This is a genomic window from Pseudomonas sp. JL3 (assembly GCF_031570575.1).
Classification (GTDB): Bacteria; Pseudomonadota; Gammaproteobacteria; order Pseudomonadales; family Pseudomonadaceae; genus Aquipseudomonas; species Aquipseudomonas cucumis.
In genome coordinates this window covers 114559-172229 of record NZ_JAKWJK010000007.1, presented here as the reverse complement: position 1 = coordinate 172229, position 57671 = coordinate 114559, and the positions used below count along the sequence as shown (strand labels likewise).

Here is a 57671-nt window from a genome sequence, read left to right as displayed (position 1 = left end):
AATTGTTTTTGTGGAGCGCGTTGAAACGCAGCCTGCTGGAGCTATAGCAGGAGCTGTGCCAAGGAGAGGAGGGCCGGGTTAGAGGGGTTTTGAAGCTTGAGTGAGCGGAAATCCGCTTATGGTGCGCAGGGTGACAAGCGGATTTTTGCCGAACCTGATCGTTCCCACGCTCTGCGTGGGAATGCAGCCCGGGACGCTCTGCGTCCCAAAAGTCGAACGCGGAGCGTCCGTTGAGGCATTCCCACGCGGAGCGTGGGAACGATCGGTTAGATGAACATCTCGCGGGTCAGTCCATGCCGCTGCATCTTTTCATTAAAGGTACGCCGCGGCAGTTGCAGTTCTTCTAGCACCGCTTTCACATCCCCTTTATGCCGGGTCAACGCCGCCCGCAGGCAATGCGCTTCGAAGGCTTCTTGCTGCGCCGCCAGTGACTGGCCGGGTTCGATCCCCGCCGGTTCCGGTTCGCCCAGGCCCAGCACTTGGCGCTCGGCGACGTTCGCCAGTTCGCGCACATTGCCCGGCCAGTCGTGGCTCAGCAGATGGCTCAGTTGCGGCCCGCTCAAGGGGGCAAAGGTACGGCCCAAACGCTCGGCGGCACTTTGCGCGAAGAACTCGAACAACAGTGGAATGTCTTCACGCCGATCACGCAACGGCGGCAGGCGCAGCTCGGCGACGTTCAATCGATAGGCCAGATCTTCGCGGAAGCGTCCGGCCCGGGCTTCATCCAGCAAGTCGGGTTTGGTCGCGGCGATGATCCGCAAGTCCACGTGGATGCTCTGGTTGGAACCCAATCGCTCAAGCTTCTGCTCCTGCAACACCCGCAGCAATTTCACCTGTTGGGCCAGGGGCATGCTTTCGATTTCATCGAGAAACAGCGTGCCGCCGTCGGCGTATTCGAGCTTGCCGATGCGTTTGCCCTGAGCGCCCGTGAACGCGCCACTCTCATGGCCGAACAGTTCGGCCTCGAACAACTGCTCGGGAATCGCTGCGCAATTCAGCGCCACGAAGGGCTTGTCTGCGCGGGGACCAAAGTCGTGCAGGCAACGGGCAACCAATTCCTTGCCGCTGCCGGTTTCGCCCCGGATCAGCACATTGACCGGCAACGTCGCCAGGTCCAGCACTTGCCGACGCAACGTCTGCAAGCCACGGGAAACCCCCAGCAGAGTGGCATCGAGTTTGGCGCGATTGTCTGCCTGCTCGTGCAGGGCACGGTTTTCCAGCACCAGCCGGCGCTTGTCCAGAGCGCGGCGCAGGCTGCTCAGCAGGGTTTCCGGGCTGAAAGGTTTTTCGAGGAAATCATAAGCACCGTCGCGCATCGCTTCGACGGCCATTGGCACATCGCCGTGACCGGTCAGCAAAATCACCGGCAAGTCGACATCGCGGCGCTGGACTTCGGCCAGCAGTTCCAGCCCCGTCATGCCAGGCATGCGCACGTCGCTGAGAATCACCCCGGGGAAATGCTTCGGCAGTTGCGCCAGGCACTCATCGGCGCGACTGAACAGCTGCACCTCGAACCCCGACAGGCTCAGCCACTGTTCGACGGCGCTGCGGATGCTGCTTTCGTCATCGACCACCATCACCGAATTGAGCATCAAGCAGGCACCTCCAGATCAATGGGCAACGTCAGGGAGAACACCGCGCCGTGTTCGCCATTGTCGGCGCTCAGGCGTCCGCCCGCTTCGTGAACAATGGCGAAGGAGACCGCCAGCCCAAGGCCCAGACCATCACCCACCGGTTTGGTGGTGAAGAATGGATCGAACACCTTGTCCAGGTTTTCGTCGGCAATGCCGCCACCGTTATCGGCGACGGTCAGGCGCCACAATTGTTCATCGGCTTCGAGGCGGATTTCCAGACGCTTGCAGGGTTTGTCGTGCATCGCATCCAGGGCATTGCGCAGCAGGTTGATCAGCACCTGTTCCAGGCGAATCGCATCGCCACGCACCCAGGCCGGGCGGGTCAGGTGGAGCACAGTGCTGACATGTTCGTCTCGCAAGCGCGCATCCAGCAACTGCAAGGATTGATCGACCACCGCCGCCAGGTCCAGCCGTTCGCGCAAACCGCTGGGGCTTTTGCGGGCGAAGGTCTTCAGGTGGCCGGTGAGGGCGGCCATGCGCGTGAGCATGTCGTCCACCGGTTTGAGCGCCTTGTAGGCGTCTTCGACCCGGCCGTGATCGAGCAGCAGCCTCAGAGTCGCAAGCTGCATGCGTTGGGCGGTCAGTGGTTGATTGATTTCATGGGCCAGCGCCGCGGACATCTGGCCGAGGGCGGCGAGTTTGGCCGATTGCACCAAGCCGTCTTGGGCAGTGCGCAAATCCCGGGTGCGTTCTTCCACCAGTTGCTCGAGTTCTTCACGGCTGCGCTGACGCATCTTGGCCAGGCGCCAGCGCTGGTTGAGGAACAGCAACAGAAATACCAGCGTCAGCCAGGCGCCGGCGGCGGCGAGCCCGGCGTTGCGGCGGTCTTCGAACGCGACTTGCGGGCGACGCAACAGGTGCAGCGTCCAGCCTTCGGCGGCCAGCGGCAGCGATTCCCAGAGGTAATCCGCCGTCCCGTCGGGGCCAACGACCCGGGTCAACGCACTGTTGTCGTCGAAGCGCCGCACCGATTGATATTCCAGCGGGGTCAGCGGTTGCTTGTCGTATTGGCGGGTGGCTTTGAGCTCGGCGCGGTCGCTGTCGCTCAGCGGTTTCAACTGGCGATAACGCCAGCCCGGCTGGTTGGCGATGAAGATAATCCCGCGCGCATCGCTGACCAGCAACGTATCGCTGCCCTGACGCCATTCGCGTTCCAGTTCCGGGAATTCGAGTTTCACCACCATCGCGCCGAGGAACTCGCCACTGTCGCTGGTCACCGCGCTGGAGAGGAAGTAGCCGGGAATACCGCTGGTTACACCCACCGCATAAAAACGCCCGGTGCCCTGGGTTCGGGTCTGGCTGAAGTAGGGGCGAAAGCCGTAATTGTGGCCGACGTAACTGCTGGGCAGGCGCCAATTGCTGGCGGCCACGGCCAGGCCGGTGCGGTCGAGCAGTTCCAGGGTCGAGGATTGCGCGGCGCCGTTGATCTTCTCCAGTTTGCGATTCAATGCGAGCTGTTGTTCAGGGCTCACTTCACCGTTTAGCGCGGCGCGCAGTTCCGGGTCCAGCGCCAATACGGCGGGCAGGGCACGGTAGCGGTCGATCAGGGTGTGCAGCGAGTTGGCATACAGCGCCAGTTGCTGATTGGCCCGCGCGGCATCTTCCACCAACGCCTGGCGTTCGGTGTGACGGATGGCCAAGGTGGCGGCGAGCACCGCACCGGCGATGATCAGCAAGGAGTACAACGACAGGCGCAGGGTACGGGAAGTCGGCAGCATGCTGGAGCTAACGGATAGCAGGACGGGCGGGCACCATACCATGCGGATGATCGGCTGGGCGTCCTGCTCGCGCACTTACCGATCGCACAGGCGACTGACAGGATTGAGAACCACCAGAGACCGCTTCAATTGTGCGATCAGGGGTATCAGGCGACCGAGTCGGAAATGCGCGCTTGAAGGTTCTGCCTCAGCCTTGTTCTGGGTTTTGGAATGGGTTTGCGGATCGCTTCATCAGTGCCCCCCTGCGCCAATTGCGCCAATTGCGCCAATTGCGCCAATCGTGCAGTCACACCGTCTGCTTCGCTGGGGGTATCCATCACCTTCTGCGCCGTCGCCAGTACCGTGTCAATCGCCTCGAACGGATCGATCCCCGTCTTGACCAGCTTCATGACATCGCGCTGCTTATCGCCAGCGAGTGATTCCAGCTGAGTATAGAACAGGGTCTGAATACGCTCTGGATAGGTGTTGAGGCTGTTCGTGAAGTTATTGATTTTTTCGAGCAAATCGTTGCCACCGCTAATCAGGCTGTCCAGCCCTTCCGATACCTTCGTAGTGGTGTCTGCCGCAGTATTCAGACCTTTTTTGATCTCTGCCGTATGCAGTGTTTGTGCAACCTTCAGACCTTTCTTGAAAGAGTAATAACGCAGCAACGGCATGGCGATTGCCCCTACGATTATCCCCACACCTGCGCCAATGCCGGTGCCGATGCCCGGCACAATACTGCCTAAGGCAGAAGCGACCGTTGCCCCTGCAATCGCACCTTTTAATATCGTTTTGATCCCATGTTTGGACTTGATGAATTTCCCAAAGGTCATGCTTTCCCGAACTTCATTGATATCGGCTCCTTCGGGGACGAGTCCGTCAAACTCTGTCGCCAGGTTATGCAACTGATCCGCCGCCGTTTTGGCTTTATCCAGCCAACCGACAACGCCCTTCAAAACGTCGAATAAGGCTTTCATGCCTCCCGTTCTGTCAATGTACAGAATGGGATTGTTGGCGACCATGGCGTACAGGTTCAGCCCGTCCACATCCCCCTCCGGGTCGGCACTGACCCAGCGCTGCAACCACGGCGCGTAGTACCGCGCGCCGTAGTAATACAAGCCGCTGATATCCATTTCCTTGCCCGAATAACGCACGGTCTTGTAACTGACTTCCAGCGCCGAGCGGGCCACCATCCACGCCGTGGCGCCGAACGGGTAATACCCTTCGTGGCTGATCAGCCGGGCCTGTTGATCCAGCTCCATCAGGCTGGAGCCCAGCTGGTCATCGAGCTTGTAACGCAGTTGATCGGCGTCGATGCCCGGCGGTTTGCCGGCGAGCCAATGCAAGCAGCGGAGGCCGCCCAGGATAATCACGTGCAGCACCTCACCGTTGTCCCGGGTACGGATTTCCAGCCCCGGCAAATAGCGCACTTCATGAAAATGGCTAGTGGTGGCGGTATGGGTTTCATGGCGTTTGTAGACCCGCGCACCCTGGCTGTAGCGGTACTGTTCTTCATCGTTGGGGCCGTCGTCGCGGCGGACCAGCGTCACCGAGGCCAGTTGATCGCGGGCGTTCCAGCGCAGGCCTTGCCCCGGCTGCAAGGCCTGGAGGTTGCCGTGGCGGTCGAACAGTGTGTCGAACTGCGGATCGGGATCACCTTCAGTCCAGCGCACACCGCGGTTGCTGGCGGAGTCGATGAACATCTGGCGGGTATGAGTGGCGCCTTCGCGCACATGGCGGAGTTTGATCAGGTTATCGCTGTGATCGTATTCGTAAGTCTGGGTGTAGTTGCGCCGATCGTTGGGGTCAGTCGGCTGCGGCAGGCCCGGGGTATCCGAGGGCGGGCCGTCGTCGTAACCGCTGGCGCTGTGCAGTCGATACAGCGAGTCGTAACTGAACTCACGATGGCCGTCGACCCGCTGATTGGCGAAATGGCTCGGCGTGAAAACATGGTCGAGAATGCGGGTGATGTTACCCACCGGATCGTAAACGTATTCAAAGTCCTGAAGGGCCGGCTGCTGATCTTTTTGCGCGCGTTGGCGCAGCAGGCGCGCATCGGCCGGGTCGTAGCTCCAGCGGCTGATCACGTCATTTCCCGCCTGTTGCTCGATGATTTTCCCGGCGGCGTTGTACTGCACCTTCTGCAACACTGGCTGCCAGTCATGTTGCCCGTTGATTTGCAACTGCACCTGCTGGAGTTGTCCGGCGAGGTCATAGCGCGACTGTTGCCGGTGTTCGCCGGCATCGACCTGGTCCAGCACGGCGCCCAGCGGGCTGTAGGTGCGGCGGCTGGCAAAGGCCTGGGCATCGTGAAAGGTGCGGGTTTCACGCAACGGCTGGCCGAGCAGGCCGTAGCTCTCCAAGCGCAAAGTGCCCGATGGGTCCACTTGTTCGAGCAGCTGGCCGCGCAGGTTGTGATGGGCGTCGGCTACGGCATCGGCGTAAGTGAAGGTTTCGACGTCCGGTTGGGCGTTTTCCTCGACCGTTACCACCCGCAACTGATCATCGTAGGTCGTGCGCCAGTGATTGCCGCGCGCGTCCCAGCGCTGCAGTGCCTCCCCGGCGAGCCCCGGCAGGCTCAGGCGCCAGCCGGCATCGACGCTGTCGACTTTCAGCGGTTCGCCTGCCAGCTCATAAACGGTCGTCAGGTTGGGTTTGGATAAGCGCGGGCCCCACTGCGCCACCAGACGTCCGGCTGCATCGTGTTGTTGGCGGGTCATCAGGGCGGTCGTCGTTTCACCGGCGATGGTGCGCAGATACGCGATCTGGCGAATCGGCAGGCCTCGACTGTCACTCACCCTGAGCGCGGGCGTGCGCCGATGGACACTGGCAGTCATGGGCGCGACGCCTGCGGTTGCGTGGGCAGCGGCGGCTCATAAGTGTCGTTGAAGTCTTCGCTGATGTGATACCACGGATGATAGGTCTCGCGGGAGAAGTACCCTTTGGCGTTGATCAGTTTGATTGACCGGCCCAACACCTCATAGAACAGTTGATCGAAATAGCCGAGTTCACGCAGGGAATGGTCGTCGACGTAGCCATGGGTATTGGCAAAAAACGGCCGGAACTGTCGAACCGGCAGACCTTTATTGTTGTATTCGACCCGTTCGCTGACGCGCCAGCGCCGGTCGGCGAACACCTCGAGAAACTGACCATTCTCGATGATCAGTTGGCCGTCGGCATCCACCGCATAGGCCATGCCGGGCTCCACCAGTTGCTGGGTTTGCAGCGCCCGGCCGAAGCCGTCTACGCAGGCTTTGACGATCTGGATCTGTGCCGGGACAGGGTCATCGGGATAACGATCGGCGCTGAGGATGACGCTGTGCACCGGCTCGCGATGAGCTGTCGCGATGAACTCGCTCAACGTTTGTTCCGACGCGGTCAGGTCGGTGCCTTGCTGCAACCGCTGACGGGCGCTTGTGCAGATGTGCCCGCTGGCCAGGACATCACCGTGCGCGATCCATTCGGCGAGTTGTTCGGGGTTGACGGAAGGCGGCACCTGGCCCATCCAGCTGAACAAATCCTTACGCAACGTACTGGCAGCATTTTGTATGGCCTCCACCGGGTTCTCGATGGCCGGATCCGGACGATGATCCTCCGGGCGCACGAATTCGCTCAGCGGCTTGAAGCCAACGGCACTGCCATTTTCGGTGCCGTAAAAACTGATCGCCAGGGGCTGTCCGGACGGTTCGTAAATGGCTTCCTGAATATTGTCGTTGGCATCGATGATTCGTATGGGTTGCAGCGCGTGATAGTCGTATTCGACCCGGGTGGTGCAACCGTCCGGCAATTCGACGTTGATGATCGCCAGCCAATAGGGATCGTATTGAGCCTTGGTCACGCCGTGGCTGAGGGTCTCATGGTACTCACGCACGTTGTAAAAACCATCGAGGCTGTCGTACTTGGCGTAACCGTAGCGGGTCGACCACAAGTCGTCCGTCGGGGACTGCGTTTCGAACAGCAATGGCATTGGCGTGTAACCGATTTCTCTCAATTCATCTCTGATGTCGAAGGGCGGCGGCAGGTCGCTGTAAGCGTCCAGCGCCGTTTTGTCCATCTGTGCCTGTTCCGTCGGGCCGGCCAGCGCTTCGAAATCGGCCTGGCCATCGGGCAGAAGCGACTGATCGGCAGTCTTGAGGTAGCGCTGAACCGATTGCATCGTCAGCACTCGCTGGGCATTCCACTCGGGTGAGCTCTGATGCTGCGCCAGTTGCTCATATGAAACCTGATTCGGCGCGAGGCCCGCGGGCAGCGAACCTTTGGGCAGCACCAACGCATTGCCACGTTGCTGCCACGGCAGCGCCAGCCGCCAGTGCTGCGGATCCTCATCCAGATCGATGAACCGGGCGCGGGTTTCGCTCAAATAAAAGAACTCCTGAGCCTCGTCATGGGCGTCGCGCCACCATTGTTGTTCATCGGGGTCGGTAAAGGGCGGTGTGTCCGACTCGGTGCGACGGCGTGCATAGTTGACGGTCACGGCATGGGTGGGCAAACCGTATCCGTTCCAGCGTAGAGTCACGTCATGCTGGCACATCGGGTCGTCGATAAAACGTTCGTACTGGTAGCCGATCTTCTCCAGTGCCAATGGCAGCAGCACCGCAGCGGCATACTGATTTCTGGGCCGTACTTTGCGAACCAGATAGCGGTGCTCTTCCACCGAGTACGGCTGACCTGTGGCCGGGTCATCCCCGGCGGCCCAGATTTCGGTTCTGGCGATCGAGCCGACCAGTGCCTGGGCGATTTCGTACTCCGTGGTGGCGTCAGGCGGCGTAACCGGTTCGTCGCATTCATCATTGACGTGATAGCGGCTGAACAGCGTATCGCCAAGTGGGCAGGCCTCTGCGTCGCGATTGAAATAGCCATCCCGTGACCTGTCCATGGACTGACCGGTGTGGAACCAGGTGCACACCCGCACTGGCGCTGTGAAGCCAGGATCGTCGCCGGTGGCGGTTTCACTGTCGGTTTGCTCCAACTGGCCGAAACCGCGGAACTCGCGTTCCTGGCCGTCGTAAACGCCTTGGCAATACTTGAACGATTGGGTCAGGCAATTGCCCGTGACTTCGTCCAGCTGCAGTTGTTGGCTGACCACCTGGACGGGGAATGGCACGTGGCAAATCGGGAAGCGTTTGAGCTTGAGGATCCGATCCTTTTCATCCAGCCACTCCTGGGCCGAACTGCGATAGACCACCCGGGCACTGCACCCCATATTGTTGTTGCTGGCCGTCAACAGATACGGTTTGGCCGGCACAAAATCGTAACGCCAGTGCTGCGGTTTCATGTGCGGCACTGTCAGGATCAGGCTGGCACAGCCCAGGCCTTGCAGGTCGGCGAAGGTGACCTGGCACAGTGGGTCATAGCGCACGCCCTCGGGCCACGGCACGATCACCGGCATCTGTTCCAGCCCCTTACCGCCCCGGTTCAGGTAAATCTCGAAGGCATCGGATTTCAGATAGATCAGGGCCGGTGCGCCGGAGCCGTTGAGGTCGGCGATCCGCACCCGTGCGGAATCGAATTCGTCGTATTCGAACGGCAGGGCGCTGATCACTCGGCCTTCACCGAACCTGCCGTGCCCCAGGTTGGGCCAGCATTTGATTTCGTTATGCCGGATGCGGCACAGCTCGCTCATGTCGCTGCCCAACAGATTGCCCAGCAACACCACTTCGCTGGGGAAATTGCTGAACAGCGGCAGCCGGTCATCCACCGGTTTATGCTCGACTTCTTCGGCCCGGGTAAAACCTTCCTCGCGGCGATTGGCATACAGGCGCACGGAGTGCGGGCCGATCAATGCCAGCGAACTGAGCCCGTCGCCAGACAGATCGCCCAGCTGCGAAAGGGTATTCAAAAACTCTACCGGGAACGCAGTGAACGGTATGAACTCGGCGAAACTGCGGTCCGCGTTCAACGTGCGAAAGCCGCTCATGCCGGGTTGCACGGTGATCCAGTCCAGGCGGCCGTCGCCGGTCAGATCGGTCAGTATCTGTTGCACGGGCGTGTTGCTGTTCGCGACGGGAATTTTGTTCAGTGCTGCCCAGGGGCCGTAGCCGATGTCATCAGGCCCTGATGCGGCGCGCAGCGGTTCACGGTAATACCAGCTCTGGTCATAACGACAGAGGAAACCCGGCACACCCTCACCGTACAGGTCGACGCACTGGTAATACAGGCCATCCTCGATGCCCGGCATGTTGTCCAGCGCGAGCAGTCGTGCGGGCGTTTTATTGATGACGAAGGATGAATAGTCGAATTCCACCGGTGGGGTGTTTTCCACGGCACCACTGGCGTCGTACGCCTGATAGTGCGCCGCCGTTATTTGGCTATAGGCCCACAGTGTTGTGCTGCGTGGATATTCCAGTACCAGACGACGAACCAGCACCGGTTCGAGGCCCGTTTCGAGGGGGAAATAGTGAAACATCAACACTTGCTGGCAGAGTCGGCGCGTGCCCACCTCAAAGCCCTGCCCATAGGTCGAAAAGGGGTCGGGGCGTGTCAGCCAGGGCAACAGTGTGCCCCCGTCATACACGGGCTTTTCTGTCAGCGACTTGCTGCGCTCGCCATAGTCGAACACCAGATGAAAATGCCAATCCAGCTCGGCCGGGTTTTCCACGGTCCAGGTGTATAAATGCTCGCTGGCCGTGAAGTTGCCGTAGAACACTCGATGCAGGTAACGCTGAGCGCGGTAGTCATGGATGGGGTCGGGATCTTGGTCATCGATTGTGTAATCGAAGCAAATATGTTCGCCGTGGGCGTTCATGCTTTCGCAGAGCCGCCAGGAACTGACGCGCAACGGATTATCGGGATCTGCCCGGCGCGAAGCCGCGGTTTTGCCATAGACATGCAACGAGCCGTCGCTGCCATGCACCAGCCAGAACGGCGGCTCATCGCCTTGGGGTTGCCAGCGTTCGCGCAGGGCAAAGTCGCTTTCGACTCGTGGCCAGTAACGCACCACCGTGTGCGAGCCGATGTCCACCTCGTTGTAGGTGCTTTCGAGGCGCGACTTGACAGTACCGTCGTCGGCAAGCTCGGGCATCCAGACTTCGCCGTCGTGGCCGATGATCTCGTCATGATCGGTATAACGCGGCACGCCCTTGTTGGTGCGGCGGCTGATCTGGCCGAGTCCCAGGTTCCAACCGATGCCGAACGGCCCATTGCCGGCCTGACTGCTGTAAGTCAATGACAGTTGCGGATCCCAGCCTCGCCCGGAGGACGCCGGTATCGGCAATACGAACGACGCCATGCCGGTCGGGCCCACGGCACCCCAACTCTTGCCAATCGTGGCGATCGATGAGCTTTTCGCGATGGACGGTGTCGTGATGCTGAGGTCTTGATCGGCCATGGTTTTATCCAGTGCGCACGCGGTAGGGCGTGGGTGGATCAACGCTATCAAGATACAGGCGCAACGTAACCTGTCAGATCTGACAGGTAGGACCGTTTTTTCTAGACCGAATGGATTGGTTGAAGTGGCTGTTTAGATCGAAGGATAAATCGTTATCCAAAAAAAGGCCGGGTCGTCTGGGAGACGGCCCGGCCTTTTCGTCAGCGAGGGAGGTGTTTACTGCACTTCCACCGCCAGGCTCTCACTGATCTTTTGCTGCCAGATCGCAGGACCGGTGATGTGTACCGACTCGCCCTTGCTATCGACCGCAACGGTCACAGGCATGTCTTTGACGTCGAACTCGTAGATCGCTTCCATGCCCAGTTCGGGGAAAGCTACCACTCGGGATTTCTTGATGGCTTGTGCCACCAGGTAAGCCGCGCCGCCGACCGCCATCAGGTAAACGGCTTTGTGGTCCTTGATCGCTTCGATCGCGGTAGGGCCACGCTCGGATTTGCCGATCATGCCCAACAGGCCGGTTTGTTCGAGGATCTGACGGGTGAACTTGTCCATCCGCGTCGCGGTGGTCGGGCCAGCCGGGCCAACCACTTCTTCGCGCACCGGATCAACCGGGCCGACGTAGTAGATGAAGCGCCCTTTCAGATCCACCGGCAGGGTTTCACCCTTGTTCAGCATCTCGACCATGCGCTTGTGCGCAGCGTCGCGACCGGTGAGCATTTTGCCGTTGAGCAGGACGGTTTCGCCCGGCTTCCAGCTCTGCACTTCTTCCGGCGTCAGGGTATCGAGGTTGACACGACGGGCCGATGGACCGGCTTCCCAGACGATTTCCGGGTAGGCGTCCAGCGGTGGCGCTTCCAGCGAGGCCGGGCCGGAACCGTCGAGCACGAAGTGGGCGTGACGGGTGGCAGCGCAGTTGGGGATCATGCACACCGGCAACGAAGCGGCGTGGGTCGGGTAATCCATGATCTTCACGTCGAGCACGGTGGTCAGGCCACCCAGGCCCTGGGCGCCGATGCCCAGTTGGTTGACCTTCTCGAACAGCTCCAGGCGCATCTCTTCGATACGATTCTGCGGGCCGCGTGCTTTGAGCTCGTGAATGTCGATGGATTCCATCAACACTTCCTTGGCCATGACGGCGGCTTTCTCGGCGGTGCCGCCGATGCCGATGCCGAGCATGCCTGGTGGGCACCAGCCGGCGCCCATTTCCGGAACGGTCTTGAGCACCCAGTCGACGATCGAGTCGGACGGGTTGAGCATGGCCATTTTCGACTTGTTCTCGGAACCGCCGCCCTTGGCCGCCACGTCCACTTCCACGGTGTTACCCGGAACGATGGAGTAGTGGATAACGGCCGGGGTGTTGTCCTTGGTGTTTTTACGAGCGCCCGCCGGGTCGGCGAGGATCGAGGCACGCAGGACGTTTTCCGGCAGGTTGTAAGCCCGGCGCACGCCTTCGTTGATCATGTCGTCCAGGCCCATGGTGGCGCCATCCCAACGCACGTCCATGCCCACGCGCACGAACACGGTGACGATACCGGTGTCCTGGCAGATCGGGCGGTGGCCGGTGGCGCACATGCGCGAGTTGATCAGGATCTGCGCCATGGAATCGCGGGCTGCCGGCGATTCTTCACGCAGGTAGGCCTCGTGCATCGCCTGGATGAAATCCACGGGGTGGTAGTAGGAAATGAATTGCAGGGCGTCGGCAACGCTCTGAATCAGGTCGTCTTGCTTGATCACGGTCATGAGTCGCGCTCCTCTAAAAGACGGGAACATTCAATAAGGTGCCTGCGGCTTGGGTGCATCGGTCGGTCGCAGACACCTTTCAAGGCACGCCGGGCATGCTGGCGCGACGCTAAAAAGGCGCGGCAGTATACCGCGCCTCGGTGGCGGGCACATCCGTTGACAATCAAACGTTGGTCGCATAGGTCGGGAGGTTCTGATCGCCAGTTATCGCACGACGCGGACCTGTAGCAGCCTCGCAAGCCAGGCTTCGCCAGCGGCTACAAGGAATGCAGCAAGGCTCGGCTCCTATGGAAGCGGGTCATGGCTTTGACGCCAGTTTTCTGCCCCAAAAATTGAATGGTCATTTATCAGACACGCCACTAAAGTGGCATCCGGCCTGTAGAGTAGGACACTCGATCAGCCCCCTTTCCCACGGTGAATCAACGATTGACCCATAACGCCATCCAGCGGCTTTTGCTCAAACGCTTTGCCCTCGCAGCTGGCACCTACGCCCTGGCTTTGCTGCTGCTGTGGCTGGCGTTTTTCACCGGTCACTACCAAGAGTCCGTCACCGGCATGGCGATCGGCAGCGCGTTGGTGGTGCTCAGTCAGGCGGCGTTGTTCGCGGTGTTCTCCAGCGGCCGCAATCTGCGCTTTTCCGACCCGAGCCTGACCGAAGTGCAAATACTGCTGGGGCTGGGTTGGCAAACCTGGCTGATCGCTCATCTGGACGAGGCGCGCGGTGCGTTTCTGGTGTTTTACCCGCTGATTCTGTTGTTCGGGTTGTTTCATCTTTCGCGCACGGCCTTTGTGCGCTGCGCGTTGCTGGTGTTTTTCAGTTTCAGCGCCATCACCTTGTGGGAGGGCTACCACTTTCAGCTGCCCGACCCGACGCTGGCGCTGTTGCAGGTGTGCGTGCTGTTTGTGGTGCTCGCGTGGCTGGTGCTTTACGCCCGTTACGTGCAGATGTCGCGCCAGCGTATGCGTCAGCGGCGGTTCGCCTTGCAGGCGCATCAAGACACCTTGCGCGGAATGATGCGCCAGCTCGAAGGCCTGGTGGCGACCGACGAACTCACCGGGCTGTTTAACCGCCGGCATTTCCTGCGCCTGGCCTCCCGCGAGTTGAACGCCATGGAAGCCGACGTGGTGCATGGCCTGGCGTTGATCGACCTCGATCACTTCAAGCGCATCAACGATGTTCATGGCCATGCCGCCGGCGATCAGGTGTTGCAAGCGTTCGCCGGGGTGGCCACTGCCTGCCTGCGCGATGGCGATATTCTGGCCCGCTATGGCGGTGAGGAGTTCGTGGTGCTGTTGCCCGATTGCGATCCCGAACGTCTGACTGCTTGCTGCGAACGGTTGCGCATTGCGTTCATGGATGTCGAATTGGTCGGTCTGGAGATCGCCCACCTCAGCCTGTCGGCGGGTATGACGTTGTTGGCGCTTGGCGACGATCTGGATGATGCCTTGCACCGCGCCGATCAGGCGCTGTATCGCGCCAAGCGTGACGGCCGTAACCGTTGCGCGGCGGCCTGGGAGAATGTCGATGCCTGAGTTACGGGTCGGCGAACGCCAATGGACAGTGGCGGCAGGGAGCAACCTGCTCGATGCCCTGAATCAGAACGGCGTGTCGGTGCCCTATAGCTGTCGCGCCGGCAGTTGCCATGCCTGCCTGGTCAAATGTGTCGAGGGCTTGCCCAGCGACAGTCGTCCCGATGCCTTGAACCATGAGCAGCGCCAGCAGGGTTGGCGGCTGGCCTGTCAGTGCCAGGTGGTCGACGATCTGCAAGTCGAAACCTTTGACCCGCTGCGTGATGGGCTTGCTGCTCAGGTGGCCGCCAGCGATTGGCTGAGCCCCAGCGTGTTGCGTTTACGCCTGACCAGTGAGCGGCCGTTGCGCTATCAGGCGGGGCAGCATCTGGTGTTGTGGGCGGGCCAGGTGGCGCGGCCGTATTCTTTGGCCAGTCTGCCGGAAGAAGACCGCTTTCTGGAGTTCCACCTCGATTGCCGCCAACCGGGGGAATTCAGTGATGCGGCGCGTTGCTTGAAAATCGGCGATCCGATCCGCCTCGGCGAGTTGCGCGGCGGGGCGTTGCATTACGATCCGGACTGGCACACCCGACCGCTGTGGTTATTGGCGGCCGGTACCGGTCTGGGGCCGTTGTTCGGTATTTTGCGCGAAGCATTGCGTCAGGATCACCAGGGCGCCATCCGTGTCATTCATCTGGCCCATGATGCGGGTGAGCATTATCTGGCCAAACCCCTGCAAGCCATGGCCGACGGCCGGGAAAACCTGACGGTCGAGCTGTGGACCGCGGCCGAGTTGCCCGCGGCTTTGGCGCAACTGCGCCTTGTTTCGCGGCAAACCCTGGCCTTAGTCTGCGGGGCGCCCGACAGCGTCGACGCCTTTGCCCGGCGCCTGTACCTGGCCGGTTTGCCGCGCAATCAACTGCTGGCGGATGTCTTTCTACCCCGTGGTTGAGCGCTGATCGTTTAACGACGCGAGACTCACCATGCCCGATGCCATCCAGTTTGAACGCGAGCGCGGCCTGCTGACCCTGCGCATCAATCGCCCCGAAAAGAAAAACGCCCTGACTCGCGCCATGTACAGCCAATTGGCGGAGGGCTTGCGGCTTGCCGACAGCGATCCCGACATCAATGCGGTGCTGATCACCGGCAGCAGCGGCTGCGTTCGCCGGAAGCGATGGCGGCGTTGTCGGGGATCAACAGAGCCTGACACGCCGATCATTCCCACGCTCTGCGTGGGAATGCCTCAATGGACGCTCCGCGTCCGCTCTTGGGACGCGGAGCGTCCCGGGCTGCATTCCCACGCAGAGCGTGGGAACGATCACTAAAAAGCCCCGCCATTCACATGGCGGGGCTTTTGTATTTCAGCGAGGGATCACTCAGACCATCGGGTCGCCAACGTGCAGGATTTTCATCCCGTTGGTGCCGCCGGTGGTGTGGTAGCTGTCGCCCTTGGTCAGGATGACCCAGTCGCCTTTCTCCACAACGCCGCGTTTGAGCAACTCGTCGATCGCGGCCTGGCTGACTTGCTCAGGCGGCAAGGACGCCGGGTCGAACGGTACGGTGTAGACACCACGGAACATGGCCGCGCGGGCCTGGGTTTCGCGGTGCGGGGAGAACGCGTAGATCGGCACCGAGGAACGGATGCGCGACATGATCAACGGCGTGTAGCCACTTTCGGTCAGGGCAATGATCGCCTTCACGCCCGGGAAGTGGTTGGCGGTGTACATGGCCGCCAGCGCGATGCTCTGGTCGCAGCTTTCGAAGACCTTGCCGATGCGATGGCTGGAGGTCTTGCTGGTCGGGTGCTTTTCAGCGCCGATGCAGATGCGCGCCATGGCCTGTACGGCTTCCAGCGGGTACAAGCCGGCGGCACTTTCGGCCGAGAGCATCACGGCGTCGGTGTAGTCGAGCACGGCGTTGGCTACGTCGGACACTTCGGCGCGGGTCGGCATCGGGTTCTGGATCATCGACTCCATCATCTGGGTCGCGACGATCACAGCTTTGTTATGGCGGCGTGCGTGCAGAATGATTTTCTTCTGAATGCCCACCAGCTCGGCGTCGCCGATTTCCACACCCAAGTCACCACGGGCAACCATCACCGCGTCGGAGGCTTTGATCAGGCCGTCGAGGGTTTCGTCGTCGGCCACGGCTTCAGCGCGTTCGATCTTCGCCACCAGCCAGGCAGTACCGCCGGCTTCGTCGCGCAGTTGACGGGCGTATTCCATGTCGGCGGCGTCACGCGGGAAGGACACCGCGAGGTAGTCGACTTCCATTTCCGCAGCGAGCTTGATGTCGGCCTTGTCTTTTTCAGTCAGGGCCGGTGCGGTCAGGCCGCCACCGCGACGGTTGATGCCTTTGTGGTCCGACAGCGGGCCGCCGATGGTCACGGTGCAGTGCAGCTCGGTGGCGGTGGCGGTATCGACGCGCATGACCACACGGCCGTCGTCGAGCAGCAGCTCGTCGCCCACGCCGCAGTCTTTCACCAGGTCCGGGTAGTCGATGCCGACCACTTGCTGGTTGCCTTCGGTCAACGGATGGCTGGTGGAGAAGGTGAATTGATCACCGATCTTCAGCTCGATCTTTTTGTTGGCGAATTTGGCGATACGAATTTTCGGGCCTTGCAGGTCACCCAGCAGGGCGACGAAGCGGCCGTGCTTGGCAGCGAGGTCACGCACCAGTTTCGCGCGAGCCTTGTGCTCGTCGGGGGTGCCGTGGGAGAAGTTCAGACGGGCGACGTCCAGGCCAGCCAGAATCAGCTGTTCGAGAACTTCCGGCGAGTTACTGGCCGGGCCAAGGGTAGCGACGATTTTGGTACGACGGACGGACATGCAAAGACTCCTGAGTTCAAGCGCCAGCAGAGGCTACTATGGTCTTTGGGTGTAGTCATTGTTCGTATGCACTACTTAATGCTTTCTTTATTGAACCCCGACAACTTTGCAGCAACATCCTGAAGATTTCCGACAACGGGTCGATACAGAGCGCAAGACAGGAGATCCCCCATGCGATTCGTGCCCATTGCCGCCCTTGCCCTCAGCGTCCTCAGCGTCACGGGCTGCACCCGTTGGTCGATGAACCATCATCTGAATAATGCCTACAGCGCCTATGACCGTGGCAACTGCGAGCAAGTGATGCTCGAACTGTCCAAGGTCGAGCGCGCCAGTCGCGCGCGGCCTTATGTGTGGCCGGAAGTCTCGATGATGCGCGGCCAGTGCCTGGAACGGCAGAAGCTGTTTATTGATGCGGCCCAGACTTACCAGTTCATAATCGCGTCCTACCCGCAAAGCGAATACGCCTACCGCGCCCGTGCCCGTCTGGAAACCTTGCAGAGCCTGGGTCATTACCCGACCCGCAGCGCGGCAACAGTGGCGCGCCCCACCCGGTTCTGATTGGAGGGCGCCTTATACGGCTGGCTGACCGGCGGGGGTGAGCTATAGTCGAATAGATCGGTTTAGAGCCTTGCCTCTAATTCGAGGTAACACCTGTGATCGGCAGCAGTAAGCGACAGCGGAGGGATGGACTGTCGCACCAGGATCGGGGAGAGCGCGGCTTATGCCTATAAAACAATAGAGCAGGCGCGTTCCGAAGCATTAGTGCGGCCCTGCTTAAGGGCCTTGCATGGCGAATGACCCATGTACACTGACCGCCGGATCGAGCGGCATCAACTGCCGTATTTTCTCAAAGTGTTCAACAGCGTCACCGACAAGCCTATTGGCTTTCTGGGCAATCTGTCCCAGGACGGGCTGATGTTGATCAGCCAGTTGCCGATGATGGTGGGCGCTGATTTTAATCTGCGCCTGAAAATCCCCATGGACGGTAACTGTCAGCAGGTGATCGACCTCAACGCCTGTTGTCTGTGGTGCCACGAAGACGCAACTCCCCACCACTATGACGCCGGGTTCAGCCTGCAACGGGCACCGCCGGAGTATGGGCAACTGGTCGAGGCATTGAAGCAGTACTTTAGTTTTCAGCCGTTGCCTGCTTCGGCCTGAAGTTTGCGGCGCCTTCACAATCGCCATCGCGGGCAAGCCCGCTCCCACCGTTTCGGCGGTGTTCACCTATCGTGTGTTCACCGAAGATCCCTGTGGGAGCGAGCTTGCCCGCGATGGCGTCAGACCAGATGGCCAAACCCTAAAGGCTAGGTCGGTTTAATCGCCCGCTCGATATCCAGCGACCTCTCCGCCAGCATCAACCCCATCTCACTCATCTGATAAATCGCCATCGCCAGATGCCGCTGCTTGTCGTCCAGGCTTTCTGCCAGGTCGAGCAGCAAAATGCTCACCGAGGAAAAGGTTTCATAGGTCTGGATGATGAGGGCTTCGGGGTTTGCATCAGGTACGACGGTGAACATCTTCATGGATCGTTCCTCGGTGGTGCGTTCTTCGGCAAAGCACGGTTTAGTGTTTTCCCGTTTGAGATAGTGATCTAGGGCCCTGTCGGCAGCTTCGTGGAGTTTTCTCGAGTCGAGGGTGCTGTAGGGCGAACGGGAGGTGGTTTTGAGTAGGTTGGGGCGGGGCGTTATCACGGTTAACTCCTTGTTGGGGCTGCCACCGATTCGGAAATAACGAAGGGCGGCGGCGACAGGAGAACCTTATGTCGGGACGGACACCACCCACAATCAGACTGGGTCGCTGATATTTGTAGGCAGAGGCGCTTCATTCTGTAGTCATTTGCGCGGTTATTTGAGAAGCCTGAGGGAGAGTACAACAAGCAAATACTGGCCATGAACGTCAGTTTTTACACAGCAGAGCTTATTGCCCCTCGTTATTGCACGATCAGGAACATCGGGTAATACCTAGGAGAAACTACAAATATTGAAGGTTAGCTAGCCATTAGAATCAGGCCTTTTTGGAGTCTGTGATTCTTGAAAATCGGTGGAGATAGAAATAAGTGCCAAAGAGATAAAGTCTTGGTTTGCATCTAGCGTTTGTAAGGCACACCGGACGTTATCCGCTATTTCGGCAGCCCCTTGCTGCGCCACCCAATTCGATAGTTCCTCTACAGCGGCACGCAATGCCAGTTGGTTCTCATTGATCTGCGTTAGCATTGAAGCGAATAGTTTTGTCTCGTCCATGATTGATTCCTGTGATAGAGCTATCAGATTCTTGGGGGGGCTGCTTCTCGTAATTACTCCGGGATGAGAGCTAGTCGTACGTGTTCGCACATCATATTCATATGGAGTCCTGACATGACTACTTTATATGCGATTGGCCATTACATCGTTCCAGCTTTTTTCCATCCCAAATACCGCGTCACCATCTCGGCTCCCAGTTCTGAGGGCCGAGCATCCAGCACCGGAATTCCATGAGCACTCAACCGCTCATGGAGCTCTGCCCGTACATTCATATAATCCACTGTTCCGCAATAGGCCAGCGCCTCGGGCAATGTTTGTATCGGTGCGTGCCGCAGACTGTCGAGCACCTCTTCGCGCAGGCTGCCCACCAACACCCGATGCTGACGGCTCAGCCGTTGGACGGCGGCAAGCAGTTCTTCGTCATCTTCATCCCTCAGGTTGGTCACCAGCACCACCAGTGCCCGGCGTTTTTGTCTCGCCAATAACTGGTTGGCGGCGGCCAGATAGTCGGCGGGGTATTGTGTGCTGTCGAGATCGTAAACGCTGTTGAGCAACACGTTGAGTTGACCAGTGCCTTTGACCGGAGCGAGGTAGCGCGGCTGATGGCTGGCGAAGGTGCTCAGTCCCACCGCATCGCCTTGGCGTAGCGCGACGTAGCTGAGCAACAGGCAGGCATTGAGCGCATGGTCGAAGTGCGACAACTCATCGTCCTGGCTACGCATGCGTCGGCCGCAATCGAGCATGAAGATAATCTGTTGGTCGCGCTCGTCCTGGTATTCACGGGCGATGGGTGTGCGTTGCCTGGCTGTGGCTTTCCAGTCGATCTGACGCAGGCTGTCGCCTTCTCTGAACTCGCGTAGCTGATGAAACTCCAGACCCAACCCGCGACGCTGCCGTTGGCGTACACCGAGTTGGCTGAGCCAGTTATCCACCGCCAACAGTTGCCCACTGTAGAGCCGGGCGAAATCGGGGTAGACGCGGGTGTTGTCGATCACGTTTAACAGGCGTTTGTCGGACCACAGGCCCATTGGACTTGGCAGGCTGATTTCGCAGCGTTCGAAGGTGAAGTGGCCGCGTTTCAGGGGGCGCAAACGATAGCCGATCTGGCTGTGCTGACCGGGTTGAAGTTCGACCGACAAGGGCAGGTGCTCGAGGTCCAGGCCGTTCGGTACATGGTCGAAGATTTGAATGTTCAATGGCTGGGCAAAATCATGCGTGATCTCCAGTCGCACTTCGCCCCATCGACCGAGCGCCAGGCTGCCGGGCATTTGCCGTTGTACGTGGGGCGAGGGCAGGCGTTTGAGGCGGGTGGCGTCGAGTATCGCCAGCGCCGGCAGTGCAAGCAGCAATCCCCAGTTGATCGATAAAAGGCTCGATGGAATCGGGATGTCCAGTGCCCGTAATGCGCCGAGCACGATGCCGATGGCCAGCAGCATTGCTAGCCAGATCAGCAGCAGGCGCGTGGGTTTCATCGGCGCATACCTTTTGTGGCGAGGGAGCTTGCTCCCGCTCCAGTGCGCAACACTGGCAAGCTCTTCGTCCTGTCAGAAATGTCGGGGCCGCTTCGCAGCCCAGCGGGAGCAAGCTCCCTCGCCACAGGGGTGATCCGCATGACGGTGTTCACAGCCGAGGCGCCGGCACTTGGTCGAGCAGTTGCTTGAGCACCTGATCGACTTCCAGCCCTTCGATGTCCAGCTCCGGGGCGATGCGCACACGGTGGCGCAGAACGGCCAGCGCGCAGCCTTTGATGTCGTCGGGAATCACGAACTCGCCGCCGCGCAACAAGGCCCGGGCCCGGGCGCAACGTACCAGCGCGATTGACGCGCGAGGCCCGGCGCCGAGGGTCAACCCCGGCCAGGTCCGGGTGGTGCGGGCCAGGCGCACGGCGTAATCGAGTACCTGATCGTCCATTGGCAGATCACTGGCAATGCGCTGCAAGGCCAGCACGTCCTTGGCTTGCAACACGGTGCGCAATGGTTGCACGTCGAGCATGTCGGCCCGGGTCGAGCGGCTGACCTGGCGCACCATGTTCAATTCCTGCTCGGCATCGGGGTAGTCCATGCGCACCTTGAGCATGAAGCGGTCGAGCTCGGCTTCCGGCAACGGGTAAGTGCCTTCCTGTTCGATGGGGTTTTGCGTGGCGAGCACCATGAACGGTTGCGCGATGGGCAGGGCACGGCCTTCGAGGGTGACCTGGCGTTCCTGCATGGCTTCGAGCAGCGCCGCCTGGGTTTTCGCCGGGGCGCGGTTGATCTCGTCGGCCAGCAGCAGGTTGGTGAACAACGGCCCTTTGCGCAGTTTGAATTGCTCGGTTTGCAAGTCGTACACGGCGTGCCCGGTGACGTCGCTGGGCATCAGGTCTGGGGTGAACTGGATGCGCGCGTATTCACCGCCGAAGCAGCGAGCGAGGGCGCGTACCAACAATGTCTTGCCTAAACCCGGCACGCCTTCGAGCAGTACATGGCCGCCGGCGATCAGGGCGGTGAGCACATCGTCGATCACGATGTTCTGGCCGATCACGGCTTTTTGCAGTTCCGTCCTTACCGCTTGGGCCAACTGGCTGGCGCGCTGGCGCTGCTGGGCGGCGTGGGTCTGGGTGCCGGGCTCGATCTGTTCACTCATAAGGCGTTCCTCAAGATTTGCAGGTGGGCGACCTGACGGCTGAATTCAGCGCTGGGCAGCCGCTGCTTCGGTCGCGGGCTCATGGCTTGGCTGATGGCGCGTGTGGGTTGGCCAGTCAGGCGTGCGATCACCAGCCATTGTTCGGCGACGCCTAGCTGTTCAAAACCGGGATGACGGTGACGGACACGGCGCAGGATGTCTTGCTGCAAGGCTTGCAACAGGCTGTGCTGACCGTTGTGACGGAGCATGAAATTGGCGCTGGCATGCAGGTGTTCCTGAAGCTGGCGGCGGGCTCTTGGGGCCGGCTCCAGCAACGGGCCGTTGCGCACGCCGACGTGCCAGAACCCGAAAACGATCAAGGCGATCAGGGCCACCAAGGCTTGTGGAAAGTAGCGCCACAGCAAGGTCAGCAAGCTGTCGTGATCGGTATTGAACAGCAAGGTCACGTCTGTGTCGGCCGTCAGGTACCACAGCAGCCAGGCGTTGTCGTACTGGTCGATGGCCGGGGTTTTCCAGAGGTCGGCGTCGGTGACCACGGTGATCGAGCCCAGCCCGTGACTCAGCTGCATCATGTGCGTGGCCTTGCCGCTGTTGGCCCAGGCCTGGGCGAGGTTTTTCGGGTCGTCGAGGTGGAACGCGGTGTCGAAGGTGACGTAAGCCGGCGCCTCTTCGTTCTCCAGGTAGAGCTTCGTCAGTTTGGGGTAAGGGTCGTCGCCAGGATCGGGCGGCGGTTCCTTGAGGTCTTTGCTCAGGGACTGGTGCACCTGCACCCGGTCGAGCAGCAGGTCATTGCTCTGACCGGTCTTCTCATCCCATAGGGCTTCGGCGACGAATAAAAGACGTCCACCGGCCCGGGTCCAGTTCAACACTTGATTCACCTGTCGTGGCGACATGTTCGACCGATCGCCGAGCAACAACAAACTGCGCTGATGGGGCTCGAGGCTTGGCAAGATGTCGAGGCTGTTGGCGTGGCTGACAGTCAGGCCCTGTTTACGCAGAAAATGCTCGGCCGCCAGATAGGGGTTGGCCTGGGCTTCGGGGGACGGGCCGTGATCGATTTCTGCTGGATAGGGTATGGCCTTGAAATACAGGTAAACACTCAGCGCGCCCACCAGCAGGGTGATGAACGCACCGACCGAAAGCCACAAACGCCGGTTCAACGGATCGCTCCGGGGCCGAATAACGCGCGCCAACCGTCACAGAGTTCCTGCTGCAAATGCGCCGGTGGCAGGCGATGCCCGTAGGCCATGTTCTGCCAGTGCCCGGTGAGGTTTTTACTGAAGGCCAGCAAGGCAGGTTGTTGCAGTTGTTCAACGCGCTGAAGAACTTCGCCTTCGGTGTCGGCGGGTTTGAGCGCCATGTTGAAGTCGTGCAGCAAATGGCTGAGCAGGGCGCGATAGAGCAGTCCGAGGGCTTCACGGGGATGGGTCTGCCAGAGGCTTTCGGCGCTGGCTGCGATGTCGGCGGGCAGGGTTTCACGGTTGAGGTCCAGGCCGAACGCCTGCTGCGGTAATGGCCGTGCGAGTTTGCGATTTAACGTGGGGCGGCGGCTGACGAAGGCCTGCAGCCAGTCGCGGTAACGCCAGATCAACAGCCCAATGGCGCCGATCACCGTGCCCCACAGCAACACTTCGATCAGGCTGGCCAATGCGCCAAAGCGTTGGCTGTCCAGCAAGCTGAACAGCGCCTTCAGCCAGGCGGGCGTTTGACCATTGCCCGCAGTGTCGGAGGCGGGTTTGTCTTCGCCAAAGCGATAGCGCGTGACCGTTTCCTTGTTCTTGAAGGGGGGCTGATCGAGGATGGCCTTGATGCTGTCCCGGGACGCCTGGCTGGTCAGTGGCTGGTCCAGTAGACGCGCAGAGTCCGGTGAGAAAACCGGTTCGGCGGCCCAGACGCTTTGCGCCGTCGGCACCAGCAGGATCGCGGCCAGCAGCAGCGTGACAACCGTGCTGGTCAAGCGTTGGCGCAATCGGCGAAACACCAGCTCGATATCCCAGGCTTCCAGCCGCGTGCGCCGGTTCAGATAAAGGCTGAAACCGCAGGCCACATAGGTCGGTTCCCAGACAATCAGCACCAGAACGTAAAAGGTATTGGTCAGGTGTTCCAGCCAGAGCCAGTCTTGGGTGGCGGCGGTAATCAAGGTCTGCCAGCCCCAGTCGAGTTCGACCTGTTGCGGCAAGAGCATGTAGAACAGCACCATCAAGCCGATCCACAGCGCGGTTTCCAGATGCACGCCGATGATCGTCAGCCACCGGGCGGCACCCGCGTTGCGTTGCAGCAACACGCGCAAACGTTGTTGGCGTTCTTCGCCCGCCAGACCTTCGAGTTGCACCACCGGCATCAGAAAACTGCGGCTCAGGCTCAGGCGGCGCCAGGTCAGGCTGGCCAGCAGTTGCGGTTTGAGCAGGTGCGGCCATTTGCGCAGGGCCTGTTTCAGCGATGGCGTTTCGCCGAACATGGCTTTGGACAGGATATACAGCGGCAGCCGATCGAACGCCGGTTTGAGCCACCAGAACAGGAACACGGCGAGGGAGGGCGAATCCCACAGCAGTAAGGTGAGCAGGGCGAAGATCGGCAAGGTGACGATGGCCCAACTGGTCATCAACAGGCGTCGATGGCGCTGACTCAGCAGCACGCCCAGGTCCATGGCTTCCCAGGTCGTGCGCGGGCGGATCACCACACTGGCATCACTCAGGCGCATGGCGAGTCCGTCCGGCGAACAGTAGATAAGTCGCCACTAGTATCCAGAGCGCTGCGCCGACCAGGTATTTGGTCAGCGGCGTGAGCCCGGTCCGCGACGACCAGTAGGCTTCGATAAACGCCGCAATCAGCAGAAACAGCATGACCCCGCAGATCAGCAACACGCTCTTGCGCGCCGCCAGCTGCAGGGCTTCGGCGCGGAGCAAGCGTCCCGGCGCGATCAAGGCCCAGCCCAGTTGCAGTCCTGCGGCACCGGCCAGGGCGATGGCACTCAGTTCGAAGGCACCATGGCCGATCACGAACGACCAGAAGGTTTGCCCATAGCCGATATGCGTCAGGTGCCCGGCCACCGCGCCGATCATCAACCCGTTGTAGAACAGGAAAAACGCGCTGCCCAGGCCAAACAGCAAACCGCTGGCGAAGGTCTGAAAGGCGATGCCGATGTTGTGCATGATGTAGTAACCGAACATCACCCAGTCTTCGCTGGCCGCCCGCTCTGCCAAGCGCCCCAGATGACCGGCGTCGGGGTCGTACATGCTTTGCATCTCACTGACCTGCTCGGCCGGGATGAGGTTGTAGACCAGCTCCGGGAACAGATACACCAGCAACGCGAAGCCGATCAGGCTGCCAAAAAACAACAGGCTGGCGGCAAGGACGAAACGCCACTGCTCACGCACCAGTCGCGGGAAATCGGCGAGGATGAAACTCAACACGTTGGCACCCAGTTGACTGCGATGCCGATAAAGCTGTTGATGCCCGCGCAGGACCAGTTGCTGCAATGAATCGATCAGGAAACTGCTGTAGCCGCGCTCCTGAGCCAGGGCCAGGTGTTGGCAGATCCGTCGATAATCGCTAGGGAAACTGGCGACTCCAGAGGCGCCCCTGTCTCGTTCCAGCCGTTCAAGCATGAGTGCAAACTGCTCCCATTCGGCTTGGTGGCGACTTTCGAACAGGCTTTGCTTCATGTGGGCCCCAACAGTCCACGGGCGATGCCGCTGAGTTCGGTCCTCGCCTGTGACTTCGATACCTGCAACGGTTGCGCGAGTATCGAGGCGAGCTCGTTGGCCCGCGCCTCGGAGAGTTCACCCTGGCGTTCGGCAAAGCCGAGGATGGCGCGTTGCTCGGTCAGCGTCAGGGCGAAGGCTGCGCGCTGCGGCGGGACATCGGGCAGTTGGGGGCGGGTGAGCGGTTGTTCGCGGTAGATCACCAGTGTACCGGCGGCCAGGTCGCCGAGGCGTTTGAAGGTGGGATGTTGCAGGCAGCTGATTGCCCCGAGAAAGTAGCCGAACGGCAACATGTCGACAAATCGCAGCAGGTTGCGCAGCAAGGACGCGGACCAGCCGATCGGCGTGCCATCGTCATGCACCACGCGCAACCCCATCCATTGCTTGCCCGGCGAGCGGCCTTGATTGAGCACCTCGAACAGCACCATGTACCACCAACTCACCACGAACAGCAGAATCGAACCCAGCCCGGCACCGAGTTTTCCCAGAAACGCCAACACAATAAACAGCAGGCCCAGAATCAACCCACGCAGGCCCAGGTCGATGGCGAATGCCAGCGCACGTACCATCAACCCGGCCGGGCGCAGCGGCAAGTCGATGCCTTCGGGCGTTTCGACGTGATACCGCGTGTCCAGTGGCGGGGGCAGCGTCGCGTTCCCTGGCAGTGCTGTGGTCTCGAGCATGGGCAACCTTGATGTGGCCTGGTCCGTCGGATGCTAGCAGCCTCTCGGGGGGAAACGACATAACTATGTAGTGCACGGTGCGTGGTCAGAAATGATTGAATAACAAGATTTCTGGTCGGGGCGCCATAGGTGCGCCTAGACTTCGCCGGTCTTCAGTTCAGGAACAACCCGTGACCTCGATCTTCTGGTACGACTATGAAACCACTGGCATCAACCCCCGTTGCGATCGCCCGCTGCAAGTGGCGGGGATTCGCACCGACTTCGATCTCAATGAAATAGACGAACCGGTCAACCTTTATTGCCAGCCCAGTGACGACATCCTGCCTCATCCGGCGGCGTGCGCGATCACCGGAATTACGCCCGCGCGCCTGGCCGAGCAAGGTTTGAGCGAAGCCGATTTCATGACACGGGTTCATGCCCAGCTCGCGGCGCCCGGCACCTGTGGGGCCGGGTACAACACGCTGCGTTTTGACGACGAGATGACCCGTTACAGCCTGTATCGAAACTTTTTCGACCCCTACGCACGGGAGTGGCAGGGCGGCAACAGCCGCTGGGACCTGATCGATGTGGTGCGCGCGGCTTATGCCTTGCGTCCCGATGGCCTCGTCTGGCCCAAGGACGACGAGGGGCGAGTCACGCTCAAACTCGAACGTCTGACTGCCGCCAATGGCATCGATCACGGGCATGCACACGAGGCGCTGTCGGATGTGCGCGCCACCATCGCCCTGGCGCGCCTGATTCGGGAAAAACAGCCGAAGTTGTATGACTGGCTGTTTCAATTGCGCAGCAAACAAAAGGTCATGGATCAAATTCGGTTGTTACATCCGATGGTGCATATTTCCGGGCGCTTTTCGGCGGCCCGCAACTATGTGGGTGTGGTGCTGCCGTTGGCCTGGCATCCACGTAATCGCAACGCGCTGATTGTCTGTGACCTGCACCTGGACCCTCAGGGGTTGCTCGATCTGGATGCCGAGACGTTGCGTCAGCGGCTCTATACCCGACGTGATGACTTGGCCGAAGGCGAGCTACCGGTGCCGCTCAAGCTCATACACATTAATAGGTGCCCGGTAGTAGCGCCTTTGTCCGTACTTCGTCCTGTAGATCAGCAACGTTTGGGGCTGGATATGGCGCTCTATCACGAACGAGCGCTGCGGCTAAGTGACGCACAACAAGTTTGGCGAGACAAAGTGTCGGGCATTTACGCCAGCGACGATTTCTCCCCGAGTCTGGATCCCGAGCAACAGTTATACGACGGTTTTATTGGTGATCGGGATCGGCGTCTATGCGAGCAAGTCAGAACCGCTGATCCTGCGCATTTAGCACAAGAGCAATGGCCTTTCGATGATGAACGTTTGCCTGAATTATTGTTTCGTTATCGAGCACGCAACTTTCCCGAAACGTTGAGTTTCGAAGAGCAAGAGCGCTGGCGAATATTCTGTCAGAAACGTTTGACTGCACCTGAGTGGGGCGCACCCAATACCCTGGGAAGTTTTCTGACAGAGGTTGCCCAATTGATGACTAGTGCTACATCGTTTCAGCGAGAGGTTCTGGATGAATGGCAGAATCATGTCCAGGTATTACGCAACCGTTTGAGTCTTTGAAATCGAAAATACTCTGCGCTTGAATTCCAGGCATAAAAAAACGCCAGCATTTTGCTGGCGTTCTTTTGGTCGCGGATCAGTCTGCGACACGCTTGCGGCTTAGCCCAGCAGGGTAGCCCAGCCTTCAACCACGTCACCGCCCCACTTGGCTTTCCACTCTTTCAGAGTTTTGTGGTTGCCACCTTTGGTTTCGATGACTTCGCCGTTGTGCGGGTTTTTGTATTGTTTAACTTTGCGAGCACGCTTGGTGCCGGTAGTTTTTACTGCGCCGCCACGTGGAGCCTTGGTTTTGGACTCTGGATCCAATAATGCGATGATGTCGCGCAGGGATTTAGAGTATTCGCCCATCAAGGTGCGCAGTTTGCCTTCGAATTCCAGCTCGGTTTGCAGTTTGTCGTCTTGGGACAGATTCTTCAAACGGGCTTGCAGCTCTTTGATAGCTTCTTCGGTGGCGCGGTATTCGTTGATCAAGGACATGAGGACTACCTTATGTTGGGCGCTGGATGGCAGGTGACAGTGCGACAATAATAGTCAGGGTGTTTCATCAAGTAAACATTTAACCGGAGTTTTATTTAAATTAGTTGCGGAATAGGACACACATTCGAGTGGCAGTTAAATAGCGTCACAAATATTCACAGTTGACCTCTTGAAGATTGCCCACAAGAACACCATCGCGTGGGGCGGCGTGGTGCTTGCAGAACCTGTACCGGACCTACGGCCAAGGCCACACGTCATCAATACTGCAGTTTTGCTGCGCAATCGCTAGAATGGCGGCCTTTGCGAAGTTCTGGAGTTTCCCCCTCATGCGCACTTTTCGGCTGGTGATTGCTTGCCCGGACCGCGTCGGCATCGTTGCTAAAGTCAGTAACTTTCTGGCGTCACATAACGGCTGGATCACTGAAGCGAGCCATCACTCGGATAATCTCAGTGGCTGGTTCTTCATGCGTCACGAAATTCGTGCCGATTCGTTGCCTTTCGGTATCGAAGCCTTTCGTGAAGCGTTTGCACCGATTGCCGAAGAGTTCTCGATGGACTGGCGCATCACCGACACGGAGCAAAAGAAACGTGTGGTGTTGATGGCCAGCCGTGAGTCCCACTGCCTGGCCGATTTGCTGCACCGCTGGCACAGCGACGAGCTGGACTGTGAAATCGCCTGCGTGATTTCCAACCACGATGATTTGCGCAGCATGGTCGAGTGGCACGGTATTCCTTACTACCATGTCCCGGTCAACCCACAGAACAAGGAGCCGGCCTTCGCCGAAGTTTCGCGTCTGGTCAAACAGCACGAAGCCGAAGTGGTGGTACTGGCCCGTTACATGCAGATTCTGCCGCCCGAGTTGTGCCGCGAATACGCCCATAAAGTCATCAATATTCACCATAGCTTCTTGCCGTCTTTCGTCGGCGCCAAGCCATATCATCAGGCGTCTATGCGCGGTGTGAAATTGATCGGCGCCACTTGCCATTACGTCACTGAAGAGCTGGACGCCGGTCCGATCATCGAGCAAGACGTGGTGCGTGTGAGTCACAGCGACAGCATCGAAGACATGGTGCGCTTCGGTCGTGATGTCGAGAAAATGGTGCTGGCCCGTGGTCTGCGTTATCACCTGGAAGACCGCGTGCTGGTGCACGGCAACAAAACCGTCGTGTTCTGATAGCCGCTGTTGATCGTTCCCATGCTCCGCGTGGGAACGCATCCTGTGACGCTCTGCGTCACCTCCCGCAGCAGACGCGTAGCGTCGAGGGCTGCATTCCCACGCAGAGCATGGGAACGATCCGGGTAAAGAGGGACATGATCATGGCTGATCCACTGGACAAAGCCGTTTCCAAGGCGCCCGCCACATTGGGTGAGGGTTGTCTGAGTCGATACGATCCGGATGACCTGAGCCCTGAAGATGGCACGGAGTTTCCTGGTGCCGCCGAGTTGTGGGAGCAGATGCAGGACGATTCCGACGATACAGCCGAGGGCGCCTGAAAAGATCTTTCAAGCTTGCTTGAACTTCATCAACTTGCGCAGCAATGGCCGCCCAAGCATCAGCAAAAACACCGGGCCACCGACCACCAGATAGAAGTAATAAGTCACCGTCCGCCAGATCAGAATCGCCGCCGCCGCGGTGGATTTTCCGACCATGGGCGCCAGCAGCGCCGCCGATGTCAATTCCGCCGCCCCGGCACCGCCCGGCAACAGGCTGAACTGCCCCGCACTCAGCGACAGCATCTGGATCAGAAAACACCAAGCCCACTGCAAGTCTACGCCCAGCCCACGCAATGCCAAATACAACACGCTGTAGCGCAAGAGCCAATGCAGACAGGTCAGTGCAAACACCGCAATCAATGTCTGAAAGGGCAACTTCAGTGTGTCAGTGAACGCCGCCAGGAAGTGCAGGAGTTTTCGCGCCCAGCGCATTCGGGTGGTGCCTTTGACATTGAGACGAGCGAGCAACTGACCACTCAGACGAATCAGCGAGCGGTGGTAGCGAGCTGCTAATACGCAACTGAATAGCCCGCCGAACATCGAGAGGGCACTGACGGTCAGCAGCCATTCCATGCGCTGGCTGAGGTGCTGGAACAGTGCATAAATCAGAATCCCGCTCAGCGCGCAGAGAAAAAACAGCAGATCGCTCAACTGATCCATGGCGAACACGGCACTGCCCCTGGCCGGTCGTACGCCGTGGCGTGCCAGCAGCGCCATGATAGTCAGCGGTCCGCCACTGCCGCCGGGGGTGGCGCAGTAGGCGAATTCGGCGGACATCACCACCCCAAGGCTTTTGAAGCGACTGACCTTGTCGCGCTGATCCCCCAGCAGCAGGCGCAAGCGCTGGGTGTTGAGCATCCAGCACAGCAGAATCATGCCGAACATGATCAGCAGCCATTTCAATGGAAAGCTTTGCAACCGCGACCAGGTCTCGCCGCCGCCCAGCAACGAAGGGATCAGCACCGCAGCGAGCAGGGCGACGACCAGCAGGATCCCGCGGCTCATGCGGCGCGACCGATGGCGTCGCATTGCATTGCCAGCCAATGGGCCTTGGTCATCGGCACACGGCCCTCGTCGAGCAGACGCTTGAGAGTTTGCAGCCAATACTGACGCGAAAACTCATGGCGCATATCAACCGGATGCAGGCCGAGACGAATCACCGGCGCTTGCTGCCAGCGTTGTTCGCGCTGATCGCTGACGATTTTCGACAGGCCGCGGCGCCAGGCGCTGCGTGCGCTCCAGACCAGGCCGGGGGCATCGATCGCGGTGAAGTCCGGCAAACGATACAGATGCTGCGAATCGGTGGTGTAGCTCAGAGGTAACTGGCGCAACGCCTGGCGGGTGCCTTCGCTCATCAGCCAGGCCGGGGCGACGAAACCTTCCAGTGGCCAGTTGTAACGTTGGAATACCTCGATTCCGGTACGCAGGCGGGTGAGGGCGGCTTCCAGAGGCAGATCGTAGAATTCGGCTTCATGGGTGTAGATCCGGCGCATGAACCAGTCTCGGGGAGTGATGGGGATCGGTCCTTCATCGCAATGAAAGTAACCGTGCAGTGCCAATTCGTCGCCACGAGCGACGCGGCGGGTCAGCAAACGTCGAAACGCCGGATATGCGGCCAGGTCGTTATGTTTGTGAAAATTCGGCACCACCAGCCAGGTGATCGGCACCCCACCCAACGCGTCGACGGCTTCGACAAAGGCTTGGTAATCGGGCCAGGTTTGTGGCGCAATGTCGTGCAATACCAGTAACAGGCTGGGCGCGTTCATGGGCTCAACCATTGGCGATCAGGGGCCATTGAGTGCCGAGTACGGAGTGATAGTGCCCCAACAGGCTGTCAACCACGATATCCCAGGCGTAATGCTGCTCGACATGGCTACGGGCTTGTTTGCCTAATGCGGCACTGCCCTGACTGAACAGTTCGCGCACAGCGTTGGCCATCGCCGCTGGATTGTTCGGCGTGCAAAGCAGGCCGCATTGATCGGTGACAATTTCCTGAAAAGCCCCGGCGGCCACGGCCACCACCGGAATGCCGCTGGCCATGGCTTCGAGGACCACCAGACCAAAGGTTTCCTGATCACCGGCATGCACCAGTGCATCGGCGCTGGCCATCAAGCGCGCAACTTGCGCCGCCGGGTAGAACTCATTGAGGACGGTGACATTGCGCGGTACCAGGGTCGGCATTGACGAGCCCACCAGTAACAGGTGATAGCGACGGCCCAGACGTTTCATGCATTTGAGCAGCACCGGCAGGTTTTTTTCCTTGGATCCGCGGCCAGCGAAGATCAGCAGATGCGTATTTTCATCGATGCCCAATTCGGCCCGCAAACCTGGATCCCGTGCATTGGGGTTGAACGTTTGCAGGTCGACGCCCAGCGGTTGTACGAAAACGTTTTTCACGCCCAACCCGATCAGTTTATCGGCCATGATTTGACTCGGCGCCAGAACCCGGTCGAAGTTGCCATAAAGCTTGCTGACATAAGCTTCGATATTGGGTGTAACCCAGTTGCCCATGCGATTGCTGACCAGCAGTGGCAGGTCTGAGTGATAAAAACCGATCACCGGCACGTCGAGTTGGCGCTTGGCGTCCAAAGCAGCCCAAGCGGTCAGGTAAGGGTCGCCGACTTCAATCAGATCGGGCTGCAAATCCTGCAGGACGTTGCGCCAAGGCGCGAGACGGACGGGGAAGCGATAGCCCTTGCCAAATGGAAGGGCAGGGGCCGGAACCGTGTAGACACCGTCCTGTTCACTGAAATGAGCCCCAGGAATCAGGAGACTGTGGCGAATGCCCGGTTTAATGCCCAGACGACGGTGTTTGGCATCCAGATAAGTGCGCACGCCACCGCTGGCAGGGGCGTAGAACATGGTTATGTCAGCGATATGCACGATGAACATTCCTCCGGTCCGTTTGTTCTCCCTTGGTTGACCTATATGAAGAATAGATGTTCGGTTGGGGTTTTGCGGCGGAGGGTGTCAGCGGGTTTTTGCGGGGCTTTACAGACCGCTATCGCGAGCAGGTTCGCTCCCACACTGGATCTGTTGTGAACACATTATTTGTGAACAACGCAGATCAAATGTGGGCGCGAGCCTGCGATTGGGGCCTGTCAAACGTTCTAGATGCGGAAACTGCCTACCAATTGCTTCAATCGCGAAGCCTGCTGCTCAAGGTCCGAGCACGCACGCAACGTCGATTGCAGGTTTTCCACGCCTTCCTGGTTCAACGTGTTGATCTCGGTGATGTCCACGTTAATCGACTCAACCACTGCCGTCTGTTCCTCGGTCGCTGTGGCCACCGACTGGTTCATGCCGTCGATTTCGCCGATGCGCAACGTCACGCTGTTCAGGCGCTCGCCGGCCAGGTTGGCGATTTCCACGCTGTCTTGGCTGTGACGCTGGCTGTCGCTCATGGTGCTGACTGATTCCCGGGCGCCGACTTGCAGTTCCTCGATCATGGTCTGCACCTGTTGCGCCGACTCTTGCGTGCGGTGCGCCAGGTTGCGCACCTCGTCGGCCACCACGGCGAACCCGCGCCCGGCTTCACCGGCCCGCGCCGCTTCAATGGCCGCGTTGAGCGCCAGCAGGTTGGTTTGCTGGGAGATGCTGGTGATCACTTCGAGAATCTGCCCGATGTTCACGGTTTTGCTGTTCAGCGATTCGATGTTGGTACTCGAGGCGCTGAGCATGCTCGACAACTGATTCATCGCGGCAATGCTGCGATCCACCACTTGCTGGCCGTCTTCGGCCAGACTGCGCGCGTCGCTGGCCTGACTTGACGCTTGCGCTGCATTACGGGCGATTTCCTGGGCCGCAGCACCGAGCTGGTTGATCGCCGCCGCCACGCTGCTGGTGCGCGAGGCCTGTTGGTCGGAATTGAACATCGACGAGTTGGAGGCTGCCACTACGCGCAGGGCCACTTCGTTGACTTGGCCGGTGGCCGAGGACACTTCGCGGATCGACGTATGAATCCGTTCCACGAAACGGTTGAACGCTGTGCCTAGGATGCCGAATTCGTCCTGATTCTGGATGGTCAGGCGCTTGGTCAGGTCACCTTCACCATCAGCGATGTCTTCCATGGCGCGGGTCATGACGTGCAACGGCTGGATCAGGATGCGGATCAGCATGCCGAGCAAGGCGATGATGATGGCGACGGCAATCACTGTCGCGACGACCGCCGAGGCGCGGAATTCGCTGAGCATCGAGAAGGCTTTGTCTTTATCCACCGACAGGCCGATGTACCAATTGACCGAGGACAGGCCTTTGATTGGGGTGAATGTGACGATGCGGGTCTTGCCGTCGACGTCGATTTCACTGAGTTCGCTGCTGATGCGCGGGGTGGTTTTCGGATACGCCTCGCTCAGGGACTTCATCGCCAGGGCTTTGTCCGGGTGAACCAGGATCTTGCCATCGGCGCTGATCAGAAAGGCATAACCCATGCCGTCGAAATCCAGCGCGTTGAGGCTGTCGGCGATCACCTGCAAGCTCAGGTCGCCCCCGACCACGCCGATGCTTTGACCGTCCTTGAGCACACTGTTGACGATGGAAATGACCAACTGGCCGGACGCGAGATCGATGTACGGTTCGGTCAGTGCCGAGCCGCCGGTGCTTTGGGCGCTCTTGTACCAAGGCCGGACGCGAGGGTCATAGCCGTCGGGCATCTTGCTGTCAGGGCGGATGATGAAGGTGCCATCCTTGTTGCCCAGATAGGCGCCCATGAAGGTCGAGGTCACGGCCTTCTGCTCAAGTAGTTTGGAGACATTGCCGGTGTCAGCGTTCAGGGCGACGTTTTGTGACAGGTTTTCGATCAGCAGGCTGCGTCCGGCCAGCCAGGTCTGTATGTTGTTGGCTGTCACGCTGCCCATTTCTTGCAGATAGTTGTCTAGATCGTTGCGTATCGCATTGCGCTGCAAATAGTCGTTGTACAGTGTGAACGAGGCGAAGGCAGCAATAACGATGAGGGCGGCGGCAAGCAGTATTTTATGGCTGAAGCGTAGATTTTTATTCATGGCTTGGGGGTCCGCTAAAGTCTTAATGTCCAGGGCGTGCTTTTATAAAGGCGCGCAAAATGGGCAGGGTTGAACGTAAGCTGATATGTCCGCCTCTCCTTGGGGGATTACCGACGCTATTTTCAGTCTGGTCTCTCGCTTGTTATCGGCCATGAAGGATCAAAGATTAACCATGGGTGACAAAATGCCTGACTCGTTGCAACTCGTTATCGGCGCCGACCTCGCGGGCCAATCTGTCACTCAGGCCATGCGCCTGGCGAATCGTCACGGGCTGGTGGCGGGCGCTACCGGGACCGGTAAAACCGTCACCTTGCAGCGCCTGGCCGAAGCCTTCAGCGATGCCGGCGTGGCGGTGTTCGCGGCAGACATCAAAGGCGACCTGTGCGGCCTGGGCGCCGCCGGCAACCCTCAAGGCAAGGTCGCGGAGCGGATCGCCGGGATGCCCTGGCTGAACCATAAGCCTCAGGCGTATCCGGTGACCCTGTGGGACATTAACGGTCAGTCCGGTCATCCACTGCGTACCACCTTGAGCGAAATGGGTCCGTTGTTGCTCGGTAGCCTGCTCGAACTGACCGACAGTCAGCAGTCGGCGTTATATGCCGCGTTCAAGGTGGCCGACCGCGAAGGGTTGTTGCTGCTGGATTTGAAGGATCTGAAGGCGCTGCTCAATCACCTGCGCGACAGCCCCCAATTGCTGGGGGATGACGCGGCGCTGATGACCACCGGTTCCAGCCAGGCGCTGTTGCGCCGTCTGGCGACGCTGGAACAGCAGGGCGCTGAAGCGTTGTTCGGCGAACCGGCGCTGCAACTGGAAGACATGTTGCAGCCGGCCGTAGATGGTCGCGGGCGCATTCACTTGCTCGATGCCAGTCGTCTGGTGCACGAAGCGCCGAAGGTCTATGCAACGTTCCTGCTGTGGTTGTTGGCCGAATTGTTCGAGCAACTGCCAGAGCGCGGCGATGCCGAGAAACCGCTGTTGGCGCTGTTTTTCGACGAAGCGCACTTGTTGTTCGCCGGTACGCCCAAGGCATTGCAGGAGCGTCTGGAACAAGTGGTGCGACTGATTCGCTCGAAAGGCGTGGGGGTGTATTTCGTCACCCAATCGCCAGGCGACTTGCCGGACGATGTGCTGGCTCAACTGGGCCTGCGCATTCAGCACGGTTTGCGTGCATTTACCGCCAAAGAACAGAAATCCCTGCGTGCGGTGGCCGACGGTTTCCGGCCGAACCCGGCGTTCGATGCCTTGTCGGTGTTGACGGAGTTGGGGATCGGCGAGGCGCTGGTCGGCACCTTGCAAGACAAGGGCACGCCGGGGATGGTCCAGCGTGTATTGGTTGCACCGCCGCAATCGCGGATCGGGCCGCTGACCGAAACCGAACGCACCGTGCTGATCGCCGGTTCGCCGTTCAAGGGGCGTTATGACAAACCGGTCGATCGCGAATCGGCTTATGAAGTGCTGATGGGGCGCAAAGGTCTGGCGCCGGATCCTGAAGCCGCACCGGGTAAACCTGCACCTGAAGAGCCGAGTTTCACCGAACAGGCCGGGGAATTCCTTGGTACGGCAGCTGGGCAGGCGTTGAAATCAGCCATGCGACAGGCGGCGAATCAATTGGGCCGACAATTGGTGCGCGGGTTGATGGGCTCATTGCTTGGCGGCAGCAAACGTCGCTAAGAACCTGTGATTGAACATAACCCCCGCGTAGGAGCGAGGCTTGCCCGCGAGCTTTTGGCGGCCTCAAGGGCCTCTTCGCGGGCAAGCCTCGCTCCTACGGAGTATGTGTCAATTTCAGGTTTTGGGTTTGGCGTGAGCCGCCAGGCGTTCGAGGGCCGCCCGCAGATTCGGGTCGGTAATACCGTCAGCCGTCGCCTGAATGGTCGCCGCCGCATCGGTCGACAAATTTATCGTATGCCCCGCAGCCCCTTGCTGAACGGTAGGCGGTTGAACCTTGAACAGAATCCGCGTCAGGCTGGCGAACTCGTCGAACAGCTGTAACTGCCGTTGCAGACGCTTTTGTTGATAACGCAGGCGGGTGGCCCAGTGACCGTCGGTGACAATCAGCAATAAACTGCCTTCACGCCACGACGCCACATGGCAGTGCTCGCGGGCAGCCGGCTGCAACTGACTTTCCACCAGCCGTTGTAAATGACCCAGGCGTTGAGCGTGGCCAAAGATGGCTTTCAGCGGTTTGGCTTCGCGAAGCAGAACGGCGGGTGCTCTGGCCGTGAGAGGGCGAAATGCCATGATTGAACACCTGAAGTAACAGAACGGCCATGGTAACAGAAAGCCCCCGCTGCCCCCGACCCATTGCTTTGCGAGCGCTTTACCCATTAAATCAACGAGTAACTTGTGCCCTCGATGGGTTGAAGTTCAGCAAAAAGCCCTTATTTTAAGTGAGCCCCGTCACAGCGCAGTGCATGCATCGTGGAACAACGCCACTTTCCTCACCATCGTTTCCGGGTAGAATGCTCGTTCGCATGCGGCCGTGAGGGCTGCACGGGCGACTCACGGGGCCGCCCTCCATCCCTTTAGTGTGGAAGATCCTGCCGATATGTTTGCGCCTTTGTTAAAGAAACTTTTTGGAAGCAAGAACGAGCGTGAAGTCAAACGCATGCTCAAGACGGTGCAGCTCGTCAATGCCTTCGAAGAGCAAATGGTAGCCCTTTCGGACGATCAATTGCGTGCCAAGACCGACGAGTTCAAGGCCCGCCTCGCCAAAGGGGAAACCCTCGACAAACTGCTGCCAGAAGCCTTTGCGGTCGCCCGCGAAGCCGGTAAGCGTGTCATGGGTATGCGCCACTTCGATGTCCAGCTGATCGGCGGCATGACCTTGCATGAAGGCATGATCGCGGAAATGCGTACCGGTGAAGGCAAGACCCTGGTGGCAACACTGGGCGTTTACCTCAACGCGCTGTCCGGCAAGGGCGTGCACGTTGTGACGGTGAACGACTACCTGGCCCGTCGTGACGCCAACTGGATGCGTCCGCTTTACGAATTCCTCGGCATGACGGTCGGCGTGGTCACCCCATTCCAGCCGCCGGAAGAGAAGCGCGCCGCTTACGCCGCCGACATCACCTACGGCACCAACAACGAATTCGGTTTCGACTACCTGCGCGACAACATGGCGTTCAGCATGGAAGAAAAATTCCAGCGCGAACTCAATTTTGCCGTGATCGACGAAGTCGACTCCATCCTCATCGACGAAGCCCGTACCCCGCTGATCATCTCTGGTCAGGCCGAGGACAGCTCCAAGCTGTACATCGAGATCAACAAACTGATCCCGCAGCTGGAATTGCACGTTGAAGAAGTCGAAGGCGAAGTCACCAAGGCTGGCCACTACACCGTGGACGAGAAGACCCGTCAGGTCGAACTGAACGAAGCCGGTCACCAGTTCATCGAAGACATGCTGACCCGCGTCGGCCTGCTGGCTGAAGGCGAGAGCCTGTATTCGGCGCACAACCTCGGTCTGCTGACCCACGTTTATGCCGGCCTGCGCGCGCACAAACTGTTCAATCGCAACGTCGAATACATCGTGCAGGACGGTCAGGTCGTGCTGGTCGACGAACATACCGGCCGTACCATGCCGGGGCGCCGTTTGTCCGAAGGCCTGCACCAGGCCATCGAAGCCAAGGAAAACCTGAACATCCAGGCCGAGAGCCAGACCCTGGCGTCGACTACGTTCCAGAACTACTTCCGTCTGTACAACAAGCTGTCCGGCATGACCGGTACCGCGGACACCGAAGCGTTCGAATTCCACCAGATCTATGGCCTGCAGGTCATGGTCATCCCGCCGAACAAACCGTTGGCGCGTAAAGACTACAACGACCTGGTGTTCCTGACCGCCGAAGAGAAATACGCGGCGATCATCAACGACATCAAGGAGTGCATGACTCAGGGCCGTCCGGTGCTGGTGGGTACCGCTACCATCGAAACGTCCGAGCACATGTCCAGCCTGCTCGTGAAGGAAGGCATCGAACACAAGGTTCTGAACGCCAAGTTCCACGAAAAAGAAGCCGAAATCATCGCTCAGGCCGGTCGTCCGGGCGCGCTGACCATCGCCACCAACATGGCCGGTCGTGGTACCGACATCCTGTTGGGCGGTAACTGGGAAGTGGAAGTGGCTTCGCTGGAAAACCCGACCCCTGAGCAGATTGCCCAGATCAAGGCCGACTGGCAGAAACGTCACCAGCAAGTGCTGGAGTCGGGTGGCTTGCAGGTGATCGCTTCCGAACGTCACGAATCGCGCCGTATCGACAACCAGTTGCGTGGTCGCGCCGGTCGTCAGGGCGACGCCGGTTCCAGCCGTTTCTACCTGTCGCTGGAAGACAGCCTGATGCGCATCTTCGCCTCTGACCGGGTGAAGAACTTCATGAAGGCGCTGGGCATGCAGTCCGGTGAAGCGATCGAGCACCGCATGGTGACCAACGCCATCGAGAAGGCTCAGCGCAAGGTTGAAGGCCGTAACTTCGACATTCGTAAACAACTGCTCGAGTTCGACGACGTCAACAACGAACAACGTAAAGTGATCTATCACATGCGTAACAGTTTGTTGGCCGCCGACAACATTGGCGAAACCATCGCCGATTTCCGCCAGGACGTGCTCAACGCAACCGTCAGCGCGCACATTCCACCGCAGTCGCTGCCAGAGCAGTGGGACGTGGCCGGTCTGGAAGCGGCGTTGCAGAGCGACTTCGGTGTGGCGCTGCCGATCCAGCAATGGCTCGACGAAGACGATCACCTGTATGAAGAAACCCTGCGCGAGAAGCTGATGAACGAGCTGATCGCCGCGTACAACGAGAAAGAAGACCAGGCCGGTGCCGAAGCACTGCGCACCTTCGAGAAGCAAATCGTTCTGCGCGTACTGGACGACCTGTGGAAAGACCACCTGTCGACCATGGATCACTTGCGTCACGGCATTCACTTGCGTGGTTATGCGCAGAAGAACCCGAAGCAGGAATACAAGCGCGAGTCCTTCACCTTGTTCTCCGAGTTGCTGGATTCGATCAAACGCGATTCGATCCGCGTGCTGTCGCACGTTCAGGTTCGCCGCGAAGATCCGATCGAAGAAGAAGCTCGCCTGCGCCAGGAAGCCGAGGCACTGGCTGCGCGCCTGCAGTTCCAGCACGACGAAGCCCCTGGCCTGGAGCACCCGGAAGTGTTGGGTGAAGAGGTCGATGTAGCCCTCGCCACCGCACCGGTGCGCAACGAGCAGAAGCTGGGCCGTAACGAGCTGTGCTACTGCGGTTCGGGCAAGAAGTACAAGCATTGCCACGGGCAGATCCAGTAAACCCGTTTCATACGCTGAAATACCCGCGCCGCGACCGGCTTATGCCGTCGCGGCGTTTTGCCATTTAAACCACCGCGCCACGTTAAAAGAACGGGGAAATGACGGTGCAGACACTACTTTTTAAGGAGCGCATTCATGGCTGTTGGTCTTGGTCCTTTGCCCACGTTGCACCCGGTTGCCGGTTTTGAACTCGGTATCGCCTCGGCCGGCATCAAGCGCCCGGGGCGCAAGGATGTCGTGGTCATGCGCTGTGCCGAAGGCTCCACAGTGGCGGGCGTGTTCACCCTGAACGCCTTTTGCGCCGCGCCTGTTATCCTGGCCAAGCAACGCGTGCAAGGCCCGGTGCGTTACCTGCTGACCAACACCGGCAATGCCAACGCCGGCACCGGCGAACCAGGTCTGGCGGCCGCCGAGCGCACCTGCGCCAAACTGGCTGAGCTGACTGGCGTCGATGCAAGCCTGGTGCTGCCGTACTCCACCGGTGTGATCGGTGAGCCGCTGCCGGTCGAAAAAATCGAAGGCGCGCTGCAAGCCGCCCTCGACGATCTGTCGGTGAATAACTGGGAAGCCGCTGCTACCGGCATCATGACCACCGACACCCTGCCCAAGGGTGCCAGCCGCCAGTTCCAGCATGACGGCGTGACCATCACCGTCACCGGTATCAGCAAAGGTGCGGGCATGATCCGCCCGAACATGGCGACCATGCTCGGCTACATCGCCACCGACGCCAAAGTCTCCCGCGATGTGCTGCAAAACCTGCTGCTGGACGGCGCCAACAAGTCGTTCAACCGCATCACCATCGACGGCGACACCTCGACCAACGACTGCTGCATGCTGATCGCCACCGGTCAGGCAGCTCTGCCGGAAATCACCGAAGCCAGCGGCCCGCTGTTCGCTTTGCTCAAACAAGCGGTGTTAGAAGTCTGCATGGACGTGGCCCAGGCCATCGTGCGCGATGGTGAAGGCGCGACCAAGTTTGTCACTGTGGAAGTCAACGGCGGCGGCAACCACCAGGAGTGCCTGGACGTCGGTTACACCGTGGCTCACTCGCCGCTGATCAAGACCGCGTTGTTCGCCTCCGACCCGAACTGGGGCCGCATTCTGGCCGCCGTGGGCCGTGCTGGCGTACCGAACCTGGACGTGAGCAAGATCGACGTGTTCCTTGGCGACGTGTGCATCGCCAGCCGTGGCGCTCGCTCTGCCACCTACACCGAAGCCCAGGGCGCGGCGGTGATGCAGCAGGAAGAAATCACCATCCGCATCGAACTGGGTCGCGGCGATTGCAGCGAAACCATCTGGACCACTGACCTGTCCCACGAATACGTGAAGATCAACGCTGAGTACCGTACTTAAGACTGCGTCGACCCTATCGCGGGCAAGCCCGCTCCCACAGGTTCAGTGGTGTGCACAAGCATTGTGTACGGCGCGATCCCTGTAGGACCGAGGCTTGCCCGCGAAGACGGACCACCAGACGTTAAAGATTCTGGCTGTACTCTTATCAAAAGGTCCCGAACATGAGCCTCCACCTGATCATCGGCGACAAACTGTATTCCTCCTGGTCCCTGCGCGCCGCCCTGGCTCTGGAGCTGACCGGCGAGCCCTACACCGAAGAACTGATCAAGCTGAACCAGCCGGACACTCGCGAGCGCGTGCTCAAGCATTCGCCGACCGGTAAAGTCCCATTGCTGAAAACCGAACACGGCACCATCGCCGATTCCCTGGCGATTGCCGAGTACCTGGCCGAACAATTCCCCGACGCCGGCCTCTGGCCCAAAGACACTGCCGCCCGTGCTCAGGCGCGTTCGGCGTGCGCGCAGATGCACAGCGGTTTTTTCGCCATGCGCGGCAACATGCCGTTTGACCTGAGCCACGATGCGCCACTGTCGCCGACCCCGCCTGAGGTTCAGGCTGAAATCCAGCGCATGCTAGCGTTGTGGGCTGAATGTCGTGCCGTCGCGACTGAAACCGGTCCGTTCCTGTTTGGCGGTGCGACCCTGGCCGATGCGTTTTTTGCACCGATCGCCGTACGCCTGCGCACCTATCAGGTAAAACTGCCCGAGGCCGACGCGGCCTATGTCGAAACCATCTACCAATGGCCGGCCTTCAAGGCTTGGCGGAAGGCGGGTCTGGAGGAAATAGAGCGGTGAAACGAGTCCATGTAGCAGCCGCGGTTATTCGCGATAGCAACGGTAAAATCCTCATTGCCCGGCGTGCCGACACCCAGCATCAGGGCGGTTTGTGGGAGTTCCCCGGTGGCAAGGTCGAGGATGACGAATCCGTCGAAACGGCCCTGGCTCGCGAGCTTCACGAAGAGCTGGGCATCGTGGTCACTACTGCGCGACCGATGATCAAAGTCCGCCACGACTACCCGGATAAACAGGTGTTGCTGGATGTCTGGGAAGTCTCGGCGTTTACCGGCGACCCCCATGGCGCCGAAGGTCAGCCTTTGGCTTGGGTGACCGCGCGGGAACTGGTGGACTACGACTTCCCGGCCGCCAACCAGCCGATCGTCGCCGCTGCCCGCTTGCCCGGCGACTACCTGATCACCCCGGAGGGCCTGGAAACCCCGGCCTTGCTGCGCGGTATCCAGAAAGCCATCGCTGGCGGCATCAAGCTGATTCAGTTGCGCGCGCCTAATGGCTACGACCCGCAATACCGCGATCTGGCGGTGGACGCGGCGGGGCTGTGTGCCGGCAAGGCGCAGTTGATGATCAAGGGACCATTTGAATGGCTGGGGGACTTTCCGTCCGCTGGGTGGCACATCACGTCGGCACAGTTGCGCAAGTACGCGGCGGCCGGGCGTCCGCTACCGGCTTCGCGTTGGTTGGCGGCGTCTTGTCACAACGCTGAAGAACTGGCGTTGGCCGAGCAGATGGGCGTGGACTTTGTGACCCTGTCGCCGGTGCAGCCGACCCAGACTCACCCAGATGCGCTGCCATTGGGTTGGGAGCAGGCTTCGACTCTGATCGAGGGCTTCAGCAAGCCGGTGTTTTTGCTCGGTGGGGTGGGGCCGGCGGAGCGGCAAAAAGCCTGGGAAGCGGGGGCGCAGGGTGTGGCGGGGATTCGGGCGTTTTGGCCTGAGGCATAGCACCCGATCATTCCCACGCTCTGCGTGGGAATGCTTCCCCGGACGCTTTGCGTCCGCTCTTGGGACGCGGAGCGTCCCTTGCTGCATTCCCACGCGGAGCGTGGGAACGATCACTTAACCTCGGGCTTGGCCGCAGGCTGCCACAAAATCTCGGCAATCCCCTGACGCTTGGCAATCAACCGTGCCGCCACAAACAACAAATCCGATAACCGATTGATATACGCCAGCCCAACCCCGGCCAGCGGCTCAATCGCATTCAACTGCTGACAGCGTCGCTCGGCACTGCGTGCCAGGCAACGGCATACGTGGGCCTGGGCAATCAGTGCCGAGCCGCCGGGCAGAATGAAGTTTTCCAGCGGCCCCAACTCTTCATTCCACACATCAATCGCCGCTTCCAGGCGCTCGACTTCTGCTGTGTTCAGTGCCTGATACACCGGCATCGCCAGTTCGCCACCCAAGTCGAACAACCGATGTTGGCAGGGCGCCAACACCTCGATCACTTCGTTCAACCCCGGATACGTATCACTTTGTGCCGCCAACCCCGCCAACAGCACGCCCACCTGGCTGTTCAGCGTATCGACCTCGCCAATGGCCTCGATGCGCGGATGGTCCTTGGGCACGCGGCGGTCATCGCCGAGCCCGGTTTCGCCTTTGTCGCCAGTGCGGGTGTAAATCTTCGACAAGCGAAAGCCCATGGTTACCTCGACAGCTGATTGAGTTCTTGAGAAACCACCGGAGTACCCGACAACGGCAGGCGCAAGGTGAAACAGGTACCTTGGCCCGGCGTCGATTGCACTTCCATCTGGCCTTTGTGGTTGTTGGTGATGATGAAGTACGAGACCGACAGTCCAAGGCCGGTGCCCTGACCGATTTCCTTGGTGGTGAAGAACGGCTCGAACGTACGTTTGCGCACGTTCTCGCTCATGCCGATGCCGTTGTCCTCGACCTGAATTTCCGCCCAGGGCGGATTCAGTTTTGTACGCAGAATGATCCGCCCCGGTTCGCGGTCGTCGGTACGCTGGTGAATGGCTTGCGCGGCGTTTTTCAGCAAGTTGAGCAGCACTTGTTCCAGTTCGTTGGCGGTGCCGGGCACCGGGCCCAGTGCTGGATCGAACTGCCGAATGATCGCCTGACCCTTGAAGTCGAAGCCGATGGCCAAGTCGAAGTCGTTGCCGGCGATTTCCACCGCTTGATCGATCAACGCCGGCAAATCGCAGGGAGCCATCTGCCGGGTACTGCGGCGGCTGAAGCTGAGCATGTGCGTCACGATTTTTGCCGCCCGGGCGCCGGCCTGTTGAATGCCATCGAGTAACTGCGGCACTTCGCGAGCTTTCAAGTACTGGTTGACCGTTTCCAGCTCGATGCCCAGTTGCTCGGCTTGTTCGAGGTTTTTCGGCAGATCGGGTGACAGGCGCCGACGAATGTTCTGCACGTTGTGCAAGATTGCGCCCAGTGGATTATTGATCTCGTGGGCCATGCCAGCGGCGAGGCCACCGACCGAGAGCATTTTCTCCGACTGCACCATCATTTCTTCCAGGGACAGACGCTGAGTGATGTCGTCGATCCGGATCACCACGCCGCGCCCGGCACCGCCCATCAACGGATAAAACGTCAGGGCGTAATGCCGGGGCTCGTCGTCCTTGAGCCAGGTAACACGTTCGATCTTCGCCACCGTGTGCTGCTCGACGGTTTGCCTGAGTTGCGGCAGGAATGGCTTGAGCGGTTCGAAGGCAAGGAAGATCGGTTGGTTCAAGGCTTCGTCCAGGCGCGTGCCGGACAAAGCGCTGGCTTCCTGATTCCATTGGGTCACGTAGAGCTGCTCGTCGAGGGCGATCAGGGCCGACGGCATGGAGTCGATGATGCTGTTGAGGTAGTTCTGGAAGCCGGTGAGTTTTTTCTCGATCTTGCTGCGCACCTGAACTTCCAGTTCCAGCTTGCGGTTGGTGTGGCGGGTTTCTTCGGCCAGCCCCTGGGCTTGATCGTAAGCGGCTTGGGAATCGTCGCGGGCGCGCTTGAGCTGCTGCTCACGGGCTTCGATGCGCGAGAGCATGGTGTTGAACGCTTCGGCGAGGCTACCGATTTCGTCGTGGTTGCCGCGGGAGGCGCGCAGGGCATAGTTCTCTTCCCGGGTGACTTGCCGGGACAACTCTTCGAGCTGATGGATCGGCCGGGTAATCAGGCGTTTGATCTGCCGGGCGATCACCAGCCACAACAGCACACTGAAAATCAGAATCCCCAGACTGGCGGTCAGGGTCCCGGTGTAGAACGCCATCGGCAACTCGCTGCTGGCCACCAGCAGCAAATGCCCAGGCGCAGTGCCGGGGCGGGGCAGGGTGATCACTTGGTTGCTGCGAAACTCCGTGGCTTGCCAAGCCTCGAGGTGCCGGTAATGCTCCGGCAGGTCCAGCTTGTCGCCGTGTTGCAATTGGGCCAGACGCACACCCTTACCGTCATAGAGCGCTGCTGCCCGCAGCGGTGTGTAGCTGCTGAGTTCGTTGAGCAGGCGCTCGGCGGTTTGCGGCGACTTCAGGGCTTCGGAGATCAGGCTGGGGTTGGACACCAGTCGGCCGATGGTCTGCAAGGCCTGGGGGGCCATGCTTTCCTGGGAGATGTAATAGGCGGCGCTGATAAAGGTCAGGTTGGCGACCAGCAAAACGGTGGTCAACAGCACCAGCAGGGCGGCCAGCAGTTTCTGGCCGACTGGAAGGTTTTCAAGGCGCTGGCGCAATGGCATCAGGTTTATCGCTGAAAAGGAACAAGTGGCCAGCGTAGCCGCTGCTCAGTCGCTGGGCAATCCAAGGCTGCGCAGATGAACGATCAGGCGCTGCTGCAATTGATTGAGGTGGGGCAGGTTCAGCTGATGCCGCGACGCGACTTTGCAGGCATGGCCCAACAGGTAATTGATTTCAGTGCGGCGCTGATTCGCGACGTCCTGGTACATCGAGGAAAAATTGGCGGCAGTGGCCTGGATCACCCGTTCGACTTCCTCCTGGAGGTTTTGCGCCGCTGCCGGCTGGCCGCAGTGTTCCAGCAGCTCGGTGAGCTCGGCGCAAAGGGTGGCGACTTCGCAATGATGCTGCTGCAAACCGCCGTTGCGGCATTCGTGCAGCACGGTCAGCGGGTTGATCGCACAATTGAGCGCCAGTTTTCGCCACAGCCTTGTGAGAATGTCCGTGCTCCACTCATGGGGAATACCGGCGGCGCCCAAGTCCTCCAGCCAGATCGGCGCCACCGGGTGGCCGGCATCCCCCAGCCAGGTGTAGCCATGACCGGCGAACACCACACGCCAGTCGCCATCGCGAAATGCTCCTTCGGTGCTGGAGGCGAAGATGCAGCGCGCCTGAGGCACCTGCGCGGCAACCGCGTCCTGACTACCGAGACCGTTCTGCAGCAGGATCAGTTCGGCGTCGGGTGTCAGACGATGAGCAAGCCGGGCGACGGCTTTTTCGGCGTCGTAGGCTTTGCAGGCCACCAGTAGACGGCTGATGGGCTCGTCGCTGTCGGCTGTTTCGCCGGGCACCGGATACAGCTGCGTTTCGCCGTGTTCGACCAGCGTCAAACCGCCCGCCGCTTGATAGGCCTGCAAGCGTGTCGCGTCCCGCACGATCAGCCTGACCGGCACATCCGCCCGCGCCAGACGCGTGGCCCAAAGGGTGCCGAGGCTGCCAGCGCCCAGAATATGCCAAGGGATAGACATCAGCTTTTTGCTCGGTTTGACGCTGGCATGTGAGGCTCGCAGTATCGGTTGGAAAAGACCCGTTATAATGAGCCCGATTTTAACCGCAAGCCAAGCGCGCTCCATCGTTATCGAGCGTGCCTTTTTATTGGAGAGATTACATGCCGTCGTTCGACGTGGTATCCGAACTGGACAAACACGAAGTCACCAACGCGGTCGAGAACGCCGTCAAGGAACTCGATCGTCGTTATGACCTGAAAGGCAAGGGCAGCTTCGAGTTCAAGGAAAAAGACCTGACCGTCAACCTGACCGCGGAAGCCGATTTCCAGCTCGAAGCGATGATCGAGATCCTCAAGCTGTCCCTGGTCAAGCGCAAGATCGATGTGCAGTGCCTTGAAGTCAAGGATGCCTACGCGTCGGGCAAGCTGATGAAACAGGAAGCGGTCCTCAAGGAAGGCATCGACAAGGAGCTGGCGAAGAAAATCGTCGCTCACGTCAAAGACGCCAAGCTCAAGGTTCAGGCCGCCATTCAAGGCGAGCAAGTGCGCATCACCGGCAAGAAACGTGACGATTTGCAGGAAGCGATTGCCGCCCTGCGCGCCAAGACGTTCGACATGCCGCTGCAGTTCAACAACTTCCGCGACTGACTTTTCAAGCGGGAACCTCTTGGCGTTTTCGACGTCCGAGGCCCAAGCAACGGCAGAAACGATTGAATCCCCCGCGGGTTCGGTCTTTCTGCCGCTCATTTTTTGCGTGCCGGGTAGCCGGAAATCAGGAGAAAAAAGATGGATTTGAATGCTGAAGTGGACAACCTGGTCAAGGCATCCCAAGCCTGGATTCCGATGATCATGGAATACGGCAGCCGCGTGCTACTGGCGGTGATTACCCTGGCCATCGGCTGGTGGCTGATCAACAAGGTAACGCAAAAACTCGGTGGCCTGCTGGCGTTGCGTAACGCTGACCTGGCGCTGCAAGGGTTCATCAGCAACCTGGCGAATATTATTCTCAAGGTTCTGCTGATCGTCAGCGTAGCGTCGATGATCGGTGTCGAAACCACGTCGTTCGTCGCCGCTATCGGTGCCGCCGGCTTGGCTATCGGTCTGGCCTTGCAGGGCAGCCTGGCGAACTTCGCCGGTGGTGTGCTGATTCTGTTGTTCCGCCCGTTCCGTATCGGTGACTGGATCGAAGCCCAAGGTGTTGCCGGTACTGTCGACAGCATTCAGATCTTTCACACTGTGCTGCGTACCGGTGATAACAAAACCATCATCGTGCCTAACGGCAATCTGTCGAACGGCATCATCATCAACACTAATCGTCAACCGACTCGCAAGGTCGTGTTTGATGTAGGTGTGGCTTACGAGGCGGACTTGCAGAAGGCCCGTGAAGTATTGCTGGACCTGGCCAAGGACCCGCGTGTATTGACTGATCCGGCACCGGAAGCGGTGATTTCCATGTTGGGTGACAGTTCGATCACTGTTTCCCTGCGCGCGTGGGTGAAAACTGCCGATTATTGGAATGTGATGTTCATGTTTAACGAGCAATCGCGTGATCGTTTGAAGACTGCCGGCATCGATATTCCGTTTCCGCAGCGGGTTATTCGAATGGTTCAGGAAACTGTGCCGCAATAACGCCTCAGTTGTGACTTGAAGGTTCGGTCAGTTTTGTATTGTTAGGTTGCTATCTAACTAACAACATCAAAGATTGTATGAAACCAGACACAAAAAAACGCTCACCTGAATCAGGTGAGCGTTTTTTTTGTTGCTGTGTTGTGTAGCTGTCGAACTAGCGCTGAATTACAAGATGCTCAGCGGGTATTCGATGATCAGGCGGGTGTCAACTTTGTCGCTATCGTACGCGGAGTTTGCACGATAGACCGCGTTACGTACGCGGAAAGACAGGTCCTTGGCTGGACCGCTTTGCAGAACATATTTGGTCTCGAAGTCCCATTCGTGTTCTTTGGCTTCGCCATCATCGGTGGAGATGTTGTCACCGGTGATGTAGCGGGTCATGAAGCTCAGGCCAGGAACGCCGTAGCTCTTCATGTTCAGGTCGTAGCGAGCCTGCCAGGAGCGTTCGTCTTGACCGTTGAAGTCGGAGTATTGAACGGAGTTGGCGAGGAAGATTGTGCCGCCGCCATCAACGCCGTAAACATAACCGGTGTCACCGGTAGAACGCTGGTGAGCCAGGGTGAATTTATGTGCACCAAGGCTATAGGCCGCTGCGAGGGACCAGATGCGGTTGTCAACGTCACCGCTCAGCTCTTGACCCTGGCTCTTGGAGCGATAGCCGTTGAAGTCGAAGTTCAAGGACTGGTCGTCATTGATTGGCAGGGTGTAGTTGGCGTTGATGTATTGCTTCTTGAAGTGGTCTTCAACATCGGAAGCAGCTACGCCAGCTACAAAATTGTCGGTGAACTGGTAGGTTGCACCGGCAATATCAGCGGACTTCAGACCAAGGCTGTCGTGGCCCATTTGGTCCTGCGCCCGCATTGCGGTGAAATGACCACCGCTCAATTCAAGACCTTTGATTTCTTTACTGGTGATCAAAGTACCGGTAGCGACTTCTGGCAGCAAACGGCTGTCGTCTGTAGAGAAGACAGGGCTGGCAACGTATTGGTTACCGTGTTTCAGAACAGTGTCGGACAGACGGAATTTGACCGCGCCGCCAGCGTTGGATTGGGTGTCTTCTGGCGTGCCGTCGCTGTCCTTGCCGAACATACCGTTACCGGTACGGCCCGGACCGCTGTCCAGTTTGACCATGCCATTGGCCAGGGCGTCCAAACCGAAACCAACAGTACCTTGGGTAAAGCCCGACTCATAAACAGCCTGGACGCCCAGGCCGGTTTCTTCGCGGTAGCCTTTGATACGTTCTTTATTAGCGGTGCTCTGGTTGTTGGAGGCACCGTTCTTGAAGTCGCGATTCATGTACAGAATGCGGCTTTTGACAGTCAGGCTCTGATCTTCAAAAAAGCCCTTGGATTCCTCTTGAGAAGACGCCATTGCGAACTGCGAGGTACTAGCCGAAACAGCCAGTGCGATCATGCTCCACTTCATCACGCGCATCGTGATTTGCTCCTTTGGTTTTTAGAAGAGTACTGCCGTCCCGCCTGTTTTATTATCCGGGCGGCTCTTTCTTTTTGTGTCGGCGCAAACTTATATCACGCCGACCATGTTGGCGATACTTGCGCATCTAACCTTTCAGCTTCTTTACGACCCTGTCGCAAATGGCTGGGTAGATGTCGCAAATTCACAATCCCGACGCAATCGGACTGACAACTTTAGCGCTGTTTTCCATGACTTGAGCATCGGTAAAAAAGAGTCCCTGGTCCTGCACTTGAATCTCCATCGGGCAACCCTGCCACTGTTTTTATTGGCCTTAAGGCTTCCACTTCCAGCGGAGCGCTTATAGACGATACGGGTGTGAATGCAACAAGCGTGCACAAACCGGAATTCTGTTGCTGTTTTTTTCCAAAGGCCTGCCTGTTGCTGTAAAAACCTCATAAAACCGGGGGGTTCAAGCTCGTTTTACCTGAGCTTGACGCCATGCTTCGCATCGTGGTTACCACATCGAACCCGTGGGGGCGACAACCAAAAACGTTACCGGTTCACCCCGCCAGTGAGTAGTTAGCGGATGCTGACGCACTGAGCGTAGACGCGTTGTGCGGTTTTGGTGCGAAAAATTTCAATTGCTGTACCGAATTCACACAGTGTCGTTTTGTGACCGAATCGAACAGCCCGTCGTTTCTCGGTCATTTCGGCATTTTTTGTGGGATGCCTGGTTCTTTAATGGTGCGCCCCGGCTCAAAATGGCTCATGTCGGGGCGCTCGGAAACGATGAGGCGGCAGTTCGTCGTGAAGCGCTTGGCATTCGCAGGTATGCTGCCGTCCTGTCGCTTGGTGCCGCCGTCTTTTGGTATGGGCGCTAAGCTGAAAAAAGATGACCAGAGGGAGTGCGCGCTGTGTTCGCTTTAGATCCACGACTTCAACAAGACACGTTGCCGATCGGCGATTTCCCGCTCTGTCGGTTGCTGTTGTCCAATGATTCGAACTACCCATGGTTCATCCTCGTGCCACGCCGCGAGGATATCAGTGAGATATTTCAGTTAGATGTCGCAGATCAACAGCAGCTGTGGCAGGAAACGACCGCGCTGGCGGAAATGCTCAAGGATTCGTTCGATGCGGACAAATTGAACGTCGCGGCCTTGGGTAATGTCGTCAGTCAGTTGCACATGCATGTGATTGTGCGCAAGCGTGAGGACGCCGCCTGGCCAGCTCCGGTCTGGGGCAAGCAGCCGGCCAAACCCTATAGTCCAGAGCAGATCGCGACGATTCGCGAACGGCTGCGTCTGGTGTTGACCGATGACTTCACGTTTCTGGAGGGTTGAGTCATGAGCCTGGAAGAACGCGTTACCGATCTGGAAAGCCAGTTGGCGTTTCAGGATGACACCATCCAGACATTGAATGATGTGCTGGCGGCGCAGCAACATGTGGTTGAGCGCCTGCAACTGCAAATGGCGGCCCTGATCAAGCGGCAGGAGGAAATGGTCGGCCAGTTCGACTCTTTCGAAGAGGAAGCGCCACCGCCGCATTATTGAGCTACATAGTGAAAAAGAGGCCATAAAAAAACCGCGAACAGCCTGGGCTGTTCGCGGTTTTTTTTAGCTTTGGAGTCAGCGACGCGGCAGGGCGGCGATCACATCTTCGGCTTGCAGGCCTTTGTCACGGTTCATGACAGAGAACTCCACGCGCTGGCCTTCAACCAGAACACGGTGGCCTTCACCGCGAATTGCCCGGAAGTGCACGAAAATATCATCGCCGGAGTCACGGGAAATAAAGCCGAAGCCTTTGGAGGTGTTGAACCATTTAACGGTGCCGGTATCGCGGTTGCTCATGTCATAGCTTGGCGAGGCGGCGGCCGGTGAAGATTTGTAGAAGCTGACGGCCAAGTGCAAAAGAATGGCGATCAGGGCAACGACCAGACTGAACAGAACGGCAGGTTGACCGGCGATGACAGGCATCGGGGCGAACAATGTCAGTGTTTGCAATACCACAGCCAGAACCAGCAGGGCGCTGACCAGATTTTGCAGCTGATGACGCGGCCCTTTGTTCCAGTAAGGGATAACAGGTGCAAGGGTGAGGTTGAGCAGGCCGAAAAAGGCCAGGTACAGCGCATCGGGTTGTTGCAGGTAAGGTACCGCTTCGGATCGCAGGCTAGGGATGAAGGACAGCAGCAAGGCTGCTGCGCCCATTAGCAGGTGGACGATTTTCAACATTTTGATTAACTCACGTTAAGACGGATCACAAGGAAGAGCTGATGGAGCACGGTTCGCTTCAGAACAATAAGAGGCGTTGGACACGTACCCGGTATCAGCCTATGCGCAGCCCCCGGAAAATAGGTGGTAGCGACACACTGCCTATTTAACAGCAAAGCCCGCCGCTACTCAAATCAGGCAGTCCGGCGGTGCTTGTCTTCTGGCCGCTGAGCGGATAACGATTGCTGAGTGTTGTTTGCGCGATGTGTTCCTAGGATCTTTTGCCTTTCATTGAGTGATGTTGCGTCAGTCTTCGTAGGAAATCGTCAGGCCTAGGACGTGCTCCATGATCTTCCTTTTGTTGTTGGCTTATCCTACGTCGATGGTCATAAAGTCATCTAGATATCCCTGTACGCCTGCGCTTTTATAAGGAAACGGAATATGAGTCTTATAAGCAGCAAGGATGGCAAAGGAGTGTCAATGGTATGGTTTATCAAGAGAGGCGAAGGGAGGGGAGGGTCGGTCCACTCAAGGAAGTAAGGATTGATTCATTTGTCAGTGAATTCGATATGGGCCTGGCCCAGCCATTATCCCGGTCAGTGCGTTTGAATGGCTTTGCGACCTGTTTGCGATTGGAGCAGGTCTATTGGGATATTTTAGGTGATATGGCCAAGGTCAATTGCTGCTCGATCAGTGCGCTGTTGTCCCATGTGGATCGCGAAGTGCATTTGCGCCATGGCGGGGTGAAAAACTTCACCGGGCTGGTGCGGGTTGTCTGCGTCGTGCACAGCCTGAAGGAGGGAAGTTGCCTCGTCATGGCCTAGCGGTGGCGGTTGATCGTGTCGAGTGTCGGTCTGTGCAGTCTTACGGCTGCACAGGCTGCATTTAATGGATATAATCCCGCCCTTTGCCGCAAAGCCCAGCATGCGCGGTAGCAATCTGATCGCCGAGACAACCCCCATGCCGATGTACGACTATCAATGTGCTTCCTGTGGTCATCAGTTGGAAGCCATTCAAAAGATCAGCGCAGCACCGCTGGTCGACTGCCCTGCCTGCCAGGCGCCAGAGCTTAAAAAGATGCTGTCCATGCCGGGCTTCCGCCTTAGCGGCACCGGCTGGTACGAAACCGACTTCAAGACCGGTTCCAAGAAAAATCTGGCCGGTGGCGACAAAGCTGACTAGGGTCTGGCGCCCGGTCTGAGTGACACGCGCGAGCTCTTGCATCATCCGGCACCTTTATTCAAGTGCGGGGGCGGCAAGACCTCCAACCGAATTTCGAATTACGAGAAGCGAAACCACTACCATGATGCGCAGCCATTATTGCGGCCAACTGAACGAAAGCCTGGAAGGCCAGGAAATTACCCTTTGCGGATGGGTCCACCGTCGTCGTGACCACGGTGGGGTGATTTTCCTCGATATCCGTGATCGTGACGGTCTGGCCCAGGTGGTGTTCGACCCGGACCGCGCTGAATCCTTCGCCGCCGCCGATCGCGTGCGCAGTGAATACGTGGTCAAGATCACCGGCAAGGTTCGCCTGCGTCCGGCCGGTGCCACCAACGCCAACATGGCGTCGGGCATGATCGAAGTGCTGGGCTACGAGCTGGAAGTATTGAACGAAGCGGAAACCCCGCCGTTCCCGCTCAACGAGTTCTCCGACGTCGGCGAAGAAACCCGCCTGCGTTATCGCTTCCTCGACCTGCGTCGTCCGGAAATGCTCGAGAAGCTGCGTCTGCGTTCGCGCATGACCACCAGCATCCGTCGCTTCCTGGACGAGAACGGCTTCCTCGATGTCGAGACGCCGATTCTGACTCGCGCCACGCCAGAAGGCGCTCGCGACTACCTGGTGCCGAGCCGTACTCATGCAGGTAGCTTCTTCGCCTTGCCGCAATCGCCACAGCTGTTCAAGCAGCTGCTGATGGTCGCCGGCTTCGACCGTTACTACCAGATCGCCAAGTGCTTCCGCGACGAAGATCTGCGCGCCGACCGTCAGCCGGAGTTCACCCAGATCGACATCGAGACCAGCTTCCTCGATGAAAAAGAGATCATGGGCATCACCGAACAAATGATCCGCAACTTGTTCAAGGAAGTGCTGGGTCTGGAATTCGGCGACTTCCCGCACATGACTTTTGAAGAGGCCATGCGTCGCTACGGTTCCGACAAGCCGGACCTGCGTAACCCGCTGGAACTGGTTGACGTTGCCGATCAACTGAAAGAAGTCGACTTCAAGGTGTTCAGCGGCCCTGCCAACGACCCGAAATGCCGCGTTGCCGCTCTGCGCGTTCCAGGCGCAGCAAGCATGCCGCGCAGCAAGATCGACGACTACACCAAGTTCGTCGGCATCTACGGTGCCAAGGGCCTGGCGTACATCAAGGTCAACGAGCGCGCCAAAGGCGTCGAAGGTCTGCAGTCGCCAATCGTCAAGAACATCCCGGAGGCCAACCTCAACGTGATCCTCGATCGCGTCGGTGCGGTCGATGGCGACATCGTGTTCTTCGGCGCCGACAAAGCCAAGATTGTCAGCGAAGCCCTGGGCGCGCTGCGGATCAAGGTTGGTCACGATCTGAACCTGCTGACCTGCGAATGGGCCCCGATGTGGGTCGTCGACTTCCCGATGTTCGAAGAGAACGACGACGGCAGCTTCACCGCGTTGCACCACCCGTTCACCGCGCCGAAGTGCACGCCGGAAGAACTGGAAGCCAACCCGGCAAGCGCGCTGTCCCGTGCCTACGACATGGTCCTGAACGGCACCGAGCTGGGTGGCGGTTCGATCCGTATCCACCGCAAGGAAATGCAACAGTCGGTGTTCCGTCTGCTGGGTATCAGCGAAGCGGAACAGGAAGAGAAATTCGGCTTCCTGCTCGACGCCCTGAAATACGGTGCGCCGCCGCACGGTGGCCTGGCCTTCGGTCTGGACCGTCTGGTGATGCTGATGACCGGCGCCCAGTCGATCCGTGAAGTGATCGCCTTCCCGAAAACCCAGAGCGCTGCCTGCGTCATGACTCAGGCACCGGGTCTGGTGGATGCCAAGGCATTGCGCGAACTGCACATTCGTCTGCGCGAAACGCCTAAAGCTGAGTAAGACTGACCAGAAGGGCGCATCTTCGGATGCGCCCTTTCCATATAGAAGGTCGAGATTTTTATTTGCTGGCTGGCGCATCATGGCGTGGCGGGCAATGTTTCAAAGATAATTCGGAGCGAGTTATGGCGGGTCATTCCAAGTGGGCGAACATCAAGCACCGCAAAGAACGTCAGGATGCCAAGAAGGGCAAGATTTTCACCAAGTGGATTCGTGAACTGACGGTTGCTGCTCGTCAGGGCGGCGGTGATCCAGGCTCCAACCCGCGTCTGCGTCTGGCGCTGGATAAAGCGCTGGGCGCGAACATGAGCCGCGACATCATCGATCGCGCGGTCGCTCGCGGTGCCGGTGCTGCCGATACCGACGACATGGTCGAGCTGACCTACGAAGGTTACGGCCCGGGCGGTGTGGCAGTGATGGTTGAATGCATGACCGACAACCGCAACCGCACCGCAGCGGCTGTTCGCCATGCGTTCAGCAAGTGCGGCGGCAACCTCGGCACCGATGGTTCGGTGGCCTACCTGTTCGAGCGCAAGGGACAGATTTCCTTCGCGCCAGGGGTGGATGAGGATGCGCTGATGGAAGCGGCCATGGAGGCCGATGCCGATGACGTGGTGACTCACGAAGACGGCTCCATCGACGTGTTCACCTCGTTCGCCGGCTTCTATTCCGTGCGCAACGCTTTGGAGGCCGCAGGCTTCAAGGGCGATGATGCGGAAATCGTCATGCTGCCGACCACCAGTGCCGAACTGGACCTGGAAGGCGCCGAGAAGGTTCTGAAGCTGATCGACATGCTCGAAGACCTGGACGACGTGCAAAACGTGTATTCCAACGCCGACATTCCGGAGTCGGTGGCCGCACAGCTCGGATAAGGGCGACTAAGGTTCAGTGTGGGAGCTGGCTTGCCTGCGATGGCGGCGTGTCAGGCTACATCATTGTTTGATGTGCCTACGCCATCGCAGGCAAGCCAGCTCCCACATTTGTTATTCGCTGTATTGAATATCGTGCTCTTACCTAACCCGCAGGCGTTATGACTTTAATTCTTGGTATCGACCCCGGTTCGCGTATCACCGGTTATGGCGTGGTACGTGATACCGGGCGTGGTTGCGTGTACGTGGCGTCGGGTTGCATTCGCACGGGCTCCGGCGAGCTGCATGAGCGTCTGCAAATCGTCTATCGGGGCGTGCGTGAAGTGATCCAGACCTATGGCCCGGTAACCATGGGCATCGAAAAAGTCTTCATGGCCCGCAATGCTGACTCCGCACTCAAACTCGGTCAGGCTCGCGGCGCAGCCATCGTGGCCGGTGCCGAGGAAAGCCTGGAAATTGCCGAATACACCGCGACCCAAGTCAAGCAGGCGGTGACCGGCACCGGTGGGGCGAACAAGGAACAAGTGCAAATGATGGTCATGCACATGCTGAAATTGACCAGCAAGCCGCAAATCGATGCTTCGGATGCCCTGGCCATCGCGATTTGCCACGCTCACACCCGGTCCAGTCTGTTGCCTCATGGTCTGGGTACAGCACGCAGTCGTGGCGGGCGCCTGCGTCTCTGATAGCATCAGCAATCATTTTTTATGGAATGAGGGGTTTGCGCCTGTGTTGTCGGCGCAAAACCCTTGTTCTGTCAGTCGCCAGCACTGATCTGGCCAAGGCTCAAGGATCTGAAACGTGATTGGACGCTTGCGCGGCACTTTGGCTGAGAAACAGCCGCCGCACCTGATTCTGGATGTAAACGGTCTGGGGTATGAGCTGGAAGTGCCCATGACCACGCTTTATCGCTTGCCGTCGGTCGGTGAACCGCTGACCTTGCACACCCATTTGGTCGTGCGCGAAGACGCGCAGTTACTCTATGGCTTCTTCGGCAAGCGCGAGCGAGACTTTTTTCGCGAACTGATCCGTCTCAATGGTGTGGGGCCGAAACTGGCACTGGCCTTGATGTCGAGCCTGGAGGTCGACGAGTTGGTGCGTTGCGTGCAGTCCCAGGACACTTCGGCGCTGACCAAGGTGCCGGGCGTGGGCAAGAAGACGGCCGAGCGTTTGCTGGTGGAACTCAAGGACCGCTTCAAAGCGTGGGAGACCGTGCCGGCGATGTTCGCGTTGGTGCCAAACCAGCCGGGTGGGCCAGATGCGCCTCCGGTCGCCACCGCCGAAAATGACGCGGTCAGCGCGCTGATTTCCCTGGGCTACAAGCCGCAGGAAGCCAGCAAGGCGATTTCTGCGATCAAGGAGAAAGGTTTGAGCAGTGAAGACATGATTCGTCGTGCCCTGAAGGGAATGATCTAAGTGATTGAAGCTGATCGTCTGATCGCCGCCACGGGTGGTCCCCGTGACCGCGAGGAAGTCCAGGACCGGGCGATTCGTCCCGTCAGCCTGGCCGAGTACATTGGCCAGCCAACCGTTCGCGAGCAAATGGAGTTGTTCATCCAGGCCGCGCGTGGGCGCAATGAATCCCTGGATCACACGCTGATTTTCGGTCCGCCGGGCCTGGGTAAAACCACCCTGGCCAACATCATTGCCCAGGAAATGGGCGTGTCGATCAAAAGTACCTCGGGCCCGGTCCTTGAGCGTCCGGGTGATTTGGCGGCCTTGCTGACCAATCTTGAGCCCCATGATGTGCTGTTCATCGACGAGATCCATCGGTTGTCGCCAATTGTCGAAGAAGTGCTGTACCCGGCCATGGAAGATTTCCAGCTCGACATCATGATCGGCGAAGGGCCAGCCGCGCGCTCG

General features: G+C 59.2%; 48 protein-coding genes and 1 pseudogene (1 of these 49 running past the window's edge). 24 read left to right on the top strand and 25 right to left on the bottom strand.

Annotated features, from left to right (window positions below; translation table 11 throughout):
* Positions 1–266: 266 nt before the first annotated feature.
* The 5 genes from MMG91_RS14965 to MMG91_RS14945 form a co-directional block, all read right to left on the bottom strand.
* Entirely contained in the window at positions 267–1592 is a 1326-nt protein-coding gene (locus MMG91_RS14965; protein WP_305503051.1) for a sigma-54 dependent transcriptional regulator, read from the bottom strand.
* The gene (locus MMG91_RS14960; protein ID WP_310660025.1) at positions 1592–3352 is read right to left on the bottom strand and encodes an ATP-binding protein; all 1761 of its coding nucleotides are present in this window, start codon (positions 3350–3352) and stop codon (positions 1592–1594) included. The genes MMG91_RS14965 and MMG91_RS14960 overlap by 1 nt, the downstream gene beginning before the upstream one ends.
* Positions 3353–3498: 146 nt before the next feature.
* Positions 3499–6171, bottom strand: coding sequence for an RHS repeat-associated core domain-containing protein (locus MMG91_RS14955; RefSeq protein WP_310660024.1), 2673 nt, complete (start codon positions 6169–6171; stop codon positions 3499–3501).
* Entirely contained in the window at positions 6168–10661 is a 4494-nt protein-coding gene (locus MMG91_RS14950) for a SpvB/TcaC N-terminal domain-containing protein (RefSeq protein ID WP_310660023.1), read from the bottom strand. The genes MMG91_RS14955 and MMG91_RS14950 overlap by 4 nt, the downstream gene beginning before the upstream one ends.
* Before the next feature lie 216 nt (positions 10662–10877).
* Entirely contained in the window at positions 10878–12401 is a 1524-nt protein-coding gene (locus MMG91_RS14945; RefSeq protein WP_305446672.1) for a fumarate hydratase, read from the bottom strand.
* Positions 12402–12827: 426 nt separating this feature from the next.
* Here MMG91_RS14945 and MMG91_RS14940 point away from each other — a divergent pair, with 426 nt between their 5' ends.
* From MMG91_RS14940 to MMG91_RS14930, 3 genes and pseudogenes are all read left to right on the top strand, one after another.
* Positions 12828–13934 (top strand): diguanylate cyclase, encoded by a 1107-nt coding sequence (locus MMG91_RS14940; protein WP_310660022.1) that lies wholly within the window; start codon positions 12828–12830, stop codon positions 13932–13934.
* On the top strand, positions 13927–14862 hold the full coding sequence (locus tag MMG91_RS14935) for an iron-sulfur-binding ferredoxin reductase (protein ID WP_310660021.1): 936 nt from the start codon (positions 13927–13929) through the stop codon (positions 14860–14862). The genes MMG91_RS14940 and MMG91_RS14935 overlap by 8 nt, the downstream gene beginning before the upstream one ends.
* Positions 14863–14893: 31 nt before the next feature.
* Positions 14894–15070 (top strand): annotated as a pseudogene (locus tag MMG91_RS14930) (enoyl-CoA hydratase-related protein); the annotation flags it as partial.
* A gap of 216 nt (positions 15071–15286) precedes the next feature.
* Here the strand turns inward: MMG91_RS14930 and pyk are convergent.
* Complete coding sequence (pyk, locus tag MMG91_RS14925; protein WP_223490694.1) at positions 15287–16738, bottom strand: pyruvate kinase; 1452 nt, start codon at positions 16736–16738, stop codon at positions 15287–15289.
* 171 nt (positions 16739–16909) lie between these two features.
* Between pyk and MMG91_RS14920 the strand changes: the two genes are divergently transcribed.
* Both MMG91_RS14920 and MMG91_RS14915 read left to right on the top strand, forming a co-directional pair.
* Positions 16910–17296, top strand: a complete 387-nt coding sequence (locus MMG91_RS14920) for a tetratricopeptide repeat protein (RefSeq protein ID WP_310660020.1) — start codon at positions 16910–16912, stop codon at positions 17294–17296.
* A gap of 243 nt (positions 17297–17539) precedes the next feature.
* Positions 17540–17899: a PilZ domain-containing protein gene (locus MMG91_RS14915; protein ID WP_310660019.1), complete on the top strand. Its 360-nt coding sequence runs from the start codon at positions 17540–17542 to the stop codon at positions 17897–17899.
* 146 nt (positions 17900–18045) lie between these two features.
* On the opposite strand, the gene MMG91_RS14910 is transcribed toward MMG91_RS14915, so the two are convergent.
* From MMG91_RS14910 to MMG91_RS14875, 8 genes are all read right to left on the bottom strand, one after another.
* On the bottom strand, positions 18046–18432 hold the full coding sequence (locus MMG91_RS14910) for a DUF6124 family protein (RefSeq protein WP_310660018.1): 387 nt from the start codon (positions 18430–18432) through the stop codon (positions 18046–18048).
* A 300-nt stretch (positions 18433–18732) separates the two neighbouring features.
* A complete protein-coding gene (locus MMG91_RS14905) occupies positions 18733–18981 on the bottom strand; it encodes a hypothetical protein (RefSeq protein ID WP_305446666.1) in 249 nt (82 codons plus the stop codon).
* 140 nt (positions 18982–19121) lie between these two features.
* Positions 19122–20453 carry a DUF58 domain-containing protein gene (locus MMG91_RS14900; protein WP_310660017.1) on the bottom strand — a complete coding sequence of 444 codons (1332 nt, stop codon included), beginning with the start codon at positions 20451–20453 and terminating at the stop codon, positions 19122–19124.
* A gap of 148 nt (positions 20454–20601) precedes the next feature.
* On the bottom strand, positions 20602–21603 hold the full coding sequence (locus MMG91_RS14895) for a MoxR family ATPase (protein ID WP_310660016.1): 1002 nt from the start codon (positions 21601–21603) through the stop codon (positions 20602–20604).
* The gene (locus MMG91_RS14890) at positions 21600–22763 is read right to left on the bottom strand and encodes a DUF4350 domain-containing protein (protein WP_310660015.1); all 1164 of its coding nucleotides are present in this window, start codon (positions 22761–22763) and stop codon (positions 21600–21602) included. The genes MMG91_RS14895 and MMG91_RS14890 overlap by 4 nt, the downstream gene beginning before the upstream one ends.
* The gene (locus MMG91_RS14885) at positions 22760–24304 is read right to left on the bottom strand and encodes a DUF4129 domain-containing protein (protein WP_310660014.1); all 1545 of its coding nucleotides are present in this window, start codon (positions 24302–24304) and stop codon (positions 22760–22762) included. Before MMG91_RS14885 ends, MMG91_RS14890 begins: the two co-directional genes overlap by 4 nt.
* Complete coding sequence (locus tag MMG91_RS14880; protein WP_305446633.1) at positions 24291–25268, bottom strand: stage II sporulation protein M; 978 nt, start codon at positions 25266–25268, stop codon at positions 24291–24293. Before MMG91_RS14880 ends, MMG91_RS14885 begins: the two co-directional genes overlap by 14 nt.
* Positions 25265–25990, bottom strand: a complete 726-nt coding sequence (locus MMG91_RS14875; protein ID WP_310660013.1) for an RDD family protein — start codon at positions 25988–25990, stop codon at positions 25265–25267. The genes MMG91_RS14880 and MMG91_RS14875 overlap by 4 nt, the downstream gene beginning before the upstream one ends.
* A gap of 170 nt (positions 25991–26160) precedes the next feature.
* On the opposite strand from MMG91_RS14875, the gene sbcB reads away from it, so the two are divergent.
* A complete protein-coding gene (gene sbcB / locus MMG91_RS14870) occupies positions 26161–27591 on the top strand; it encodes an exodeoxyribonuclease I (RefSeq protein WP_310660012.1) in 1431 nt (476 codons plus the stop codon).
* Positions 27592–27690: 99 nt separating this feature from the next.
* On the opposite strand, the gene mvaT is transcribed toward sbcB, so the two are convergent.
* Positions 27691–28068 (bottom strand): histone-like nucleoid-structuring protein MvaT, encoded by a 378-nt coding sequence (mvaT, locus tag MMG91_RS14865; RefSeq protein ID WP_007933316.1) that lies wholly within the window; start codon positions 28066–28068, stop codon positions 27691–27693.
* Between the two features lie 326 nt (positions 28069–28394).
* Between mvaT and purU the strand changes: the two genes are divergently transcribed.
* Together purU and MMG91_RS14855 are read left to right on the top strand one after the other, a co-directional pair.
* Positions 28395–29243, top strand: coding sequence for a formyltetrahydrofolate deformylase (gene purU / locus MMG91_RS14860; protein WP_305446631.1), 849 nt, complete (start codon positions 28395–28397; stop codon positions 29241–29243).
* Positions 29244–29386: 143 nt separating this feature from the next.
* Complete coding sequence (locus MMG91_RS14855; RefSeq protein ID WP_305446630.1) at positions 29387–29563, top strand: hypothetical protein; 177 nt, start codon at positions 29387–29389, stop codon at positions 29561–29563.
* A 9-nt stretch (positions 29564–29572) separates the two neighbouring features.
* Here the strand turns inward: MMG91_RS14855 and MMG91_RS14850 are convergent, their stop codons facing one another.
* The 4 genes from MMG91_RS14850 to MMG91_RS14835 form a co-directional block, all read right to left on the bottom strand.
* Complete coding sequence (locus MMG91_RS14850; RefSeq protein WP_310660011.1) at positions 29573–30568, bottom strand: lysylphosphatidylglycerol synthase transmembrane domain-containing protein; 996 nt, start codon at positions 30566–30568, stop codon at positions 29573–29575.
* Entirely contained in the window at positions 30565–31341 is a 777-nt protein-coding gene (locus MMG91_RS14845; RefSeq protein ID WP_310660010.1) for a polysaccharide deacetylase family protein, read from the bottom strand. Before MMG91_RS14845 ends, MMG91_RS14850 begins: the two co-directional genes overlap by 4 nt.
* A complete protein-coding gene (locus MMG91_RS14840; RefSeq protein WP_305446627.1) occupies positions 31334–32455 on the bottom strand; it encodes a glycosyltransferase family 1 protein in 1122 nt (373 codons plus the stop codon). The genes MMG91_RS14845 and MMG91_RS14840 overlap by 8 nt, the downstream gene beginning before the upstream one ends.
* A gap of 218 nt (positions 32456–32673) precedes the next feature.
* Complete coding sequence (locus tag MMG91_RS14835; RefSeq protein WP_310660009.1) at positions 32674–34563, bottom strand: methyl-accepting chemotaxis protein; 1890 nt, start codon at positions 34561–34563, stop codon at positions 32674–32676.
* Positions 34564–34747: 184 nt separating this feature from the next.
* On the opposite strand from MMG91_RS14835, the gene MMG91_RS14830 reads away from it, so the two are divergent.
* Complete coding sequence (locus MMG91_RS14830) at positions 34748–36235, top strand: helicase HerA-like domain-containing protein (RefSeq protein WP_310660068.1); 1488 nt, start codon at positions 34748–34750, stop codon at positions 36233–36235.
* Positions 36236–36349: 114 nt separating this feature from the next.
* Here the strand turns inward: MMG91_RS14830 and MMG91_RS14825 are convergent, their stop codons facing one another.
* Positions 36350–36805 (bottom strand): DUF721 domain-containing protein, encoded by a 456-nt coding sequence (locus tag MMG91_RS14825; protein WP_007906612.1) that lies wholly within the window; start codon positions 36803–36805, stop codon positions 36350–36352.
* Between the two features lie 307 nt (positions 36806–37112).
* Between MMG91_RS14825 and secA the strand changes: the two genes are divergently transcribed.
* The 4 genes from secA to MMG91_RS14805 all read left to right on the top strand — a co-directional run bounded on the left by secA (position 37113) and on the right by MMG91_RS14805 (position 42936).
* Positions 37113–39848 carry a preprotein translocase subunit SecA gene (secA, locus tag MMG91_RS14820; RefSeq protein WP_310660008.1) on the top strand — a complete coding sequence of 912 codons (2736 nt, stop codon included), beginning with the start codon at positions 37113–37115 and terminating at the stop codon, positions 39846–39848.
* Positions 39849–39983: 135 nt separating this feature from the next.
* A complete protein-coding gene (argJ, locus tag MMG91_RS14815; RefSeq protein WP_310660007.1) occupies positions 39984–41201 on the top strand; it encodes a bifunctional glutamate N-acetyltransferase/amino-acid acetyltransferase ArgJ in 1218 nt (405 codons plus the stop codon).
* Between the two features lie 161 nt (positions 41202–41362).
* Positions 41363–41995 (top strand): glutathione S-transferase family protein, encoded by a 633-nt coding sequence (locus MMG91_RS14810; protein WP_310660006.1) that lies wholly within the window; start codon positions 41363–41365, stop codon positions 41993–41995.
* Positions 41992–42936 carry a Nudix family hydrolase gene (locus MMG91_RS14805; protein WP_305503019.1) on the top strand — a complete coding sequence of 315 codons (945 nt, stop codon included), beginning with the start codon at positions 41992–41994 and terminating at the stop codon, positions 42934–42936. The genes MMG91_RS14810 and MMG91_RS14805 overlap by 4 nt, the downstream gene beginning before the upstream one ends.
* Positions 42937–43046: 110 nt before the next feature.
* Here MMG91_RS14805 and MMG91_RS14800 read toward each other — a convergent pair whose 3' ends face one another.
* From MMG91_RS14800 to MMG91_RS14790, 3 genes are read right to left on the bottom strand one after another with little or no spacing between them, the layout of a single operon-like run.
* A complete protein-coding gene (locus MMG91_RS14800) occupies positions 43047–43631 on the bottom strand; it encodes a cob(I)yrinic acid a,c-diamide adenosyltransferase (protein WP_310660005.1) in 585 nt (194 codons plus the stop codon).
* A gap of 2 nt (positions 43632–43633) precedes the next feature.
* The gene (locus MMG91_RS14795) at positions 43634–45670 is read right to left on the bottom strand and encodes an ATP-binding protein (protein ID WP_310660004.1); all 2037 of its coding nucleotides are present in this window, start codon (positions 45668–45670) and stop codon (positions 43634–43636) included.
* Positions 45671–45715: 45 nt separating this feature from the next.
* Positions 45716–46633, bottom strand: a complete 918-nt coding sequence (locus tag MMG91_RS14790; RefSeq protein ID WP_310660003.1) for a putative 2-dehydropantoate 2-reductase — start codon at positions 46631–46633, stop codon at positions 45716–45718.
* Between the two features lie 140 nt (positions 46634–46773).
* Between MMG91_RS14790 and MMG91_RS14785 the strand changes: the two genes are divergently transcribed.
* Both MMG91_RS14785 and MMG91_RS14780 read left to right on the top strand, forming a co-directional pair.
* Complete coding sequence (locus MMG91_RS14785) at positions 46774–47259, top strand: YajQ family cyclic di-GMP-binding protein (RefSeq protein WP_310660002.1); 486 nt, start codon at positions 46774–46776, stop codon at positions 47257–47259.
* A gap of 138 nt (positions 47260–47397) precedes the next feature.
* On the top strand, positions 47398–48240 hold the full coding sequence (locus tag MMG91_RS14780) for a mechanosensitive ion channel domain-containing protein (protein ID WP_310660001.1): 843 nt from the start codon (positions 47398–47400) through the stop codon (positions 48238–48240).
* 165 nt (positions 48241–48405) lie between these two features.
* On the opposite strand, the gene MMG91_RS14775 is transcribed toward MMG91_RS14780, so the two are convergent.
* The gene (locus MMG91_RS14775; protein ID WP_305503011.1) at positions 48406–49674 is read right to left on the bottom strand and encodes an OprD family porin; all 1269 of its coding nucleotides are present in this window, start codon (positions 49672–49674) and stop codon (positions 48406–48408) included.
* An 896-nt stretch (positions 49675–50570) separates the two neighbouring features.
* On the opposite strand from MMG91_RS14775, the gene MMG91_RS14770 reads away from it, so the two are divergent.
* Together MMG91_RS14770 and MMG91_RS14765 are read left to right on the top strand one after the other, a co-directional pair.
* A complete protein-coding gene (locus tag MMG91_RS14770; protein WP_032830486.1) occupies positions 50571–50996 on the top strand; it encodes an HIT domain-containing protein in 426 nt (141 codons plus the stop codon).
* 3 nt (positions 50997–50999) lie between these two features.
* On the top strand, positions 51000–51206 hold the full coding sequence (locus MMG91_RS14765; RefSeq protein ID WP_052964287.1) for a SlyX family protein: 207 nt from the start codon (positions 51000–51002) through the stop codon (positions 51204–51206).
* A gap of 75 nt (positions 51207–51281) precedes the next feature.
* Here MMG91_RS14765 and MMG91_RS14760 read toward each other — a convergent pair whose 3' ends face one another.
* Positions 51282–51884, bottom strand: a complete 603-nt coding sequence (locus MMG91_RS14760) for a cold-shock protein (protein WP_301271480.1) — start codon at positions 51882–51884, stop codon at positions 51282–51284.
* A 464-nt stretch (positions 51885–52348) separates the two neighbouring features.
* Between MMG91_RS14760 and MMG91_RS14755 the strand changes: the two genes are divergently transcribed.
* The 7 genes from MMG91_RS14755 to ruvB form a co-directional block, all read left to right on the top strand.
* Positions 52349–52687: a ribbon-helix-helix domain-containing protein gene (locus tag MMG91_RS14755; RefSeq protein ID WP_310660000.1), complete on the top strand. Its 339-nt coding sequence runs from the start codon at positions 52349–52351 to the stop codon at positions 52685–52687.
* Positions 52688–52823: 136 nt separating this feature from the next.
* Complete coding sequence (locus MMG91_RS14750; protein WP_010457489.1) at positions 52824–53045, top strand: FmdB family zinc ribbon protein; 222 nt, start codon at positions 52824–52826, stop codon at positions 53043–53045.
* Between the two features lie 121 nt (positions 53046–53166).
* On the top strand, positions 53167–54942 hold the full coding sequence (gene aspS, locus MMG91_RS14745; RefSeq protein WP_310659999.1) for an aspartate--tRNA ligase: 1776 nt from the start codon (positions 53167–53169) through the stop codon (positions 54940–54942).
* A 122-nt stretch (positions 54943–55064) separates the two neighbouring features.
* Positions 55065–55811, top strand: a complete 747-nt coding sequence (locus tag MMG91_RS14740) for a YebC/PmpR family DNA-binding transcriptional regulator (RefSeq protein WP_008072427.1) — start codon at positions 55065–55067, stop codon at positions 55809–55811.
* A 158-nt stretch (positions 55812–55969) separates the two neighbouring features.
* A complete protein-coding gene (gene ruvC / locus MMG91_RS14735) occupies positions 55970–56494 on the top strand; it encodes a crossover junction endodeoxyribonuclease RuvC (RefSeq protein WP_007897036.1) in 525 nt (174 codons plus the stop codon).
* Between the two features lie 115 nt (positions 56495–56609).
* Positions 56610–57224 (top strand): Holliday junction branch migration protein RuvA, encoded by a 615-nt coding sequence (gene ruvA / locus MMG91_RS14730; protein WP_038981959.1) that lies wholly within the window; start codon positions 56610–56612, stop codon positions 57222–57224.
* Positions 57225–57671, top strand: the 5' portion of a protein-coding gene (ruvB, locus tag MMG91_RS14725; protein WP_008006678.1) for a Holliday junction branch migration DNA helicase RuvB. The gene runs 615 nt beyond the window's last position; 447 of the gene's 1062 nt are visible here — the first part of the coding sequence; it begins with the start codon at positions 57225–57227; its stop codon lies beyond the right edge, outside the window.

Bases quoted from the DNA above. Each gene is read 5' to 3' on its own strand.
- MMG91_RS14880 (WP_305446633.1), bottom strand. From the start codon at position 25,268: ATGAAGCAAAGCCTGTTCGAAAGTCGCCACCAAGCCGAATGGGAGCAG.
- MMG91_RS14915 (WP_310660019.1), top strand. From the start codon at position 17,540: ATGTACACTGACCGCCGGATCGAGCGGCATCAACTGCCGTATTTTCTC.
- MMG91_RS14830 (WP_310660068.1), top strand. From the start codon at position 34,748: ATGCCTGACTCGTTGCAACTCGTTATCGGCGCCGACCTCGCGGGCCAA.
- MMG91_RS14775 (WP_305503011.1), bottom strand. From the start codon at position 49,674: ATGCGCGTGATGAAGTGGAGCATGATCGCACTGGCTGTTTCGGCTAGT.
- MMG91_RS14825 (WP_007906612.1), bottom strand. From the start codon at position 36,805: ATGGCATTTCGCCCTCTCACGGCCAGAGCACCCGCCGTTCTGCTTCGC.
- MMG91_RS14905 (WP_305446666.1), bottom strand. From the start codon at position 18,981: ATGGACGAGACAAAACTATTCGCTTCAATGCTAACGCAGATCAATGAG.
- MMG91_RS14800 (WP_310660005.1), bottom strand. From the start codon at position 43,631: ATGGGCTTTCGCTTGTCGAAGATTTACACCCGCACTGGCGACAAAGGC.
- MMG91_RS14900 (WP_310660017.1), bottom strand. From the start codon at position 20,453: ATGAAACCCACGCGCCTGCTGCTGATCTGGCTAGCAATGCTGCTGGCC.
- MMG91_RS14875 (WP_310660013.1), bottom strand. From the start codon at position 25,990: ATGCTCGAGACCACAGCACTGCCAGGGAACGCGACGCTGCCCCCGCCA.
- aspS (WP_310659999.1), top strand. From the start codon at position 53,167: ATGATGCGCAGCCATTATTGCGGCCAACTGAACGAAAGCCTGGAAGGC.
- MMG91_RS14790 (WP_310660003.1), bottom strand. From the start codon at position 46,633: ATGTCTATCCCTTGGCATATTCTGGGCGCTGGCAGCCTCGGCACCCTT.
- MMG91_RS14760 (WP_301271480.1), bottom strand. From the start codon at position 51,884: ATGTTGAAAATCGTCCACCTGCTAATGGGCGCAGCAGCCTTGCTGCTG.
- MMG91_RS14835 (WP_310660009.1), bottom strand. From the start codon at position 34,563: ATGAATAAAAATCTACGCTTCAGCCATAAAATACTGCTTGCCGCCGCC.
- MMG91_RS14960 (WP_310660025.1), bottom strand. From the start codon at position 3,352: ATGCTGCCGACTTCCCGTACCCTGCGCCTGTCGTTGTACTCCTTGCTG.
- secA (WP_310660008.1), top strand. From the start codon at position 37,113: ATGTTTGCGCCTTTGTTAAAGAAACTTTTTGGAAGCAAGAACGAGCGT.
- MMG91_RS14950 (WP_310660023.1), bottom strand. From the start codon at position 10,661: ATGGCCGATCAAGACCTCAGCATCACGACACCGTCCATCGCGAAAAGC.
- MMG91_RS14750 (WP_010457489.1), top strand. From the start codon at position 52,824: ATGCCGATGTACGACTATCAATGTGCTTCCTGTGGTCATCAGTTGGAA.
- MMG91_RS14795 (WP_310660004.1), bottom strand. From the start codon at position 45,670: ATGCCATTGCGCCAGCGCCTTGAAAACCTTCCAGTCGGCCAGAAACTG.
- MMG91_RS14740 (WP_008072427.1), top strand. From the start codon at position 55,065: ATGGCGGGTCATTCCAAGTGGGCGAACATCAAGCACCGCAAAGAACGT.
- MMG91_RS14885 (WP_310660014.1), bottom strand. From the start codon at position 24,304: ATGCGCCTGAGTGATGCCAGTGTGGTGATCCGCCCGCGCACGACCTGG.
- purU (WP_305446631.1), top strand. From the start codon at position 28,395: ATGCGCACTTTTCGGCTGGTGATTGCTTGCCCGGACCGCGTCGGCATC.
- MMG91_RS14965 (WP_305503051.1), bottom strand. From the start codon at position 1,592: ATGCTCAATTCGGTGATGGTGGTCGATGACGAAAGCAGCATCCGCAGC.
- MMG91_RS14955 (WP_310660024.1), bottom strand. From the start codon at position 6,171: ATGACTGCCAGTGTCCATCGGCGCACGCCCGCGCTCAGGGTGAGTGAC.
- pyk (WP_223490694.1), bottom strand. From the start codon at position 16,738: ATGTCCGTCCGTCGTACCAAAATCGTCGCTACCCTTGGCCCGGCCAGT.
- MMG91_RS14850 (WP_310660011.1), bottom strand. From the start codon at position 30,568: ATGAGCCGCGGGATCCTGCTGGTCGTCGCCCTGCTCGCTGCGGTGCTG.
- MMG91_RS14855 (WP_305446630.1), top strand. From the start codon at position 29,387: ATGGCTGATCCACTGGACAAAGCCGTTTCCAAGGCGCCCGCCACATTG.
- MMG91_RS14810 (WP_310660006.1), top strand. From the start codon at position 41,363: ATGAGCCTCCACCTGATCATCGGCGACAAACTGTATTCCTCCTGGTCC.
- MMG91_RS14945 (WP_305446672.1), bottom strand. From the start codon at position 12,401: ATGACCGTGATCAAGCAAGACGACCTGATTCAGAGCGTTGCCGACGCC.
- MMG91_RS14840 (WP_305446627.1), bottom strand. From the start codon at position 32,455: ATGTTCATCGTGCATATCGCTGACATAACCATGTTCTACGCCCCTGCC.
- MMG91_RS14780 (WP_310660001.1), top strand. From the start codon at position 47,398: ATGGATTTGAATGCTGAAGTGGACAACCTGGTCAAGGCATCCCAAGCC.
- MMG91_RS14785 (WP_310660002.1), top strand. From the start codon at position 46,774: ATGCCGTCGTTCGACGTGGTATCCGAACTGGACAAACACGAAGTCACC.
- MMG91_RS14765 (WP_052964287.1), top strand. From the start codon at position 51,000: ATGAGCCTGGAAGAACGCGTTACCGATCTGGAAAGCCAGTTGGCGTTT.
- MMG91_RS14755 (WP_310660000.1), top strand. From the start codon at position 52,349: ATGGTTTATCAAGAGAGGCGAAGGGAGGGGAGGGTCGGTCCACTCAAG.
- MMG91_RS14845 (WP_310660010.1), bottom strand. From the start codon at position 31,341: ATGGTTGAGCCCATGAACGCGCCCAGCCTGTTACTGGTATTGCACGAC.
- mvaT (WP_007933316.1), bottom strand. From the start codon at position 28,068: ATGTCCTTGATCAACGAATACCGCGCCACCGAAGAAGCTATCAAAGAG.
- argJ (WP_310660007.1), top strand. From the start codon at position 39,984: ATGGCTGTTGGTCTTGGTCCTTTGCCCACGTTGCACCCGGTTGCCGGT.
- MMG91_RS14895 (WP_310660016.1), bottom strand. From the start codon at position 21,603: ATGAGTGAACAGATCGAGCCCGGCACCCAGACCCACGCCGCCCAGCAG.
- MMG91_RS14935 (WP_310660021.1), top strand. From the start codon at position 13,927: ATGCCTGAGTTACGGGTCGGCGAACGCCAATGGACAGTGGCGGCAGGG.
- MMG91_RS14920 (WP_310660020.1), top strand. From the start codon at position 16,910: ATGCGATTCGTGCCCATTGCCGCCCTTGCCCTCAGCGTCCTCAGCGTC.
- ruvC (WP_007897036.1), top strand. From the start codon at position 55,970: ATGACTTTAATTCTTGGTATCGACCCCGGTTCGCGTATCACCGGTTAT.